The following is a 56,546-nucleotide window of genomic DNA, read 5'->3' as shown; positions in this document are numbered from 1 at the left end:
GCCGTCGGCAAGTATGCGCAGGACGCTGAAGTCGTATGGGTGCGCTGCCAAGCTCATGCCGGCGAGGAGGATCTTGCCGTCGCCCTGCAAGGCCATGGCATTCACGATATGGCGCAGTGCATAGATGCGCTTGCCGGCGCCATCGCCGAAATCCGGGTCGGGCGCACCATCGTGCGTGAGGCGTGCTGCGGCGGGCGCGTAGAGGGAACCGGCGGGTATCGCCGGCGAGCGCACGTAGCCTGCCACGACGATGCGGCCATCCGGTTGCACGGCGATGCCCGTGCATGTGTCGTCCGCCGGGTCGAAGACGACATGGGTCACGCCTTGGTCGCCGAAGGTCGGGTCGAGCGTGCCGTCGGCGCGGAATTGCATGACGACGAAGCCCTCGCCCGGGCCGGTGAAGCCGTCGTCACCGCAGGTCAGGATGCGGCCGTCCGGCCGAATCGCGACCGCGTCCACGACGTAGCCGGTCGTGCCCGAAGCGGCGTAACCGCCGATACCGAAGCCGGGATCCGGATCGCCGTCGGCCGCATGCGCGCTGGCGAAGCCGAGCAGTGTAGTGGACAGGAGCAGGGGGAGATGGCGATCCGATCGCATTGGGGGGAGCTCCGTCGCAAGGGCGGACATCCTAGCACCCGGCAGGCCAAACCATCCAGGGCGTCGTACGAATATTATCGTTGATTGCGTCGGTCGCTGGTGCTACGGTCGTCCCACGCCATGATGATCGGGGGATTTCGATGGACATGCGTGCCGTGGCATTCGTTGGTCTCACCATCGCCTTCGCGGCGATTCTCCCCGCGCAGGCGGCGACCCAGCTCCAGTTCGCGGGCAGTTACAGCATGCGCCCGCCGAGCTACGACTCCGAGGACAACACCGACCGTCCGGCCAACGAAACCTGGGGCACGCCCGAGGACGCGGCGCGGCCGGGCAAGAAGTTCTTCCTCACCGGCGCCTACGCGTACCGCAACGGCGAATACAAATACGCGGTCGACATGTACGAAGTGGCGGCGTCGTGGGGTTACAAGCCGGCGCAATACAACCTTGCCGTGATGTACATCAAGGGCGACGGCATCCCGGTCGATCGTCCGCGCGCGATGGCCTGGGCCGCGCTCGCCGCCGAACGCGGAGACCCGACCTACGTGCAGGCGCGCGAAGCGATCTACGCCGATCTCGGCAAGGATGAATGGGAACAGGCGAACGCGATCTGGCGCGAGCTCAAGAAGACCTACGGCGACGAGGTCGCGCTCGCCCGTGCGAAGGCGCGTTGGGCGCAGGTGCGCGCGTCGATGACGGGTTCGCGCGTCGGCGCCGTCGGGCCATTGATGATCGGCTCGGCGAATTCGGGCGGACGCATGACCGCACTCGTTTCGCCCCTGACTACCACGATCGGGCGACCCGGCACGCCGAGCACGCCCCCTCCGGGGAAATCCATCGTCAACGGCTTCGCGACCGCCGCCTTCGGCGTACTCGGTGGTGGTGGCGAGGACGGCTCCGTCGCGTATCGACAACTGTGGCAATCGGACAATCCCTACGATCCGAAGTTCGAATGGCACCCGGCGACCGGCATCTCCCACGTCGGCCCGATCCAGCCGATCGACGGTCGCCACGACACCTCGCCCGTCGACGCGTCGCCATCGTCCGACGAGTGATCGCAGCGAACACTGCAGGAGCGCGCCCAGCGAGTGTGCTCCTGCAACGGGACAGGAACGGATCGTCGTAGGAGCGCACCCCGTGCGCGACCGCAGCACCGATCCTGCCTCGCGCGCGATCGCCGATTTCCTACACCACGCCGCGACGATTCCCGATCGTCGGCACACGCAGCGGCGCGCACCGTGGCGCGCACACATGCCATTGCGGACGCACCGCCGACGCCGGTGGGACAGCAGCGCGCGAACCGGCTCCTGAAGCAGCGTCCGCATCGCGATCACGGGGAACACGCATGAAACTCGAATGCACGGCCAGCGCCCTCAATATCCGCACCGAACCCCACGGCACCGTCATCGGCGAGATGCGCAGCGGTGATCTGTTCGACGTCGCCACCGCCAACAGCTATCAGGAATGGGTCAGTGGCACCGTTGCAAGCGGCGTCAGCGCCGGCAAGCAAGGCTCGGTGCGGCGCAAGTGGCTCGTGCAGGCGTTCGACGACGTGCCCGCGTTGTCGCGGGTCGACCGTCGCCGCGCCGCGCGCATCGTCGCCGATCGCACCCGCGAGTTCGACGCGATCACCTACCGCCTCGGCGAAAAGGCGAAGACCTGGAGGGACCTCGCGCGCAACGGTTACGTCGACTGCTCCGGCTGGATCTACCTCGTCGCCAAGGATCTCATCGGCGCCTACGCCACCCAGGTCGCCGCGCCCGCGTTGTTCACCTATTCCGACGAACAGATCTGCAACGTCGGCCGCAAGACCGGCGCGATCATCTCCGGCCGCTACCTGCGCGACGAGCACTTCGTGCCCGGCGTGCTCATCGGCATCGATTTCGCCGAGTATTCATGGGACCGCAATCGCCCGCTCGACATCGACCACATCATCGTCGTCGGCAGCGACGCCGACGGCCCGTTCGTCTCTCAGAGCTCGAGCAGCGGCGCCGGCGTCAACCGCGTCCCGCTCGACAAATGGCTCACGAGCCAGCGCAGCCTCATCGACGCCGGGCGCGTGCACCTCGTGGACCTGCTCGCGACGCCGTAACCGGAGTGCCACCTGCAGGAGCGCCGGAAGGCGCGATGCGCTTGCGGGCAGCACATTCCGGGTGAGCATGCCCGTGTTGCGGCCTGCGTTCAGGGCGAATGGATGAACTCCCGTCACACGCGCGGTGCAACGGCAGGAGCCCACCCTGTGGCGACCGCAGCGTCGCAGTGTGCCGAGGTGCGACGGTCGCGCACAGGGTGCTCCTCCTACAGGTGATATGCGCCGCGTTTGTGCGGGAGCGACGGGAGTCGCGATGCTCTTGGCAACGGATCAATGCAAAGCATCGCGGCTCCCACCGCCAGGCGCACCTCAGCGCGCGTTGCCCACCACGAGGTTGTCGAACACGCCCCAGACGTACTCGCCGTCGTCGCCGGGGAGCGGGGTGCCGAACGTGATTGCGTGGATCGGGCGGGTCGAGACGAAGCCGCGGAAGTCCTGCTGGCTCGTCGCGACGAAGGTCTCGACGGTGCCGTCGTCGAGTTCGATGCGGATCGTCGTCGGCGGCTGCATGTTCATCTCGATCACGGTCGGGTTCTGGAACATCTGACCCCAGACGTTGCCGCCGATCGCGGTGACCGACGTGCCGGTGAACGTGATCGTGAGCCTTGAGGTGTCGCCGGGGGAGACCGTGGACAGTTCGCCCGCGCCATCGAACAGGTAGAAGTCGCCGATGTCGTAGCCCGGCCCGGCGGTGACGGCGTACGGATACGCGTTGCCGAAGTGCAGCGGTCCGTGCACGTAGCCGGTGCGCAGCGCGGTGAACGCGTTCGTCTCGTAGCCGGGCGCGACGGTGGCGAGGAAGGCGTCGCGGTCGTCGAACGTGCGCAAGGCCTGGCTGCACCTGCCGTCGGCGTCGTCCTCGAAACCATTGGCGAACACGCGATCGGCGGCGGCGCACGGCGTCGCGTTCACGTGAAGGCCGAGCGGGATCACGCGCATCGGTTGCGCGGCGTCGTTGCTCGCGATGCAGAGCGTGGCGCCGTAGTCGCCCGCGGCGAGCGTTCCCGTATCGAACGTGAGCGCGACGTCGTCGTGCGCGCCGGCAGCGACGGTGCCGCTCATGGGTGCGACCGCGAGCCACGGCTGCGTGACGGGCACGCCGCAGTCGGGCGGCGTGACGCCGTCGCTTGCGGCGGTCGTGATCGTGTAGGCGAGCGTGCCCGCGCCGGTGTTGCCGATCGCGAGCACCTGCACGTTTGCGACGCCACCGTCGACGGCGAGCGCGAGTTTCGACGCGGTCGCGACGACCGGCTGGGGCGGCGCGCCTTCGTCGGCGAGCGTGAGCACGAGGTCAGCCTCGTTCGGCGGGTCGCCGTTGCCGTCGCCGAGCGCGTGCACGGTGAGCGGCAGATCGCCGCTGTAGGCGGCCGGCACGTCGAGGTCGACGATGACGATCTGCTCTTCGCCCGGGTCGGGCGATCCGGCGAAGCTGCCGCAGCCGTCGAGCGCGGGCCAGCCGAGCTGGTACCAGCCGCCGGTGCCCGTGCCCATGCCATCGACGAGCGGATGCACGTCCGAGCAGAACGTGAAGGTGTTGCGCTTGCGCACGGCGGACAGCGTCACGCCCGGCGGGAGCTCGAATGTGAGTGCGTCGACGCCGGCGAACGCGTCCGAGACGACATGCAGGTCGAGCAAAAAGCTGTTGACGCGCCCGCGCGCATACGTCGTCGGCGTGCTCGTGCCATCGAGCGCGATGTCGGCATGGGCGAGCGGCACGAACGCACAGGCGAGGACGCCGGCGAAGGTCGTGGCGCGCAGCAGGTTCGAGGCGATCATGGTGCGGCGCTCCCGATGACGAGGTTGTCGAGCGTGGGCCAGCGATCCTGCGATTCGCCGGGCACGGGCGGGTCGATTTCCGGCGCGTCGACGAACAGGCCCGCGATCGGCGCGTTCGCGACGAAGCCGCGGAAGTCGTCCGGGCCGCTCGTGTCGACGGTTTCGCTCGCGCCGATCGTGCCGTCCTGCATGAGCACGGTGAGCACGACCTGGCCGGAGGTCGGCTGCAGCGAGAAATCCGACGGCCACACGTTGGCGCCGATCGCGGTGAACGGCGGGTCGAAGATCGAAGTCGCGACCGAGATCGGGTCGTCGACGCGGTCGGTCGAGATGAAGCCGGCGCCGTCGTAGAGCGGGTGCGTCGCGAACACGCCGGTGAAGACGATGTAGTGCCAGGCGTCGGCGCCGTCCGTGTATTCGATCGGCTGGCTCGTGCCCGGCGCGATTTCGCTGAAGTCGTGCGCGGCGTAGCCGGGCGCGAGTGCGGCGAGGAACGCGGCGCGGTCGGTATAGACGGTAACCGGGCTGCCGCCGCGGATCGTGTCGCTGCCGCTCGCGAAGACGCGGTCGAGCACGCCGACGGGGAGGTTTTCGCGCGGCGCCGCGGCGCCGGAGCGCGAGGTCGTCGAGGCACTCGCCGCGCTCGCCGCGAGGGCGAGCAGGGCCAGGGTGGGTAGCCGGGTGGCAGTCATCGGATCGGTTTCCTGGGATGAGCGGGCGCTTGCGCGCGGCCGCGGACACGGCCGCGGGATATCGGCGCGCACTTGACGACGGATCGGCGGGCAGGTCCATTCGGACGGCCTTACGATCGCCTTCCACGCGGCTTCCGTTGCGGTTTTTCTCGAAATTTCGCGTAGTTGGCGCGGGCAGGAAGAAGGGAAGGGCACGCGTGCAATCGACGGACAGCCTTGCGAACCTCCTTCGCTCGCACGCGGTCAATTACCCCCGTCCCCTTTTCCGGCTCCTCGCGGGATCGGTGCAACCGTGAGCTCGGCCGGGATTTCGCGCTCGCCGGCCAGTTCGCGCGCTGCGGCGAGCGCGTTGCGCCAGCCGGCCGGTTCGCCGAGTGCGTGCGCGAGGCGCAGCTGGAGGAGGGCGCAGTCGTAGTCGTCGGCGGCCCAGGCACCGACGCGGCCGGCCAGCGCGGCAGCGTCGCCGAGCCGCCCTTGCGCGATCAACGCGGTCGCCCATGACTGGATCACCATCGCCATCGTGCGCGGCGTGCCGTCCGCATCGGCGAGGTCGAGCGCCTGGTGCCAGGCGCGGTCGGCGTCGTCGGTGTGGCCGAGCGCGAATGCGCGTTCGGCTTCGGCGAGGCGGCGGTACGGCGCGCCCGCGCGCGAGCCGGCGTCGGTGCGCGTCGACGGCGCGATCGCGGCGCCCGGCGTCGCCACCGTCGGGGGTATCGCGCGCTGGCGCCAGAGGTTCGCCTTCGCCTGCAGGGTGTCGTCGGCGTCTTCGGGCATGAGTGTGGCTGGGAGGGGACCGGCCTCGCGCGCCGCGTCCTCGCGGCGGCCTTCGGCGAGCGCGAGTTCGACGCGAAGCACGCGCATGCGCAGGTCGTCGCGCGACAGCGCGAGGTAACCCTGGTCGCCCGCTTCCGCCGCGGCCAGCGCGGCGTGCACCGCGCGCAACTCGCCGCAGGCGAGCAGGATGCGCGCGCGCATGAGCGTGAGCACGCGCAGCAGCAGCGGGTCGCCGCCGCCCGCGGCGAGCGCCGTGGTGCGATCGATGGTCGCGAGTGCCGCGTGGTTCTGCAACTGGTCGAGCTGCACGTCCTGCAGGCCGATCAGCGCGCTCTTCAGCGGGCGCATCGCGGCGAACGCCTCGAACTGGCGCGCGGCCGCCTCGTAGCGCGGCATCGCCTGCGCGGCGGCGCCCCGCGCGGAATCGAGCAGCGCCCATTCGAGGTCGGCGCGCGCGACAGCGAGGCGGTCGCCGCTCTGTGCGAGTACGACGCGCGCGCGGCCGAGGTCGTCGGCGGCCGCCGCGTAATCGTTGGCGATCGTGCTCGATGCGCCGCGACCGAGATAGGCTTCGCCGAGCGCATGTTCGTAGTTGCTGGCGCCATGCGCGGCGAGCGCGCCGTCGAAGTCCGCGCGCGCTTCCTGCGCGCGGCCGAGGCGGATGCGCCCGCTGCCGCGCGTGATGAACACGCGCATGCGCAGGTAGGCGTCGTCGCTGGTCGGCTTGCGCTCGAGCAACTGCGTGAGTTCCTGCTCGGCGACATCGTAGTGGCCGAGGCGCTGTTCGACCTGCGCGTGCAGCAGGCGCGTCTCGCCGTCGTCGCGTTGCGCGTCGGGGATCGATTCGAGCGTCGCCTTCGCGCTCGCCGGATCGTCGGCGAGCAGCGCGGCGCGCACGCGCTGCAGGCGTTCGGCCGAAGCCGCGTCGGCGGGCTCGGCCGGCACGCCGCGACCGAGCGCGACGATGAGCTGGTCGCTCGCGCGGCGCAGCGCGCCGACGAGGTCGTTGTCGGTCGCGCTCGCCTGCGCGTCGCGCGTGCCGTCGAGCGCGCCGTGCAGCACGACGTTCCACGCGGCATGATCGCGCATGACGCGGCCGTCGACGACGAGGCCGATGCCCGCATCGCGGCGCAACCGCGCCGCCGCACCGTCGGCATCGGCCTTGCCCGCGGTGAGCACGCCGAGCGTCGCTTCGCTCGGCAGCACCGCGAGCTGCGCGCGGCGCAGGCGGTCGGCGACGAGGTCCATGCCGCCGAGGCGCACCCAGGCGACGTCGGGGCCGCTGCCGACCTCGAGCGGTCGCACGGCGACGTGCAATGTCGCGTCGGCGCCGGCGGAAGCCGGTGCGATCGTTTCGGCGCGGTGGCGCAGGAACAGCGCGGTCGCGATCGAAACGAGCGCGAGCAGCATGAGCACGCCGCGAAAAAGGGGGCGGCGAAAAAGGGGACGGAGGTAATTGACGGATGCGGCGAACGGGCGTCTGTTCCCGCCTTCCGGTCCGTCAATTACCTCCGTCCCCTTTTTCTCGCCTTCCGGTTCGTCAATTGCCTCCGTCCCATTTTTCGCGCTCGTCGCGTCGGCGGGGGCGTCGGTCGCGCGCGAACCCGGGATCGTCGCGCCCGCATCGCCGTTCGCCTCGACGGTCGTCGCGACGACCCAGCGATAACCGAAGCCGGCGATCGTGCGGATCGCTTCCTGGCGGTCGGCGCTGTCGCCGACGAGCCGGCGCGCGCGCAGGATGAGCTGGAACAGCTGCGTGTCGGAGACGTTGTCGCGCCGCCACACCGCAGCGATGAGTTCCGACTGCGGCACCGCGCGTTCGCGATGCTCGATGAGGTATGCGAGGCACGCGAACACGCGCGCGGGCACGTCGATCGGCTCGTCTCCGCGCCGCAGCTCCCGCTTTACCGTGTCGAGCCTGAATTCGCCGAAGCGGAAGACCGCGTTGAGCATCGTCGCTTGCGTTTGCCGGTGCCCCGCGCGTATTGCCTGGGGCAGCCGCGCCGCGAGGGCGAGCGGCGATTATAGCGGTGCGACTCGCGTGTGCGGGGCGGTGGGACTCGCGTCGAAGCGGATCGCGCACGCCTCGCGCGCTGCGTCCCACCGTGAGCGTCACATCAGCCGAGTCACCTTCGCGACGACGCGGTAGCTGCCGTCGGCCTGCTTGTCGCCGGCCGCGAGGCTCAGGCGCCATTGGCCACCGCGTTCGGCGGTGTATTCCCAGGCGAGCTGTTTCGCATCGGGCAGGTCGAGGACGTGCAGCGCCTTGTCGTCGACGGCGAGCGCGCGGACGTGGGCGACGAATGCGGCCGGGTCCATCGGCGATTCGACGCGGTAGGCGGTTTCCCAGTACTTCGTGTCGCCGAGCGAACTCAGCTGGGTGACCTTGGTGCCGTGGTCGAACGCGAGCGGCTTCTCCGGCATGCGCATGAACTGGTCGGCCATGAGGCCGCGGATGAAGCCGCCGTCGGGCGACCACGCGTATTCGAGGTGCATCGCGACCGAGCGCGCGGCCTCGGTGCCGCGCACGTTGGCGACGACGTGCAGCGCGGTGTCGATGCCCGAGGCGAGGCCGGCCGAGGTGACGAGCTTGCCTGCCTGCACCCAGCGCTGGTCGCGCACGACGGTCACCTTCGGATAGTTCTTCGCCATGTGGTTGAAGTGGGCGTGGAACGTCGTCGCCTTCTGGCCGTCGAGCAGGCCGGTGTTGGCGAGGATGTCCGAACCGGTGCACACGCTCATGACCTGTGTCGCGGACGCTGCGTTCTTCAGCAGCCACGCGCGCGTCGCCTCGTCCTTCGCCGCGGCCTCGACGTCGCCGCCGGGCACGAGGATGATGTCGGCCGCGGGCGCGTCGGCGAAGGAATGGTCGACGTTGACGCTGAGGTCCATCGCGGTCTTCACCGCCTTGCCGTCGCGCGAGACGGTGTGCACGTCGAAGCCGGCCTGGCCGAACACTTCGTACGGGCCGGCGAAATCGATGATCTCGACGCCGTCGAACATCAGGATCGCGACGCGCGTCTTCGCCGGCGAAGGTTCGGCGTGGGTAGGCACGAGCGGGAGCAGCAGGATCGCGAGCAGCCAGCGCAGCGGTTTCATGGACGTCTCCAGGGGCGGGTGGCGCACAGTGTGGTGCGCGGCAACGCGACCGTGGGGACGAACAGCCGACGATTCCGGCCATTCGACCACGACCAACCACGCGGGTCGTTCAAATTCCCCTTTTCGCTCGTTGCGCTTCCCGTATCATGCGATCCACGGTGCGGCTTGGACGCGCACTGGCACGCGAAGGGGGTATGGATGAGCGGTGACGATTTCGTGCGCGCGGCGTCGCGATTCCTGACGCACCCTCATCCCGTTGCCGATCGACGCCGGCGTGTGCAATGCGATCGGCGCGGAGGGCGTCTCGGGCATCGCTTATCTGCCGGTCGGCACGGCGTTGTATCGAAGTGACGGCACGCCTGCCGGAACCTATCTGATCGGTGGCACTCCCCCCTTGGCCAGGTATTGGAGCACCCGCTCGCACGGCATGAGCATCCTCGGCCGCTGGCTCGTGTTCGTCGGGCTCGACGCCGCGGAGCGCGGCGTGCTCTGGCGGCTGGACCTGGATCCGATTTTCACGAACGGGTTCGATGGCGCGCCGACGCCCTGAACGAACCTGGAGGCGGCGGCCCGTCGAACGACGTCGACGGCGCGCTTCGCATGACGACTTCCGTCCTCGTTTCCAGATGGCGTCATGCCAGCGACGCGGGCGTCCGTTCGAACAGCGTCAGTGGCCGAAGCGCTCGCGGTAATCGTTCGGCGACGCACCATAGCGCGTGCGGAACGCGCGCCGGAACGCATCGGCGCTGGCGAAGCCGATCGTCGCCGCGATGCGGTCGATCGCGAGCGTGCCGGAGGTGAGCAGCACGCAGGCACGTTCGAGACGCAGGCGCTCGACGTAGCGCGCGGGCGTCGAGTCGAACGTGTCGGCGAAGAGGCGGCTGAAGTGGCGCGGGCTCATCGCCATGCGCTCGGCGAGGCGAGATGGTCGACGAGCCAGTCGACGAGCGTGCGCAGGCGGCCGCTGCCGCGCGTCTGCGCGTCGAGTGGCGCGGAGAACTGTGCCTGGTTGCCGGGCCGCTTCATGTACATCACGAGTTCGCGCGCCACCGCGAGCGCGACCGCGGCGCCATGGTCGTCCTCGACCAGCGACAGCGCGAGATCGAGCCCCGCGGTGAGTCCGCCCGAGGTGTGGAAGCGGCCGTCGTGGAGGAACAGGTGGTCGGCTTCGACGCGGAGCTGCGGATGGCGCGCCTGCACGTCCGCGGCGTGCGCCCAATGCGTGGTCACGCGGCGGCCGTCGACGAGGCCGGTCGCGGCGAGGATGTAGAGCCCGGTGCAGACGGAGACGACGCGGCGCGCGCCTGCCGCGCACGTGCGGATCCAGTCGAGCAGCGCGACGTCGCCGTTCACGACGCGGCTGCCCGCGCCGCCCGGAATCACGAGCGTGTCGAGCGGGGGCGCATCGACGAGCGTCGTGTCGGGCACGATCGTGACATGCCCTTCGGTGCGCACCGGCCGTGCGTCGCGGCCGATCGTGCACGGCGCATACACCGGCGCGCGTCCGCCGGCACGCGCGTTCGCGACCGCGAACACGTCCATCGGCCCGGTCACGTCGAGCGACTGCACGCCGTCGTAGACCAGCACGCCGATCGTCGCCACGTCGCCGTCCACGTCGCAGTCCGTCAGCGGACGCCGTGCATCCAGCGCTTGATCAGCGGCGTCAGCAGCAACACGAGGATGCCGGAGCCGATGCCGATCTTCGCCGAGAACACGAACAGCGCGTCGTACTTGGCGAGCGCATCGGCGACGTCGAGCGTGCCGCCTTCGGGGATTTCGATCGAGGACAGCTTGCCGAGCGCGGCGGCGAGCACTTCGGAGTAGGAAGTGCCGAGGAACCAGCCGCCCATCATGAGGCTCGTCACGCGCGGCACGCTGAGTTCGGTGACCGCGGAAAGGCCGATCGGCGAGAGCAGCATCTCGCCGACTTCGAGCACGAAGTAGGCGAATACGAACCACCCGATGCTCGTCAGTCCGTTCGCCTCCGGGTGGCGCGCGCTCCAGACGAGCACGAGGAACGCGACGCCGGCGAGGATGAGTCCGTATCCCGACTTCGCCGGCTTGCTCGGGTTCCAGCCCGCGCGCTCGAGTCTAGGCCACAGCCATGCGAAGATCGGCGCGAGCGCGAGGATGAAGAACGAGCCGAGCGAGGTGAGTTCGCTCGCGCTCCATTCGGCACCGAGCGCGCGGTGGTTCATCACGCGATCGGAGAACAGCACCCACGAGCCGTAGGTCTGCTCGTAGATCGTGAAGAACACGAGGCAGAACGCGATGAACGCGAGCACGACGAACATCTGCTCGCGCTCGGTCTTCGTGCAGCGCGCGAACATGAACCAGAGGATGCCGCCGAGCAGGCAGATGCCGATGAGATGCATGCCGAGCAGCACCGGGCTCGGTTCGAACCAGCCCGGGATGATCGCGAGGAACAGCGAGTGCGCCTGGATAAGGCCCCAGATGACGACGAGGCCGGCGATCGAGGCGAGGTAGATGAGGTGTTCGCGCGTGAGCGGGCCGAACACGCGTGCGCGCAGGCGCGCGGGGTCGGGCGGCTCGGCGTGGCCGAGCAGGTATTTCTGGCCGTAGAGGAAGTTGGCGAGGCCGGCGAGCATGCCGATGCCGGCGGCGCCGAAGCCCCAGCCCCAGCCGTAGGTTTCGCCGAGCCAGCCGCAGAGGATGCCGGAGAACGTGCCACCGAGGTTGATGCCGGCATAGAACAGCGTGAAGCCCGATTCGCGGCGCGGGTCGTTGTCGCCGTAGAGCTTGCCGACGATCGTGGAGATGTTCGGCTTGAGGAAGCCGACGCCGAGGATGATCAGCGCGAGGGAGAAATAGAACACCTGCAGTGCATGCGTGTCGCGCACGACCGTGCCGTTCACGCTGGTCGCCGGATGGCCTTCGATCGCCATGCCGAGATGGCCGAGCACGAGCAGGATGCCGCCGAAAACCACCGCCTTGCGCATGCCGAGCCAGCGATCGGCGAGCAGGCCGCCGATCACCGGCGTCGCGTAGACGAGGCCGCCGTAGGCGCCGACGAGGTTGTAGCCGTTGTCGTCCGTGAACAGGTGGTATTTGACGAGGTAGAGCAGCAACAGCGCCTTCATGCCGTAGAACGAAAAGCGCTCCCACATCTCGGTGAGGAAGCAGACGTAGAGGCCTTTCGGGTGGCCGAGGAATTCGGTGCCGCGATGGTGCGGCAGGGTGGCGGTCGACATGCTGGACCCGGCGGGGGAAGTGGCGGGAGTATAGGGCCGAGGGCTGATGGCCGAGTGCGAAAAGCGAACGGCCGAAAAGCGGACGGCGGACAAGCATCGCGGCTCCCGCCGCTTCCACGGAGCGGCATGACCGGCTCGTGGGAGCAGGCACAAGCCGCGATGCGCTTCATCGACCCACGAAGCAAGGCGCGTCTTCCGTGAGCCCGCGCTGTGGGCGACCGCAGCGCCGACATGCACCGAGGCGCGGGCGGTCGCGCACAGGGTGCGCCTGCAGGCAATCGCGAAACGCTATTCCCGCCTTCGGCGCTCAGCGGTCAACGGCTCCCACGCCGGGATCACCGGCGATCGTGATGCTCGCTCCGGTCGTGGCCGCCCCGGTGTCCCGAATCATGACGGCCCGAGTCGCGCCGCCCCGAGTCGTGCCGTCCCGAGTCGTGCCGTCCCGAGTCGTGTCGTCCGGATTGGTGGTGCGAACCGTAGCCGCGGTCGTGCGACACGCGTGGCGCGGAATGCCCCACGTGCGCGGGACCGTGCGATCCGTAACCGGGACGTGGCGAACCGTGCCGCGCGCCATGCACGACGCCACCGTGGCGGTAGCCGGGCGGCCGCGGCGGTGCGCGATGCGTGAAGTGACGGTGCTCCCAGCGATGGCGATCGCGGTACCAGCTGCGGCCGTGATAGTGGCTGCCCCAGTACGCGCCGAGTGCGAACGTGACGATCGGGATGCCGATGCGCGCGCCGTAGTCGGCGACGTAGACGCGCCGGCCACCGTAGTCCTGTTCGATGTAGGTGCCGGCGACCCAGCCGCGCTCGGGGCCCGCGATGACGTCGCACCATTCCCAGCCGTCGATGCAGCCCTGGATCGAAACAGCGACGCCCGCCGGCAGCATCGTGATCGCCGGATAGTCGATGTCGGGGCCGGCGCGCAGGTTCACGTTCGCGGTGACGTAGCCGTCGTACGCGTGCGCGGCGAGCGGGGTGAGCAGGGCGAGGCATGCGCTCGCAAGGCGGGTCGTGATCTTCATGGGGCACCTCGTGCGATATCCACGCCCGGTGTACACGCAATCGGCGCGAAAGGCCATGATCGCCGCGGCAGCCATTCAGCGTAGCCATAGGCAGGGCGGGTACGCGCGGCGTCACCGGCGCGCTGGTGCGACGACGCCGCAGGCGCCGGTCGACCAGCGTCATCGACCCGCGCCTGCGTGCCGCGAACGGGTTACTTCTTCGTGCGCTGCGCCGGCACGAACACTTCGCGCACCGCCTTGGCGAGCTGGTCCGGCGGCAGCAGGCCCTGGTCGAGGAGGAAGTTGTTGTAGGCCATGCGATCGAACTTCGCGCCGAGTGCGAGTTCCGTTTCCATGCGCAGCTGCATGATGCGGCTGTAGCCGTAGAAGTACGCGCCGGCCTGGCCCGGCATGTTGAACGTGTAGCGATCCAGTTCCTGGCGCGCCATCGGTTCGGACAGGGCGACGTCCTGGGTGAGCACCTGGCCCGCGCGTTCGCGGTCGATCAGGCCGAGGTTGAGCATCGGATCGAGCATCGCGCGCGCGGCGCGCAGCAGGCGCAGCTGCAACGCGATGAGCTGGCCGTCGAGCGGTTCGTACGGAACCATCTCCGCTTCCGCATACAGCGCCCAGCCTTCGACGTTGACGCTGTTGAACGCGAACAGCGTGCGCGCGAGCGAGACGCCGCGTTCGACCATCGCGGTGAACTGCAGCTCGTGGCCGGGGCGGCCTTCGTGCGCGGTGAGCGTCCAGCCGCCGGCTTCGTAGGTGAAGTCGTCGTAGGCGGCGCCCTTGCCGTCCTTGCCCTCGGACGCGGGATTGCCGAGCGGCAGCACGAACTGTCCCTGCTGGCCGCTGTTGCCGATCAGCGGCGCGGGCAGGAAGTGCGGCGCGGGCTGCGAGGCCGATTCGGCCGGCGAGGCGAGACGCATGACCATCGGCCGGTTCGGCAGGTCGACGACGCGGTGCGCGGCGATCTGTTTCTCGAGCTCGGGCATGACGGTCTTGCGGTAATAGTTTTCGATCGAGGACTTGTCGAGCTGCTTCTTCTTGAGCTCGTGGATGACTTCGCGGTAATCCTCCGCGTGCAGGCCCTTCGCCCTGGCGACGAGCGGCGCGAGCTGCTGCATCGTCGCGCGCGTCTCCATGAACTCGAGCTCGGCGCGCTGGATGAGTTCCTGCGGCGTGATGTCGATGCCGACCTGCTTGAGCTGGAACGCATAGAGCTCCGGCGGCAGGCGCGTGTCGGTGCGCGCGCTCGGCAGCACCGTGCCGCGCATCCAGTCGGCGTACTCCTTCATCTGCTTGTCGAGCGCGGCGAGCGCGGCGTCGCTGCCTTCGATCTTGTACTTGCCGAACAGGTCGCGGATGCCCTGGGTGTAGGTCTCGGCATTGCGCAGCGCCTGCTCGACTTCGAGCCTGGTCGGCTTGACCAGCGCCGTGTTCGATGCGCGCTCCTCGTAGCGCTGCCGTGCGAGCGTGGTGATCGGCGTCGTGCCCGGCTTGAGGCCGACGTAGGCCTCGAGGCGCGCGAGTGCATGCGCGCGGCGCTCCGGCGCGACCTGGTCCTGCAGCAGTCCCTGCTCGCCCTGGAACACGAGCTGGCCGACGTCGGCGAACGGCACCATCAGCTTGTCGTTGAGTTCGCTGCCTTCGATCTGCCGATCGGCCGCACCGATCATGATGCCGATGTCCTGGCGGACGTTCGGGTTCTCTTCGGTCTCGAGGTCCTTCTCGAGCGTTTCCTTCGCGCCGCGCATGGCCGTGCGCAGGCGCTCGCCGTTGTTCGGCTTCAAGTCGGCGACGCGGTCGTCGTAGCCGGGCAGGCCGAAGAACGAGGCGAATTCGGGCGCGAACTCCGCCTGCGCCCTGAGCAGCGGTTGCGCGACTTCGTTGCTGCGCTTCACCCAGGCCGGGTTCGGCCGCACGGGCGAGGCGGTGGCGCCTTCGGGCTTCTTCGCGTCGGCCGCGAGCAGGTCGGGAGCCGCGAGGGCGAGGCAGGCGAGCGCGCAGGCGCTGGACAGGAGCAGGCGACGCATGGGGATCTCCTCGAATTGGGCACGGCCGCGGACGGGTGCGTGCCACGGAATGGAATGGGTGATGCGGCGGGAGGCACCTCTCGACCCTCGTCGTCCCGGCGCCGGGACCCGGTGCCGTTGCTGTCCGGGTGACCGAAGACGCTGGATCTCCGCTTTCGCGGGACGACGGGATTTTTCCCCGGGCGCACGAAAGGCTGACGCTAGCGCGCCGGGCCGCGCGCCGCAATGTGCACATCGTCATTGCCGCGGTGCAGGTGGCCGGGACCGGGCGCAGGCCGTACCATCGGCGGTCCTTTCGCCATGCCGGAGAAACCGATGAAGCCCGTCCTTGCCGCGGCGATCGCCGCGGCCGTCGCCCTCCCTGCCGCCGCTTCCGCGGCGTCGCATCCGTTCGACGTGCACGACCTCGTGATGATGGATCGCGTGAGCGACCCGGCCTTGTCGCCGGACGGCACGCGCGTCGCCTTCAGCGTGCGCGAAACCGACTACGAGGCGAACAAGGGCAGGAACGGCATCTGGACCGTGCCGTACGCGGGTGGCGCGCCGCAGCGCCTGACCGACAAGGCGCTCAATGCGAGCAGTGCGCGCTGGTCCAGCGACGGCAAGGCGCTGTACTTCCTCGCGCCGAAGGACGGCACGAGCCAGCTCTGGCGCATCGATGCGAACGGCGGCGCGGCGACGCAGGCCACTTCGCTGCCGCTCGACGTCAACAACTTCCGCCTGTCGCCGGACGGCAAGCGCGTGCTGCTTTCGCTCGACGTCTTCAACGACTGCGCGGACGACGCCGACGTCGTCGCCTGCACGCAGAAGAAGCTCGACGCGCGCAAGGCCGACAAGGCGAGCGGCACCGTGTACGACTCGATCTTCGTGCGCCATTGGGACACGTGGGCCGACGGCCGTCGCTCGCAACTGTTCGTCGCCGACCTCGGCGCGGACGGCAAGCCGGGCAAGCTCGAGCTGCTGACCCGCGGCATCGACGGCGACGTGCCGTCCAAGCCGTTCGGCGACGACAGCGAATACATGTTCTCGCCGGACGGCAAGACCGTGTACTTCAACGCGCGCATCGCCGGCAAGAGCGAGCCGTGGTCGACGAATTTCGATATTTTCTCGGTGGCGGTGGAGGGCGCGCACGCGCCGAAGAACCTCACTGCAGACAACCCGGCCTGGGACGGGTACCCGCTGCCGTCGGCGGATGGCAGGACGCTGTACTGGCTCGCGATGAAGCGCGCCGGCTTCGAGGCCGACCGCTTCGGCATCTGGGCCCTCGATCTCGCCAGCGGTGCCAAGCGCGAGATCGACCCGCAGTGGGACCGCTCGGCTTCCGGCCTCAGGGAATCGGCCGACGGCAAGACGCTCTACACCGCGACCGACGACTGGGGCGACCACGCGCTGTTCGCGGTCGACGTCGCGAGCGGCAAGGCGAGCAAGCTCGTCGCCGACGGCAGCATCGCCGGCTTCGACCTCGGCGCGAAAGGCCTCGTGCTCGCGCGCAACGACTTCAAGCGGCCGAACGATCTCTACACCGCGCGCGCGGACGGCAAGAACCTGCGCCAGATCACGCATTTCAACGCCGACCGCCTCAAGGACATCCGGTTCGGCGACACCGAGTTCTTCACCTTCAAGGGCTACGGCGGCGACACCGTGCAGGGCTACGTGACCAAGCCGGTCGACTACAGGAAAGGCGCGAAGTATCCGGTCGCGTTCATCGTGCACGGCGGCCCGCAGGGCGCGATGACGAACGACTTCCACTACCGCTGGAACCCGCAGACCTACGCGGGCCAGGGCTTCGCGGTCGTCACGATCAACTTCCACGGTTCGACCGGCTACGGCCAGGCGTTCACCGACAGGATCTCGGGCGACTGGGGCGGCGCGCCGCTCGACGACCTCAAGGCCGGCTGGGCCGCGGCGCAGCAGAAGTACGCCTTCCTCGACGGCAACCGCGCCTGCGCGCTCGGCGCGTCGTACGGCGGCTACATGATGTACTGGATGGCCGGCGTGTGGAACGAACCGTGGAAGTGCATCGTCTCGCACGATGGCGTGTTCGACAGCCGCATGATGAGCTACTCGACCGAGGAGCTGTGGTTCGACGAGTGGGAACACGCGGGCAAGACGCAGTACGAAGACCCGGCCGGCTACGAGAAGTACAACCCGGTCAACCACGTCAAGGACTGGCGCGTGCCGATGCTCGTCGTGCACAGCGACCAGGATTTCCGCATCCCGCTCGAACAGGGCCTTGCCGCATTCACCGCGCTGCAGCGTCGCGGCATCCCGAGCGAGTTCCTGCGCTTCCCGGACGAGAACCACTGGGTGCTCAAGCCGCACAACAGCGTGCTCTGGCACGACACCGTGAATGCGTGGCTCAAGCGCTGGACCGCGCAGGACGCGCAGCAGTGATGATGGGCGTGCGCCGGCCGGTCGCCATCAGGCCGATCGGCGCACGCGGCATCGGGGTGCCGGCGATCGGCGGCCTTGCCTGGATGAGGTGACTTCCAGGACCGGCACGTCGATTCCCTTTGCTGACTTTTTGCCGAGGCGCGAGGCTGCTCGACGTGCGATGATCCGCGCGGGGACCGCGCACATCGCGCGAGGGAAAGGGGAGCATCACCATGGCCATATCCACGACCGTCCAAGCCGCGCTCGCGTTCGCACTGGCTTGGGCCGCTCCGTCCGCACACGCGACGATCTTCCCGGTCACCGGAACGATTGCCGTGAACGGCTCGTCGGCACCCTTGCCGGCCGGCGGCACGTTCGGCGATGCGGTTTACGACGCGAACACGGGGACACTGTCGGACGGCGCGTTCGCGTTCCCCGACGCGAGCACCATCGTACCGATTCAGGGGGTCGGCAACGTCACCGTCAACTACCGCTTCAGCCAGACCAACACGTCGTCCGCGGCGGTAGCTGCCGACGGCGTGGCCGCGATGACGGTCGTGCATGCGAAGCTGCAGATCCTTTCGACCTCGCCGCCGCTGCCCGTGACGCCGTGCGTGTTCGAGCCGATCGATCTTGAACTCGCCGGAACCGGCTCCGCCAGTGGTCTTGACCTTGCCGATGCGTCGTTCACGGTGCCGCCGACGGCGTCGTCCTGTGGCGGTTTCGCCAGCCAGATCAACGCGGCCCTCGCCGGCAGCAACAACAGCCTCACCGTGCACATCAGCGGCAACTTCACGCCGCCGATGCCGGATGACGACACGATCTTCGCCGACGGGTTCGACGACAATTGACGAAGCGTTCGCGTGCGTCCTGGCCACCCCGGCCGAAGGGCATCGCGGCTGAAGGCGCAGGTGTACGAGCGCATCCTGTGCGCGACCGCCACGCGTCGGCACGCCGCGACGTCGCCCACGGGAGGACCCCGCGAAACACACTCACGCGCGGACTGCATGACCTCGCGTGTCACCCGCCGCGCAGCGAATGCCGTCGCGCGAGCTCGCCGACGACATCGGCGAGCGTGAGTCCGGCGCCGCGCAGCAGCACGAGCAGGTGGAACACGAGGTCGGCGGCCTCGCCACGCAGGCCGGAGAGGTCGCCGGTCGCCGCAGCGAGCGCGACTTCGACGCCTTCCTCGCCGACCTTCTGCGCGCGTCGTGCCGGCGTGCCGGCGAGCAGCTTGGCGACGTAGCTCGATGCGGGGTCCGTGCCCGCACGCGCGGCGATCAGCGCTTCGAGTTCGTTGAGCCATGGGTGCGCGGGTGCGTCGCCGTCGAAGCAGCTCGGCGTGCCGCGGTGGCAAGTCGGCCCCGCCGGCACCGCCTGCGCGAGCAGCGCGTCGCCGTCGCAGTCGGCGGCGAGCGAGACGAGCGCAAGCACGTGGCCGGAGCTCTCGCCCTTGCGCCACAGGCGCTGCTTCGAACGCGACCAGAAATGCACTTCGCCGGTCGCGAGCGTGCGCTCGAGCGCGCTGCGGTCGGTATAGCCGAGCATGAGCACGCGGCCGTCGTGCGCATGCTGCACGACGACGGGGAGCAGGCCGTCGCCCTTGCTCCAGTCGAGCGCAGCGGCGTCGAACGCGACGGCCGTCATGGCCGCACCACGATGCCGCGCGCGGCGAGGTAGCGCTTGAGATCGCCGATGCGGATCTCGCCGGCGTGGAACACGCTCGCGGCGAGCGCGGCGTCGACGCCGCAGCGCTCGAACACCTCGCCGAAGTGCTCGACCGCGCCCGCGCCGCCGGAGGCGACGAGCGGCAGGTCCGTCGCCGCGCGCACCGCATCGAGCAGCATGTGCGCGTAGCCTGAGCGCACGCCGTCGTTGCGGATCGCGTTGAGCACGATCTCGCCCGCGCCGCGCGCGTCGACTTCGCGCACCCAGGCGAGCAGGTCCCGGCCGCTGTCGCTCGCCTGCTCGGGCTTGCCGCTGTCGGCGACGACGCGCCAGGTGCCATGGTCGTCGGCTTGCGCGTCGACGTCGATGCCGACGACGACGCACTGGCTGCCGAAGCGCGCCGCGAGCTCGTCGACGAGCGCGGGCCGCGCGAGCGCGGGGCTGTTGATCGATACCTTGTCCGCACCCGCGGCGAGCACCGCTTCGGCGTCGGCGACCGAGCGGATGCCGCCGGCGACGCAGAAGGGAATGTCGAGCTCGCGCGCGACGCGTTCGACCCAGGCGACGCCGACGCGGCGCCGTTCCGGGCTCGCGGTGATGTCGTAGAACACGAGCTCGTCCGCGCCGTCGGCGGCGTAGCGGCGCGCGAGCTCGATGACGTCACCGACGACGCGATGGTCGCGGAAGCGCACGCCCTTGACGACCGCGCCGTCGGCGACGTCGAGGCAGGGGATCAGGCGGCGCGCGAGCACAGGGCCTCCAGCGGCAGGCTGCCTTCGAGCAGCGCAGTGCCGGCGACGCACGCGGCGACGCCCGTGCCGCGCAGCGCGGTGACGTCGGCGAGGTCGCGCACGCCGCCCGAGGCGATCCACGCGAACGACGGCCAGCGCGCGGCGAGCAGGCGGTACAGCGCGAGGTTCGGCCCCGCCGCCATGCCGTCGTGCGCGACATCCGTGGTCAGCACGTGGCGCAGGCCCGCATCCGCGAAGCGTTGCAGCAGCGCGGCGTAGTCGCCGTCGTCGGTCGACTGCCATGCGTCGACCGCGGGGCGCCAGCGGCCGTCCTCGCCGAGACGCAGGTCGAGCGCGAGGCAGAGGCGTCCGGCGCCGAACACGTGCAGCCAATCGACGAATGCATCGGGCGTGCGCACCGCGACGCTGCCGACGACGACGCGCTCGACGCCGGCATCGAGCAGGCGTTGCACGTCGCCCCGCGTGCGCACGCCGCCGCCGGCCTGCACGCGCAGTCCGCTGCCGGCGACGCGCGCGATCGAGGCGAGCTGCAGCGGCTGCGCCGCGCGCGCGCCGTCGAGGTCGACCAGGTGCAGCCAGTCGGCGCCCGCGCGCGCGTAGCGCGTGGCGAGCTCGAGCGGATCGTGCGCGAAGACGCGCGCCTGCGCGAAGTCGCCCTGGCGCAGGCGCACGACGCGGCCGTCGCGCAGGTCGATCGCCGGAATGATGTTCATAGCGCGAAGAAGTTCGTCAGCAGGCGGCGACCGGCCGCAGCGGATTTCTCGGGATGGAACTGCGCGCCGTGCACGTGGCCGCGTGCGACCACGGCGGCGAACGGCGCGCCGTGCGCGGCCGCGGCGAGCGTCGTTTCGCCCTCGTCCGCGGCATAGCCGTGCACGAAGTAGAACCAGTCGTCGCGGCCGATGCCGCGCAGCAATGGATGGTCGGCGACGCGCGGCGCGAGCGTGTTCCAGCCCATGTGCGGCCAGCGCGGCGCGGCGGGCAGGCGTCGCACGCGCCCGCGCAGCAGTCCCAGGCCTTCGACGTCGCCTTCGGCGGAGTGCTCGTAGAGCAGCTGCATGCCGAGACAGACGCCGAGCAGGGGCCGGCGCAGTTCGCGCAACGCACGATCGAGGCTGCGTGTGCGCAGTGCCTCCATCGCCTGCGCCGCGGCGCCGACGCCGGGCAGGATCACGTGCGTTGCCGCGGCGACGCGCGCGGGGTCGTCCGACAGCTCGGCGTCGACGCCGACGCGGCGACAGGCTTCGCGCAGCGAACCGTAGTTGGCGCCGCCGGCGGCGACGATGAGCGCTCGCACGCTCATGCGGCCGCACCCGCGAGCACGCCCTTGCTGCTCGGCACGGCGACGCCGCCGTCGCGGCGGATCGCCTGGCGCAGGGCGCGCCCGACCACTTTGAAGCACGCCTCGACCATGTGGTGCGCGTCGTCGCCGCGCACGGCCAGGTGCAGGTTCGCGCCGAGCGCATCGGCGAGGCTGCGGAAGAAGTGCGGCACGAGCGCGCTCGGCAGCGCGCCGACGCGTTCGGCGGGGAACGCGCCTTCGAACACGAAGTATGGGCGGCCGGACAGGTCGAGCGCGGCGTGCGCGAGCGCGTCGTCCATCGGCACGACGAAGCCGAGCGCGCGCTGCAGCGGCAGGCCCTCCGGCGCGTGGCCGTAGCGGCCGATGCCGCGGCGCTCGCCGAGCGCTTCGCGCAGCGCCTGGCCGAGCGCGAGCGCGCAGTCCTCGACCGTGTGGTGCTCGTCGACGCCGAGGTCGCCGTCGCAGCGCAGGCGCAGCGCGAAACCGCCGTGCACGCCGAGCTGTTCGATCATGTGATCGAGGAAGCCGATGCCGCTGTGCACGGCGGGCCGCGCGGCGTCGTCGAGGTCGACCTCGACCGCGATGCGCGTCTCGCGCGTCGTGCGCTCGATGCGCGCGCGACGCGGCGCGTCGAGCAAGGTCGTGGCGATCGCGGCCCAGCCGGCATCGGCGCCGATGCGCAGCCCGCGCACGCCGATGTTGCGCGCGAACTCGAGGTCGCTGTCGCGATCGCCGATCACCGCGCTGCGCGCGCGGTCGAGCACGCCGTGGCCGAGGTAGTGGCGCACGAGGCCGAGGCCGGGCTTGCGCGTCGGCGCGTGCTCGTGCGCGAAGCTGCGGTCGACGAGCACCTCGCGGAACACGATGCCTTCGCCGGCGAGGATCTCCAGCAGCAGGCGTTGCGGCCCGGCGAACGCTTCCTCGGGGAAGGCCGGCGTGCCGAGGCCGTCCTGGTTGGTGACCATGACGAGCTCGTAGCCGGCGTCGACGAGGCGGCGCAGCGCGCCGATCGCGCCCGGCAGCAGCCGGAACTTCTCGTAGCCGTCGATCTGCTCGTCCGCCGGCTCCTCGATCAGCGTGCCGTCGCGATCGACGAACAGGATCTTCGCGGGTGCGCTCATCGGCGGGCTCCGCCGAGCGCGGCGAGCAGCGCATCGTTCTCGTCCGGGCGCCCGATCGTGATGCGCAGGCAGTTGGCGAGCCCCGGCTGCGCCGAGAAGTCGCGCACGAGGATGCCTGCACCGAGCAGGCGCGCGAACGCCTCGCGTGCGTCGGCGAAGCGCACGAGCAGGAAGTTGCCGGCCGACGGCCACACCGTGCGCACGCCGCCGGCGACCGCGAGCGCCACGGCGATGCGTTCGCGTTCGGCGACGAGCGTCGCGATGCGTGCGCGCGTGCGGGCGAGCGTGGCAGGTTCGAGCGCGGCCGACGCGGCGCGCACGCTGCCGCTCGGCAGCGGGTACGGCGCGGCGATGCGCGCGACGAGGTCGACGACCTCCGGATGCGCGAGCAGCGCGCCGACGCGCGCGCCGGCGAGTGCGTGCGCCTTCGACAACGTGCGCAGCACGGCGACGTTCGAATGGCGCGCGAGCAGCGCGCTCGCGCTGGCGACGCCGGCGAACTCCACGTAGGCCTCGTCGACGAGCAGCAGCGCGCGGCCGTCGAGCGCGCGGGCGAGCCGCTCGAGCGCGTCGCCGTGGTAGAGCGTGCCGCTCGGGTTGTTCGGCGAGCAGACGATCACGAGCTTGGTGTCGTCGTCGGCGAGCGCGAGCAGGTGATCCGTGTCGAGCGCGAAGCCGTCGTCGGCGGACAGGGCGAGCGTGCGGAACGCCGCTCCCTGCAACGCGGCGCCGACGCGGTACATGCCGAAGGTCGGCGCGAACGCGACGACGTTGTCGCGTCCGGCGCGGCAGAATGCGCGCAGCAGCAGGTCGATCGCCTCGTCGCTGCCGCGGCCGAGCCAGAGCGAGGCGGCGTCGACGCCGTACAGCGCCGCGAGCCGCGCGCGCAATGCATCCGGTTGTGGCTGCGGGTAGCGGTTGAGGCCGGCGTCGGTGCAACCGTCGTCGGCGCTGTCCCACGGCGACTCGTTCGCGTCGAGCCGCACGCGGGCGTCGAAGCCGGCGCGTCGCGCCGAGGCGTACGGCGCGAACGCGACGAGTTCGGGCCGCGCCCGTTCGAGCATGCTCATGCGTCGCCTCCGGCGCCGAGCGCGGCGCTGCCGCGGTCGAGCGCGGCGAGGCGCAGGTCGACCGCGCGCGCGTGCGCCTCGAGCGCTTCGGCGCGCGCGAGTCGCGCGGCGTCCGGGCCGATCGCGCGCAGGCCCGCGCTCGACGCCTCCTGCACGTAGACGCGGCGCAGGAAGCTCTCGACGCCGACGCCGCTGAACGCGCGCGCGAAGCCGAGTGTCGGCAGCACGTGGTTCGGTCCCGCGCAGTAGTCGCCGAGCGTTTCCGGCGACCAGCCGCCCAGGAAGATGCTGCCCGCGTTGGCGATCATCGGCAGCAGCGCGCGCGCGTCGCGCGTGTTGACGATGAGGTGCTCGGGCGCGTAGCGCTCGGCGATCTCGATCGCGCAGTCGAGGTCGGGCACGCGGATCAGGCGCGCGTGCGCGAGCGCGGCGCGCGCGATGGCGGCGCGCGGGAGGCTCGCGAGCTGGATCTCGAGCGCGTGCAGGACCGCATCGAGCAGGCGCTGGCTCGGGCTCGCGAGCAGCACCTGCGAATCGGCGCCGTGCTCGGCCTGGGCGAGCAGGTCGGCCGCGACGAACGCGGGATCGGCCGCGTCGTCGGCGATCACGAGCACCTCGGACGGGCCGGCCGGCATGTCGATCGCCGCGCCGTCGGGGTCGGCAGCGACCTCGAGCTTGGCGGTCGTGACCCAGCTGTTGCCGGGCCCGAACAGCTTCGCGCAGCGCGGCACCGATTCGGTGCCGTAGGCGAGCGCGGCGATCGCCTGCGCGCCGCCGAGCTTGAACACGCGCTCGATGCCGCACAGGCGCGCCGCGACGAGGATCGCCGGATCGGCGCTGCCGTCCGCGCGCGGCGGCGTCGCGAGCAGGATTTCGCCGCAGCCGGCCACGCGTGCAGGCACGCCGAGCATCCACACGGTCGACGGCAGCGGTGCGCTGCCGGCCGGCGCGTACAGGCCGACGCGGCCGATCGGCCGCCACAGCTGCTCGCAGCGCATGCCGGGCGCGGTGTCGAGCGCGAACGGCCGCGGCTTCTGCGCCGCGTGGAACGCCTCGACGCGGGCGACCGCGCGGCGCATCGCCGCGCGCGCGCCGGCGTCGACCGCCCGCTCGGCTGCGGTGAACTCGGCGGCGCCGACTTCGAACGTCGCCAGTTCGCAGCGGTCCAGGCGCAGGCCGATCTCGCGCAGCGCGGCGTCGCCGCGCGCGCGCACGGCGGCGATGATCGCGCGCACGTCGGCGAGCTGGCCGGCGTCGTGCAGGCGCGGCGGCCGTGCCAGGATATTAATGCGTTGGCATGTGTCGAGCGCCGACCAGTCGGCGCAGCGCGGCAAGGGGTTCATGCGAGCATTCGTTCCACATTGAGCACCATCACGCCGCGCGCGCCGAGGCGCTTGAGTTCCTCGAGGTGCTGCCAGTCGAGGCTCGCGTTGCACAGCGCCTGCATGGCGACGTCGTCGGGGCGGCCGTCGAGGCCGAGCACGCTCGGCGCTTCGCGCGAGGGCAGCAGGCGCGTGATCGCCGGCAGCGCGGCGCGCGGCGCCTGCAGCATGAGCAGGCGCGCGCCCGCACCGGACAGCGCGCCGGCGATGCGCGCGACGAGTCGCTCCAGCATCTGCGTCGCGGCGGCGCTGCGCGGGCGCGGGCTCGACGCGAGCACGGCCTGGCTGTGCATGACCGTGGCGATCTCGTGCAACTGGTTCGCGGCGAGCGTGGCACCGCTCGACACGAGGTCGCAGATCGCATGCGCCTTGCCGAGTCGCGGCGCGATCTCCACCGAGCCGGTGAGCAGCACGACCTCGGCCTCGATGCCTTGCGTGCGCAGCCAGTCGGCGAGCAGCGCCGGGTAGGAGGTGGCGATGCGCAGGCCGCCGAGGTCGCGCGGCACATCGATCGCGCTGCCGTCGGGCACGGCGATCGCGAGGCGGCAACCGCCGAAGCCGAGGTCGAGCAGCCGCGTGGGCGTGGTCGCCGTGTCGCCGGCGAGGCGCTGTTCGTCGAGCACGTTGCGCCCGACCATGCCGAGTTCGCAGCTGCCCTCGACGAGCAGGCCGGGAATGTCGTCGTCGCGCACGAGGAGCACGTCGACCGGCAGGTTTTCGCCGTACAGGAACAGCTTGTCGCGGCTCGCGCGGAACGCGAGTCCGGCGCGGCGCAGCAGGTCGAGCGACGCCTCCGACAAGCGCCCCGACTTCTGTACGGCGATGCGCAGGCGCTCGCGACCGTCGTTCATCGCGTGCTCCTCGCTGCCTTGCGCGGCTTCGCCGCGCGTGCCGCCGCGATCGCATAGCCGCCGGCCCCCTGGTCGAGGCAGCGCGCGACGCGACCGATCGTCGTGATGCTCACCGCGGTCGCCTCGTGGATCTGCCAGTACGGCTCCCCGGCGAGCAGGTGCGGCACGACGCTCCAGCGGTCGCGCATCGCCTCGCGCTCGGCCGGCGTGCACAGGTCGTCGAGGAAGGCGCGCATCTCTTCCACGCTGCGCAGCGACAGCAAGGCCTCGCACAACGAGCGTTCGGCACGCCCGGGGTCGATCTCGGGCTCGATCTGGCGTCGTTTCATCGCGTCAATGTATTAGCGCGTTAGTATGTTGGTGGCCATGCTAGCGGATGGCGTGCTGCAGTGCAACCGTGCGCGTCGCGACTTCCCGGCGGGCGGCCGGGCGCAGGGTTTCGTTCCTGCCGAGCCAGCTGCGAGGCGACCGCGCCGGTGCGGCCGCCGCGCGTGGACATCATCAGGGATGACGGCCCTTCGACTCCGGCCTTCCGCTCAGGGCGAAGGGATGTCGCACCTGGCGCCGCTTCGGTGGAAGCGGATGCTTGCCCGAACGCGTGGCGGATCGACGCGGAAGGACAGCGCGCGTGTTGGCGCCCGTGCTGCCTGCTCGTCGCAGCGGCGCACGCAGCCGACGACGTCCGTCGCCCCGGCGAATGCCGCGACCTTGGCGGAGCGCCCCAGCGTCTTCGGCCTGGCACGGGCACGATGGACTCCCGCTTTCGCGGCAATGGCGGCGGTGCGTCGAGGAGCAATGCGCCCGCCGGAAAAACGGACCGGCCGCGCCCACGGGGGAGAGGGCGGGCGCGGCCGGTCCCATCGACGGTGCCGGGGAGTTATCGCGTTCCGTCGAAACCGTTGGCGAAGATGCGGTCGGCGCTGTCGTTGGTGAGGCGCAGGACCGCGAGTTCGTACAGTGGCGAGGCGCGCTCCGCCATGCCGGCGACGATCACGCGGCCCTGTGCGTCGAGCGCGAGCGCGGACGGGTCGCTGAAGATGCCGCCGGGCGCCATGTCGACGCTCGCGATGCCGGCGTCGCCGAAGCTCGCATCGAGCATGCCGTCGGGCGTGAAGCGGAACGCGAGAAAGCTCGACTCGGGGCCGACGTAGCTGATCGCCGCGACGAGGTTGCCATCGGCCTGGCGCACCAGGCCCGTCGCGTAGCGCGTGAATGCACCCGGCGCGATCGCGACCGGCTGGAAGCCGTCGCCGTGGCTGCCGAAGCTCCCGTCCATCATGCCATCGGCGCCGATGCCGCCGAGCACGGTTTCGAAGCTCGTGTTGCCCTGGCCGTCATCGACCTGGTAGTGGCCCACGAAGACGGCACCACCCTCCGCGGTCGGCAGCAGGCGATCGATGCCGTCGATGGTCGTGAACGCTTCGCCCGTGTCGTCCGGGCGATGGAACACGCGCCAGCCGGTGCCGGCGAACGTGGTGTCGAACGCACCGGTCGCATCGAGGCGCGCGATCGCGAAGTCCGAGCCGAAGCCCTGGCCGTAGACCTCGTAGTTGCCGCCGACGAGGATGCCGTCGCCGGCGGTGATGCCGAGCGTGCTGAGATAGCCGCCGCGGCTCTCGCCGGCCGCGTCCCAGTCGATGACGACACCGCCACCGGTGCCGAAGCCCGCGTCGGGCGCGCCGTCGGCGTCGAAGCGCGCGACATAGCTGTGCGAGACGCTGTCGATCGCCTTTTCGCCGGCGACCACGAAGCGGCCCTGGCTGTCGACCGCGAGTGTGTGCACGTACATGTCGGGCACGAGCTGGACGCCGTCGGCGCCGAACGTCGTGTCCATCGTGCCTTCCGCGTCGAGCTTGACGAGGAAGCCGCGCAGCGGACCGAACGCGGACGCGGTGCCGGCGACGACGATCGAGCCGTCGTCGAGGCGCACCATCGCCTCGATGATCTGCATGCCTGCGCCGGTCTCGGGCACGAGGTCGGGCAGCACGAGCAAGCCGGGGATGCCTTCGATGTTGCCGAAGCTCGCATCCGGCGTGCCGTCGGCGTTCAGGCGCGCGAGCATCGCGCGCATGTGCGGGTCGAACGGGCTCGACGGGATGAACTTGTTGCGCTCGCCGGCGACGAGGATCTTGCCGTCGGGCAAGCCGAGCGCCGCGTACGGGCGCAGCTCGCGGGCCTCGATGTCGTCGGGGGTGATGTAGGCGGCGCCGGCGACCCCGAAGGTCGGATCGGGCAGGCCGTCCGCGGCGAGCGCGGGGATCGTGAACAGCGAGGCGAACAGCAGCAGGGCGCCCGTGTGGCTGCGGCGGGGAAACGACATCGGGATCTCCGTACGTGGGGATGGCGATGCGCCGAGCATGCGAAGGCGCGGGCCGCGGCGCATGCGCGGAACGTCATGGCGGCATTAGGCGCGCATCAACGCGCGGCCAAGCGGTTGATTCGGCGCGGGTTCGCGCGCGAGGCAGGTGCCGCCGGGCCGCATGGCGGCGGCCGGTCCGCAGGCCTCAGCGCGAGGCGGCGACCGTCGGCGGCGATGCCAGCGCGAGCGGGATGCGCCGTTCGCCCGCGAGTGCCTGCGCGCGGGCGAGCGCGTTGCGCCAAAGCGCCTCGTCGCCTTTCGACTGCTGCACGCGTACCTGCAGCAAGGCGCTGCCGAAGTCACGCGCGGCGAAGCCGGCCACGCGCTCGGCCAGCGCCGCGGCGCGCGCCGGGTCGCCGCGCTCGATCAGCCAGCCCGCATAGGCGGTCGCGACCTCGCGCAGGTCGAGGGGGATGCGCAGCGCATCAGCCTCGCCGAGCGCGCGCGCATACCAGGTGCCTGCGGCTTCGTCGTCGCTGGTCGTGCGGGCCTGGGCGAAGTCGGCGTACATGCGCGCGGCAGGACTGCCGGCGCGGCTCGCGAACGTCGCCAGTTCGGCGGCGGCAGCCGTCGCCGCGGCACGGTCGCCGCGGCCGAGCAGGGCTTCGATGCGCAGCATGTGCACGCGCGCGTGTTCGCGCTGGTCGTCGACGGCGGTGAACAGGGCGAGCGACTGCGCCGCTTCGTCCGCGGCATGGGCGGCGTCACCGCGCTCGAGCGCGAGGTGCCCCGCGAGCGCGTGCGCGCGCGCCTGCGCGGCGCGATTGCCCTCGCGCACGGCGGCGTCGAGCACGGCCGCGAGGCGCGGGTCGATTTCCTGCTCGCGGCCGTTCGCGAACAGCACGAACAACGTCGTGAGCTCGGCGTCGCGCTGGCGCGCGGGGTCGGATACCTGCGCCGCGACGTCGCGCACGCGCGGCTCGAGCGCAAGCGCGGCGTCAGGCTGCAACAGCGCGACGCGCAGTTCGGCGACCGCGGTCAGTGCATTGAGTTCGGCCGCATGCACGCCGAACGTCGCGAAGCGGTCGGCGGCGCGCTGGAACACCGGTTCGGCCTCGGCGTAGCGCTCGCGGCGCATGTCGAGCGCGGCGAGGTTGGAGTCCACCAGCGCCAGCGCGAGCAGGTTGCCGCTGCTCTCGAACGCGGTGCGCGCCTCGGCGAACGCCTGCAGCGCGAGTTCGGTCTGGTCCATCGCGCCGGCGACGTTGGCGCGGCCGTTGAGTGCCTTGCCCAGCGCGTCGGGCGCGCCTTGGCCACGCAGCAGGGCGATCGCCTCGTCGAAGCGGCCGGCGGCGGCGACGTTGTTGCCGCGCATCGCCGCGATCACGCCGAGGTTGCTCAGCGCGCGCGCGTGCAGCACGCGGTCCTGCTCGACCGAGACGTCGCGTGCGATCGCCGTGAACGCGGCTTCGGCGGCGTCGAAGTCGCCGGCCTGGTAGTCGATCTGCGCGAGGCGCAGGCGCAGTTCCGGCTGTGCGCGCTGGTCGGCCGGCGCGCGCGCGAGCAGGGCGCGCGCATCGTCGAGGCGGTCGCTGAGGGTCGCCGCCTCGGCCTGCTGCAGCAGGGCGTCGAGCGCGGAGCGGTCACCGGGCGTGGCGGCGGCCACGGCGAGCGGCACGTAGCCGAGGCGGCGCGCGAGGTCGTCGGCCGCGATGCGCGCGGCGACGAGCGCATCGTCCGCTTCGCCGTTGCCGTCGGCGGCCGGCGTGCGGCCGAGCACGGTGTGCACGCGCACGCGCCAGTAGTGCTCGACGCGCTCGGCGTGCGCCTCGACGACGAGGCTGGCTCCTGCCGCGCGGGCGAGTTCGGCGGCGCTGCCGCCGCCGGTCCTGCGCGCCGCGCCGGTCAGTACGACGACGTTGTCGCTCGGCACGACCGGCAGGCCCGCGCTGCGCAGGCGGGCGGCGATGTGGTCCATGAGGCCGAGCCGGATCCAGTCGGCGCCTTCCGCCGCGGTGACTTCGACCGGCAGCACGAGCGCGATCGTCGTCGCGGCAGGCGCATGTGGCGCCGGCGCGCGCGCGAGGCGCGTGTTCCACCAGGCGACGCCGGAAAGCAGGGCGAGCACGAGCACGCCGGCGGCAGCGGCGACCGTGACGCCCCTGCGCGATCCGGTCCGGGCGGGTGCAGGTTCCATCGCCGGCGCGGTGGCTTCGGCGATCGCGCCGGCGGGTTGCGCTTCGACGCTCGTGGCGGAGGCGACCGGCGGGGCCGGTTCCTCGTCGGTCGCGACGGTCGGCGCGACCCAGTGGTAACCGAAGCGCACGACCGTGCGGATGTAGTGTTGTTCCTTGCCGGTGTCGTCGAAGGCGCGGCGCATCGCGAGCACGGTCTGCGCCAGCAGGCCATCGCTGATCTCCGCCTTGCCCCAGACGGCGGCGATGAGTTCGTCGCGCCCGACCGCGCGGTCGCGCTGCTCGACGAGGTAGACGATGCAGTCGAATGCGCGTGGCGGCACCGACAGCTGGACGTCGCCGCGCCACAACTCGCGGCGCGCAGGGAGCAGGCGGAACTCGCCGAATCGATAGGTGCGGCTCATCCGCGCGATATGCGTACGCCGGGGCCGCGATGTCAACCGTGGCCGACGGCACGCGCAGGCGGCCGCCCGCTTCGCGCAGCCCGCGCAACGCGGCTCAGGCGAAATCGGCGAGCAGCGCCTCGCGCTGGCGCGCGTCGAGCGGGGTGGCGCCGCGGTAGTGCGGATGGTCGACTTCGAGGCGCACCGCCGCGCCCGCGCGCCAGGCGGCGATCGCGGCCGGCGTGAGCTCGAAGCGCAGGAAGTGCACCGCGGCGGTCTTCGACTCGTTGCTGCGCTCGAGGTCCTCGTCGGCGACCGTGGTCGCCGGTTCGGTACCCTCGACGACGAGGCGGATGTCGTGCTCGATGCCGCGCAACCGCTCGAGCTCGCGCCGGCGCTGCTCGACGTCGTCGTATTCGATGAGCAAGGTCGCCTTGAGGTTGGCGCCGTCAGGGATCAGCGGGTTGTACGCGGCCAGTTCGTCGGCGATGCCGTCGGCTTCGAAGATGCGCTCGATGCGCAGCATCTCCTGTACCTGGTACTGCACGGTCAGGCGATCCTCGAACACGAGGGTCAGGTGCGCACCGAGGTGGATCGTGCGCGGCTTCTTGTGCGCGAGCACGCGCGCGCGGAACGCGGCGCGCTCGCGCGCGTAGTCCTCGAGTTTCCACAGGTCGGCGGGGACGAGCTTGTTCATGGGTGAAGGGGCCTACGCCGTCGTGACCATTGAAGAAAGGATTGAAACGCGAAGCACGTCGCGTACACGAGGAAGGCAACGGCACGGAATCGGCAAGGCTCCTTCGTGTGCCCGGTGTGCTTCTTGTTTCAGGCTTCGAGGCTCTTCCTTCATGCCGTCAGATCCCGTAAGCGAGGCGCAGCAGGCCGAGCGGGCTCTCGGCGCGCGGGGAATCGCCGAGGCCGTGCGCGAGGTGCGAGCCGGCCATCGGGCAGTCGCTGGCGAAGTGGTCGGGCGCGGCCTGGGTGATGCGCGCCTCCACCGGCCTGGCGATCTTGCGCGAGATCGCGTAGGTCGCGCGCTTGACGCCGTAGGTGCCGTCGTGGCCGGAGCAGCGCTCGATCACGGTCACCTCGGTGCCCGGCACGAGCGCGAGCACGTCGCGCGTCTTCGGGCCGATGTTCTGCACGCGCTGGTGACACGGCGCGTGCCAGGCGACCTTGCCGAGCGGGTTGCGGAAGTCCGTCTTGAGCAGGCCCGCCTGGTGGCGGTGCCAGAGGTATTCGAACGGATCGAACATGTGCCGCCGCACGAGCTGCACGTCCTCGTCGTCGGGGAACATCAGCGGCAGCTCCTGCTTGAACATGAGCACGCACGACGGGATCGCCGCGCTGATGTCCCAGCCCTCGCGCACCGCCGCCGCGAGCAGCGGCACGTTCCTGCGCATGTACTTCTCGACGCTGTCGAGGTCGCCGAGTTCGAGCTTGGGCATGCCGCAGCAGACCTCGCGCTCGACCAGCTTCACCCCGATGCCGTTGTGGGCGAGCACGGCGGCGAGGTCCTCGACCGCCTGCGGTTGCGACACGTTGCAGTAGCAGGTCGCGAACAACACGACCTTGCCGCGGGTGCGACCCGCCGGCGTCGCCGCCGCGGTGCCGCCATCGAGCGCGCGCAGCCGCCGGCGCGCGGTGTCGGAATGGAACGTCGGCAGGCGCGCGTCGGGATGCACGCCGAGCGCCTTGTCGAGCAGCTTGCGCGTGGGCGCGGCGCGATTGCTCGCGTTCACGATGTCGACGACGAGCGGGATCGAGGCGATCCTGCCGACCGCGGTCGTGCTCGACAGCAGTTTCGAACCGAGCGAGGTCGCGCCCTCGCGGTGGCGCACCGCCTTCGCGCGCAGCATCAGGTGCGGGAAATCGACGTTCCACGGATGCGGCGGGACGTACGGGCACTTGGTCTGGTAGCAGAGGTCGCAGAGATAACACTGCTCGACGACCTTCGCGTAGTCGCTCTTGGCGACGCCATCCACTTCCATCGTCGGCGATGCGTCGACGAGGTCGAACAGCGTCGGGAACGCCTGGCACAGGCTCACGCAGCGGCGGCAGCCGTGGCAGATGTCGAACACGCGCTCGAGCTCGGCGTCGAGCGCGGCCTGGTCGTAGAACGCGGGATTCTTCCAGTCCAGCGGATGGCGCGTCGGCGCGTCGAGGCTGCCCTCGCGCGGTGCACCGGACGCGGTGCGGTCATCGGCCATGCAGGGCTCCGGATGTATGCATGCGGGAGCGACGGTCGGGCGGATCGAGGCGCGCAGCGCCGGATCTGCCGCAGGCGTGGCTCATGCGTTCATGAGCAAGTCGCGACGCCGCGGCCCGAGAGAGCGCCGGAAGGCGCGATGCCGGCATCGCGGCTGGAGCCGCTCCCACGGGCCGCGTTGGACCGCTCAGCCGCCGACTTCGCCGAGCGCCTTGGTGAAGCGGTTGGCGTGCGAGCGCTCGGCTTTCGCGAGTGTCTCGAACCAGTCGGCGATTTCCTCGAAGCCTTCCTCGCGCGCGGCCTTGGCCATGCCAGGGTACATGTCGGTGTACTCGTGGGTCTCGCCCGCGATCGCGGTCTTGAGGTTGTTCACGGTGCTGCCGAACGGCAGGCCGGTCGCAGGGTCGCCGACCGCCTCGAGGTATTCGAGATGGCCGTGCGCGTGGCCGGTCTCGCCTTCGGCGGTGGAACGGAACACCGCGGCGACGTCGTTGTGGCCTTCGACGTCGGCCTTCTGGGCGAAGTAGAGATAGCGGCGGTTGGCCTGCGATTCGCCGGCGAACGCGGCCTTGAGGTTTTCTTCGGTGCGGCTGCCTTTCAGGTTGCTCATGATGCACCTCGTGGTGGAGGGGACGAAAGACCTTCCGGTGGCACGTGCCCCGACGTTAGCACCGTCGCCGCGCCCCGTTAAATCGACGGATGCGATGACGATGATAGACGCGGGCTATCAGCGATGCAGGTCGCCCGCGGCTTCCGGCTGGTAGTGGATCGCGTCGACGCGCAACGTCATGCGACGCCCTCCCGGCATCGGCCACTGCATCGTCTGGCCGATGCGCAGGCCGAGGATCGCGCTGCCGACCGGCGCGAGCACCGACACGCGCCCGGCGTCGCCGTCGGCGTCGCGCGGGTAGACGAGGGTGAGCTCGTAGGCGTCGCCGCTGTCGACGTCGACGGCGCGCACGCGCGAGTTCATCGTGACGACGTCGGCGGGCATCTGCGCGGGCGCGACCACGTCGGCCCGCGCGAGCTCGCCGCGCAGCGCGCTCGCGCTGGCGTGATCGCGGAAGGCCGGCGCATCGAGCACCGCTTCGATGCGTTCGAAGTCGAGGCTGGAGACGAGGATCGGGGGTGTCGGGGACATCGGTTCCAAGGCGAACTCCATCGTGGTGGGCGCGCGACGCGGCGCCCGCATCCACGAACCGTAGTCCAACGCGCAGGCATTCTCAAACCGGCGCCGTCATCGGTGCGCGGTGGTTCGCCGCTGCTTGCGTGCCGGCGCCGGCGCGCGCGCATCGAGCAGCTCGCGCGGCAGCGAGCGGATGACGCCGGCGAGCCGCTCGAGGAAGGCGCCGAGGGCGGAACTCTTGCGCCACACCATGGCGATGCGCCGGCTCGGCGGATCGCCGCGGAACGGCACGAGGTGCACGTTCGCCGACGGCGCGATCGGCGGCTGCACCGCGAGGCTCGGCAGCAGCGTGATGCCGACGCCCGCGGCGACCATCTGGCGCAGGGTCTCCAGGCTCGTCGCGCGGAAGCCGCTGCGTTCGTTCGCACCGGCGAGATGGCAGACCTCGAGCGCCTGGTCGCGCAGGCAATGGCCGTCCTCGAGCAGCAGCAGGTTCTGGTCGGCGAGCTCGTCGAGCTCGAGGCTCGCGTGCTTCGCGAGCGGATGCGTCTCCGGCACCGCCAGCACGAAGTCCTCCTCGAACAGGAACTCCTGGTGCAGCTGATCGTCGTGGATCGGCAGGGCGAGGATGCCGGCATCGAGGCGGCCTTCGCGCAGCAGGCGCAGCACGACCTCGGTCTTCTCCTCGGTCAGGAGCAGTTCGAGGCGCGGGAAACGCTCGCGGATGCGCGGCACGACGTGCGGCAGCAGGTAGGGCCCGAGCGTGGGGAAGATGCCGAGCCGCACGGTCCCCGATTCGGGGTCGAGCGTGCGGCGCGCGATCGCGCGGATCTGCTCGACCTCGTTGAGCACCTCGCGCGCGCGCTGCGCGATCTCGCGGCCGACCTCGGTCAGCAGCACCTTGCGCGGCGTGCGTTCGACCAGCGCGACGCCGAGTTCCTCCTCGAGCTTGCGGATCTGCGTCGACAGGGTCGGCTGGCTCACGAACGTGGCTTCGGCGGCACGGCCGAAATGGCGATGTTCGGCGAGCGAAACGAGGTAGCGGAGGTCGCGCAGGTTCATGGCGGCAGCGCTGCAAGGGCGACGCTGGCGATTGAATCACTCTATCGATAACATATCAACAATCGATTTGAATGATCGATTGGCGGAGCCTATTCTTGTCCCCGCTGGCGCGATTGCTTGCGCCACCCCGTATCAACCCCATCGTCTTTGAAACCACTCCAAGGAGAGTTCCAGCATGCTGACCGTTGGCGACAAGTTCCCCGAATTCAACCTCAAGGCCACCGTTTCGACCGAGAGCATCGAGAAGGCGTTCGCGCCGATCACCAACACGACGTACAAGGGCAAGTGGCTGCTCGTGTTCTTCTACCCGAAGGATTTCACCTTCGTCTGCCCGACCGAAATCAAGGGTTTCGGCGACCTGAACAGCCAGTTCGCCGACCGCGACTGCCAGGTCCTCGCCGCGAGCACCGACAGCGAGTTCGTGCACCTGGCGTGGCGCAAGGACCACAAGGACCTGCGCGACCTGCCGTTCCCGATGCTCGCCGACACGGCCAAGCGCCTCTCGACCGCGCTCGGCATCCTCGACGAGGAAGAGGGCGTGGCCAAGCGCGCGACGTTCCTGGTCGATCCGGAAGGCGTGATCCGCTTCGCCTACGTGACCGACGGCAGCGTCGGCCGCAACCCGCAGGAAGTGCTGCGCGTGCTCGACGCGCTGCAGACCGACGAGCTGTGCCCGTGCAACTGGAAGCAGGGCGAAGAGACGCTGAAAGTCGCCTGATCCACCGCGTCGCGATGCCGCCCGGCATCGCACGCGACGCGAAGGCCCGGCTTTTCGCGTCCGGCGTTCGACCCGCCTCGCGCTCTCCCTCCCTCTCCGCGCGAGGCGGTTCCCGGGCGGCGGTGCCGCCGCCCGGCTTCTTCTTTCCGGCGGTGCGTCGCCGCGCCGGCGCGGCGCCCGCGCCATCCCCGAACCGTACGAAACGCGCGGCGTGGCCGCGCGACCACAGGAGTCCATCATGAGCCTCGAATCGATCCGCGACCAGTTGCCCGACTATGCCAAGGACCTGCGCCTCAACCTCGATGCGGTACTCGGCGAAACCGGCTCGCCCGGCCTCACCGCCAAGCAGATCGCGATCGTCGCGATCGCCAGCGCGATTTCCGCGCGCCACGAGCCGCTGACGCAAGCGGTCGTCGAGAAGTTCGCCGGCACGCTCAGCGAGGCCGAAGCGAACGGCGCCCGCGCGGCCGCCGCGATCATGGCGATGAACAACGTCTACTACCGTTTCACCCACCTCGTCGGCAACGAGGAATACGCGACCATGCGCGCGGGCCTGCGCATGAACGTGATGGCCAACCCCGGCTGCGAGAAGGTCGATTTCGAACTCGCCTCGCTCGCGGTGTCGGCGGTCAACGGTTGCGGCATGTGCATGGAGTCGCACGAGAAGACGCTGCAGAAGCACGGCGTGTCCGCGCAGGCGATCCAGAGCGCGGTGCGCATCGCGGCGGTGCTGCATGCGGTCGGCGTGATCGCCGAGCAGGCACGCGCGGCCGCGCCCGCGCTCGCCGCGGCGGCCTGATCCTCCCCACGGCGTCGCTCAGGCGCTGCGGCGCCGTTCCGTTTCGCCCCGGCGCGGGGCGCGCGCGCCGATCGCCGCGCGCGCGGCCGGCGCGCGGCGCAACGGCGCGCAGCGGGCGAGCGCACGCGCCATGCGTTCGACGGCCTGGTGCAGCTCGGCCTCGTCGTGCCAGCTGAAGGCGAGGCGCATCGCCTGCAGCTCGCGGCCGCGGAAGTCGTATGGCGTTGCGGCGGCGAACTGCACGCCTTCATGCACGCCCTCGCGCACCCACGCGTCGAGATCGATCGCAGCGTCGACGCGTACCCACAACGCGAGGCCGCCTTCGGCGACGCGGAAGTCCAGCGCGCCGCCGAGCCGGTGCCGCAGCGCGTCGGCGAGCGCATCGCGGCGGGCGATGAACGCGCGCTTGAGGCGGCGCACGTGGCGCAGCAGTTCGCCGTCCTCGAACAGCTCCGCGATCGCGCCCTCGAGCGCGGCGTCGCAGCGCGGATCGGTCGCCGCGCGCAGCCGTGCGATACGCTCGAACACCGGCGCCGGCGCGACCACGAAGCCCGTGCCGATGCCGGGCGCGAGCAGGTTCGCGAGCGAACCGATGTAGACGACGTTGCCACCGCCCGCGCCTGCGGCGAGCGGCAGCACCGGCTTGCCCGCGTAGTGGAACTCGTGGTCGTAGTCGTCCTCGACGATCGCGACGCGATGGCGCAGCGCGAGTCCGGCGAGCCGCGCGCGCCGCGCCGCCGACATCACCGCGGTGGTCGGGAACTGGTGATGCGGCGTGAGGAACACCGCGCGCACGCGCGTGCGTTCGAGCAGCGCAGCGAGTGCATCGACGCGCAGGCCTTCGTCATCGAGCGGCAGCGGCACGAGCTCGGCCCCGGCGAGGCGCAATGCGTTCCATGCCGGCGGATAGCCGAGTTCCTCGACCGCGACGACGTCGCCGGGCGATACGAGCGCGCGCGCGACGAGGTCGATGCCCTGTTCGATGCTGCGCGTGACCATCGTGTTCGCCGCCGTCGCGGGCAGTCCGCGCGCGCGCGCGAGCATGTCGGCGAGCGCGTCGCGCAGGCGCGCGTGGCCGCACGGTCCGCCCGCGCCGGGCGCGGCGCGACCGCGCGCTTCGATCGCGCGGCGGAATGCGCGGGCGAGTGCGCGCGCGGGAAACAGGCGTGGGTCGGGGGCGCCGCCGGCGAGCAGCAGCGTACCCGGCGCCGGCGTGGCCGGCGCGACGAGCCGGTCCGGCGCCGCCGGCGCGAGCGCGAAGGTCGGAGCCGCCGGCGGGGGCTGCGCGAACGGTCGCACGCGCGCGAGCGGCGTCGCCGCGGTCACGAAGGTGCCGCCGCCGACGCGCGTGCGCACGCTGCCCTGCGCGGCGAGTTCCTCGTAGGCCGCGACGACCGTGTTGCGGTTGAGACCGAGCTGGGCGGCGAGTCCGCGCGTGCCCGGCAGGGCGTCGTCGGCGCGCAGGCGGCCGCGGCGGATGTCCTCGGCGATCGCGTCGGCGAGCTGCAGGAACAGCGGCTGCCCGCTGTGCGGATCGAGCGAAACGGCGAGCTCCCAGTGCCTCATGCGGTCAGGACGCCGCCGCCGCCCCGATCGTCGCAACCGCCGGCAGCATGACGTTCCGCCCATGCCGGCGACCCGGCCGGCATGGTCAAGTGGCGGCTTCATGCCGCGGGCAGGGGTCCGCGGCGAAACCCTCGCGGAGACGCACCGATGCGAACGAGCATCCTGATCCTGTCCTGCCTGTTCGCCTGCGGTGCCGCCGGGGCCAAGGACGACGGCGTGCCGACCGGCAAGCTGCCGGCCGACACGGCGCCGCTGCACTACGCGCTGCACCTGACGATCGATCCGCGCCGTGACCGCTTCGACGGCGAGGCGCGCATCCGCGTCAGGCTCGCCAAGGCGAGCGACCACGTCTGGCTGCACGCACAGCAGATGGACATCCGCGCCGTGCGCGCGACCGACGCCGCGGGCGCGGCGGTCGAGGCGAAGGCTGTCACGCACGGCGATACAGGCGTGCTCGAAGTGCGCTTCGCGCATCGCCTGCCCGCGCAGGAGGTCGAGCTCGCGTTCGATTACGACGCGCCGTTCAACGGCCAGCTCGAAGGCGTGTACAAGGTCAAGGTCGGCGACGATGCCTACGCGGTCACGCAGATGGAACCGGTCAGCGCGCGCCTCGCATTCCCCGGCTTCGACGAGCCGCGCTTCAAGGTGCCGTTCGATCTCGCGCTGACCGTGCCGGTGCAGGACGTCGCGGTCGCCAATACGCGGCCCGTGCGCGAGGAGAAGTCCGCCGACGCGAAGTGGAAGACGATCGCCTACGCGACCACGCCGCCGCTGCCGACCTACCTGGTCGCGTTCGCGGTCGGCCCGTGGGACGTCGCCGAGGCCGCGCCCATCCCGCCGAACGCGGTGCGCAAGAACGCGCTGCCGCTGCGCGCGATCGGTCCGCGCGGCAGCAAGGACAAGCTCGCCTGGGCGCTCGAGGTCGCGCCGGCGATCGTGAAGTTCTACGAGGACTACACCGCGCAGCCGTATCCGTTCGACAAGCTCGACCTGCTCGGCGCGCCGGATTTCTCCGCCGGCGCGATGGAGAACGCAGGCCTCATCATCTACCGCGACGCGTACCTCCTCACCGACGCGCAGTCGGCCGCGGACCACTACCGCAGCGTGTTCAACATCGAGGCGCACGAGATCGCCCACCAGTGGTACGGCGACCTCGTGACCGTGCCGTGGTGGGACGACATCTGGCTCAACGAGGCGTACGCGACCTGGGGCCAGGCGAAGGCGACCTCGGCGCTGCGGCCCGAATACCACGCCGACCTCGAGGCGCTCGAAAGCCGCCTCTACGCGATGGCGAACGACAGCCTGCTCAGCACGCGCAAGATCCGCCAGCCGATCCTCGGCCGCGGCGACATCGAGACCGCGTTCGACAGCATCACCTACCAGAAGGGCGCGGCGGTGCTCGCGATGTTCGAGACATGGGTCGGCGACGAACGCTTCCGCAAGGGCATGCGCGCCTACCTCGCGCGACGCGCGTTCGGCAGCGGCAGCTCGGACGACCTCATCGAGACGCTCGCCGAAGCGAGCGGCAAGGGCGAGACGTTCGCCAAGGCGATGCGCAGCTTCCTCGACCAGCCGGGCGTGCCGCTGGTGCGCAGCGAACTCGCCTGCGAAGCGGGCAAGGCGACGCTCACGCTCGCGCAGTCGCGCTACCTGCCGTACCAGGTGATGTCGAAGGACGCGCCGCGCTGGGGCGTGCCGGTCTGCGCGCGCTTCGGCCACGGCGGCGGCTCGGACACGCAGTGCTTCCTGCTCGAGCAGGCCGAGCAGCGCTTCGACGTCGCCGGCGCGTGCCCGGACTGGTACCTGCCCAATGCCGATGCGCGCGGCTATTACCGCTTCGATCTCGCCGCGGCCGACCTCGCCCGCCTCGGCGGCGCCGTCGCGACGCTTTCGGCGCCCGAACAACTCGTCTATGCCGATGCGATCGACAGCGGTTTCCGCCGCGGCAGCGTGGCCGCGGGCACCCTGCTCGACGCAATGCCCGCGCTCGCGGCCGCGCAGATGCCGCAGGTCGCGACCGCGCTGCTGCGCCGCTACGAATGGATCCGCGAGCACGTCGCCGACGCGTCGACGCGACCCGCGCTCGATGCCTGGGTCACGCGCCTGTACGCGCCGCGCCTCGCCAGGCTCGGCTGGCATCGCAAGGACGGCGAGCCCGGGACCGACACCGCACTGCGCACGCGCATCGCCGAGTTCCTCGCGATGGTCGTGCGCGACCCGGGCACGCGCGCCGAACTCGCCACGCAGGGTCGTGCCGCGCTCGGCCTCGATACCGGCAGCAAGCCCGATCTTTCGCGCGCCGACGCCGACCTGCGCGTGACCGCGCTCAAGGTGACCGTGCAGGATGGCGGCCAGGCCGCGTTCGACGCCGCGCAGGCCGCATTCGAGGCGAGCCGCGACACGACCGAACGCTACGCACTGCTCGCCGCGCTCGGCGCGACGCGCGATCCCGCGCTCGGCGAACGCGCGCGCGATTACGGCCTCGGTGCGGCGGTGCAGATCGGCGAGATGGGGCGCCTCTACGAAGCGCAGGCGGACGAGCCGGAGAACCGCGCCGCGCTGTGGCAGTGGCTTACCCGGCATTTCGAGGCGTACCGCAAGCGCCTGCCGCCGTTCGCGCAGGCGTGGCTGCCGAAGACGTTCGCGCCCGGCCGCTGCAGCGCCGCGGAGGCCGACGAGATGTCCGCGTTCCTTGCACCGCGCGTGAAGGAACTCATCGGCGGCGACCGCGGCCTCGGCCAGACACTCGAAGGCATCCGTCAATGCGGCGCGCTGCGCGAACACGTCGACCGCAAGGCGCTCGCCGAGTGGGTCGCGGGGCACGCGGCGAAGTAGGGCTTCGGAAACGCGCTGCGGTTCCGGATGGTCGAGGCCGCGGCAAGCGCCAGGGCAGAGCCGCAGCCTCCGATGCGAAGCGCACGAAGGAGAAGCGGAAGACGAAGAGTGCTCCGCTCGGGACGGACCGGTGTGATGAATTCGTCGCCCCGGCGAAAGCCGGCACCCCGCGCCTCGCCAGCGCTGGTTCCATCGAAGCGGGCGAGACTGGCGCCTGCTGCCGGCGCGGCCGGTCGTAACGTGATGATGCGGCAACACCCGAGTCGCCGCGCTCGCCGAGTACGACCACGATGGATCCGACCACCCCACCGACTCCGCCTCCCAACCTTCGCACGCTCAGCCGCGAAGCGTGCATCGCCGCCCTGTCGCTGTGCCTCGTCTTCGTCGCCGCACCCGTGGGCGCGGAAAGCGGCGAGGACTACGCGCGCGAAGCCGGCGCGGCACGCCTCGGCACGCGCGCGCCCGCCGCGCGCATGACGACGATCGACGGCGACACGATCGACCTCGCCGCATTGCGGGGCCACAAGGCCGTCTACCTCAAGTTCTGGGCGACCTGGTGCTCGCCATGCCGGGAACAGATGCCGCATTTCGAACGCGTGCAGCAGGGGGCTGGCGAAGACCTCGCCGTCGTCGCGGTCAACCTCGGCTTCGACGACACGCCGGAGCAGGTGCGCGCTTTCCGCGACGAATACGGACTCACGATGCCGATCGTGCGCGACGAGGACGGCCGGCTCGCCGGGCTGTTCGGCGTGCGCGTGACGCCACAGCATGTCGTCATCGGTCGCGACGGCGTGATCCGCCACGTCGGCCATCTCGCCGATGGGCGCGTCGACGCCGCGCTCGCCGAGGCACGTCGCGCGCCGGCCGGCGCGGTCGTCGAGAACGCGGACGCCGCGACGGATGCGCCGCCCGCCCTGCGCGTCGGTGACGTCGTGCCACCGACGCGGGTGCGCGCGCTCGGCGGCGACGAGGTCGCGCTTGCCGATCCCGAACGCCGGCGCCGCAGCGTGCTCGCGTTCCTCTCGCCCTGGTGCGAGGAGTATTTCGAGAAGACGCGGCCGGCCTCTTCGGCGCGCTGTCGCGCGCTGCGCGAACAGCTAGCGGGACTCGGTGCGGACACCGGCGAGCGCTGGCTCGGCGTCGCCTCCGCCCTGTGGGCGTCGGAACAGGACCTGCGCGAATGGCGCGACCGCGCCCATGTCGCGGTGCCACTCGTGTTCGACCGCGACGGCGCGCTGTTCCGCCGTTTCGGCATCTCGCGCGTGCCGTGCGTCGTCGTGCTGGATGCCGATGGGCGCGTCGAGCGGCGCATCGACTTCGAGCGTGACGACCTGCACGACGCGCTGCGCATGGGACTCATGCCGTGACCATGGCGGATGCTCCCATGAAGTCGACGTGGCACCCGGGCATGGGCGACCCACGCCATCGCGTTCGCATGGGCGCGCACTACAATGCGGATTCGTCCGTGACGGGCAGGGCGCGCTCGTTGCGCCCGGCCATGCAGGATGCCGCCTCGCGCGGCGATGGAGGTTCGATGTCGAAGGTCGTTTCACCGGCGGCGGTCGCCGCCGGCCTCACCGAATTGTGGTCGCCGCGCGTGGTCGCGTCGCTCGATGACTCCTACGTCAAGGTCGCCAAGGTGCACGGCACGTTCGGCTGGCACGCGCACGACGACGAGGACGAGCTGTTCTACGTCCTCGCCGGGCACCTGCGCATCGAAATGGCCGACGGTGCGGTCGAGCTCGACGCGGGCGATGCCTACGTCGTGCCCAAGGGCGTGCGCCACAATCCCGTCGCCGAGCAGGAGTGCCTCGTCATGCTGATCGAGCGCAAGACGACTCTGCACACCGGCTCGGAAATCAACGAGCACACGCGCAGCCTCGCCGACCAGTTGCGCGCGGTCTGAAGATTGCGCGCTCGTTCGCAGGCGTCGGTGTGCGCCGTGGTTGCCGCGCTCAGCGCACGCCGGTGCAGTCGAACGGCAGCATCACGTGCAACCCGTGCAGGTGTTCGCCGAACCACGGGCCTGCGAGCGTGAGCAATGCGCTGGCGAGCAGGGCCGCGGCGGCCGCGCGCCGGCCGCCGCGATGTGCGCCGAGCCGCGCGAAACGCTCTGCGCCGAACGCGGCCGCGAGCAGGGCCGGCGCGGTGCCGAGGCCGAACAGCAGCATCGTCGCGGCGCCGCGCGCGGCCCCGAGCTGCAGCGCGGCGATCAGCAACACGGTGTAGACGAAGCCGCACGGCATCCAGCCCCAGATCATGCCGAACGCGAACGCGCGCGGCAGGCTCGCGACCGGCAGCAGGCGGCGGCCGAGCGGGGCGAGGTGCGGCCAGAGACGCCGGCCGATGCCGAAGCCGGGGTCGCGCAGCCAGCCGGATGCGACGAGTGCGCCGAGCAGCAGCGCCGCCGCGCTCAATGCGCGCAGCGCGCGGCGCACGGACTCGACGTCGAGCAGCGCGATGAGGCCGCCCAACACGCCGCCGAGCAGCAGCCCGGTGAGCGCGTACGACGTGATGCGGCCGAGCTGGTAGGCGGCAAGCAGTCCCGGACGTGGCCGGCCGTCGGCGCGCTTCGCGGTCGCGATGCCGAGCGCAGCCGAGATGCCGCCGCACATGACGAGGCAGTGGCCGCTGGCGGCGAGACCGAGCAGGAGCGCGCCGGTGTAGGTGAGGAGGGCGGTCATGGGGCGGCTTGGCGAGGGCTGGGGGCCGAGGGCCGAGGGCTGGGTGAGGCTTCGCGTTCGCTGTCGCGCGGACGCGGTGCCGGTGCCTGGGCCGCGGCACTCGAAGGCGCCGGGGCACGGTGTTCGCCGGGACGACGAAGATGGTCGGCGGGGGCCTCGCCGGCGGCGTGCGGATCGTCGAGCAGCGGGAGCAGCTTCGGTGTGTCGAGGTCGTCGAACTGGTCGTGGTCGACGGCCCAGAAGAACGCGATGCCGGCACCGAGCGCGAGCAGGATCGACAGCGGGATCAGCACGAGCAGGACGTTCATGCGAGTGCCTCGTGCGGGTGCGGGAGCGCGGGCTTCGCACGGCGGCGGCGACCGATGCGCGTCGCATTCACCACGACGGCGAGCGAACTCGCCGACATGCCGAGCGCGGCGAGCCACGGCGGCACGAGGCCGAGCGCGCCGAATGGCACCGCGACGACGTTGTAGGCGAGCGCCCAGCGCTGGTTGAGGCGCAGCACGCGCATCGTCTCGCGCGCGATCGTGACCGCTTCCGGCAGCGCGCCGAGGTCGGCGCGCGCGAGCACGACGTCGCTCGAGGCCTGCGCGAGGTCGCTGCCGCTGCCGATCGCGACCGCGACGTCGGCCCCGGCGAGCACCGGGGCATCATTGATGCCGTCGCCGACCGCGATCAGGCGCGCGCCGTGTGCGCGCAGCGCGCGCAGGCGCTCGAGCTTGTCGGCCGGCGACTGCCGCGCGCGCCACTGCGCGACGCCGAGGCGCCGCGCGAGCGCGGCGACCTTCGAGGCCGCGTCGCCGCTGGCGATCTCGACGGCGAGGCCTGCACCAGTGAGTGCGTCGATCGCGTCGTGCGCGCCCGGGCGCAGGTGTTCGCCGATCCGGAAGGTAGCGACGAGGCCGTCGTCATCGGCGAGCACCACGGCGTCGTCGTGGGTGGTCGCGCCGTCGCCGTCGGTTCCCGGCATGCGCGCGGATGACGAACGAGGGTCCAGCGCGAAGTCGGCGCGACCGAGGCGCAGTTCGCGTCCGCCGATGCGGCCGCGCAGTCCGAGCCCGGCGACTTCTTCGACCTCGCATGCGACAGCCGGTCCGGCATGGGCGTCGTTGCCGGCCGCGGCGATGATCGCGCGCGAGACGGGATGGTGGCTGTGGCGTGCGAGCGCGGCCGCGAGTGCGAGTGCGTCGGCGCCGGCCGAAGTGCGCGCGTCGATGCGCTCGACGGCGACGCCGGGTTCGGTCAGCGTGCCGGTCTTGTCGAACACGACATGGGTCGCGCCGGCGAGCGTCTCGATCGCATCGGGATGCACGACGAGCACGCCGCGGCGCGCGAGCAGCGCGAGCGCGCGCGTGAGCGCGGCCGGCACCGCGAGCGCGAACGCGCACGGGCACGACACGACGAGCACGGCAAGCGTCGCGGCGAACGCGCGCGTCGGTTCGACCATGCTCCAGCCGGCCGCGGTGAGCGCCGCGAGCGCGAGCACGCGCGCGACGAAGCGCGCCGCGGCGCGTTCGCCCGCGCGCGCGAGGCGCGGGCGCTCGGCCTGCGCGCGCGAGACGAGCGCGACGATGCCGGCGAGCGCCGTATCGGCGCCGACGCGCTCGACGCGCAGCCGCGCCGGGCCCTCGACGACGATGCTGCCGGCGACGAGCGTGTCGCCGTCGCGCCGCGCGACTGGCGCGGATTCGCCGGAGAGGAGCGCCTCGTCGACGCGGCAGGCGGCGCCGACGAGCACGCCGTCGGCAGGCACCGCGAGGCCGCTCGCGACGCGGACGTGGTCGCCGGGGTGGAGTTCCGCCGCGGCGATCCGCTCGGTTGAACCGTCGGCGAGGATGCGCTCCGCGAACGCGGGCGTCAGCCTGGCGAGCGCGTCGCCGAGATCGCCCGCGCGGTGGCGCGCATGCATCTCGAGCTGGCGACCGAGCAGCAGGAAGAACACGAACATGCTGACCGAGTCGAAGTACACCTCGCGTCCGCCGCGGACCGCCTCGACCACGCTGGCGGCGTAGATCAGCGCGAGCGCGAGCGATACCGGCACGTCCATCGACAGGTGGCGGGCGCGCAGCGCACGCCATGCGCCGGCGAAGAACGGTCGCGCCGCGTACAGCACGACCGGCGAGGCGACGAGCAGGCCGAGCCAGCGGAACAGGTCGCGCGTGCTCGCATCCATGCCGTCGAAGGCGCCGAGATAGAGCGCGCTCGCGTACATCATCGCCTGCATCGCGCCGAAGCCGGCGACGACGAGGCACTTGAGCGCGGCGCGCGATTCGGCGCGGCGGCTGTCGTCGAGCGCGCCCGCGTCGAGGGGCAGCGCGCGGTAGCCGGCGCGCTCGAAGGCATCGAGCACGCGCGCGAGTTCGCAGCGCGCATCGTCCCAGACGATGCGCGCACGGCGCGCGGCCGCGTTGACCACCACGCGTTCGACGCCGGGTAGCGAGCCGAGCATGCGTTCGATGAGCCAGACACAGGCCGCGCAGCGCACGCCGTCGACGAGCACGAGCGCCTCGTGCCGGCCGTCGCCGAGGTCGCGCACGACGTGGCGCGCGAGGTCGGCGCGTCGCCACGTCGCCGCTTCGCCCATGCCGTCGCGCGGGCGCGCCGCGGGTTCGCTGCGCAGCCGGTAGTAGTCGGCGAGGCCGAGCTGGTCGATCCATTCGGCGGCGCCACGGCAACCGTGGCAACACACGGCGTGCGCGACACCGGCGACCGTCGCCTCGAGCGGTTCGCCCGCGGGCAAGGGTTCGCCGCAGTGCCAGCACGCGCCGGTCATGGCATCGGCGCCGGTGCGGGCGCGGCCGGCGGCGCCTCGCCGAGCGGCATCTTCATGAGCTCGCCGCCGGTCGGCAGCGCTTCGTCGGCATGGCGTGCGCCGAGCACGATCATGAGCACGCAGCCGCCGAGCGAGGCGGCGAACAGCAGTGCGCCGAGCCAGGCCACGGGCTGGCGATACCACGCCGAACCGGCGTGTTCAGCGCGTCGTGGTGTCGTGCGAGCGTGCATGGACCCAGGCCGCGATGAGGCGCGCCTCGGTGTCGTCGAGGCGCGTGCGCCAGGCGGGCATCGTGCCGCCGCGGCCGTCGCGGATCGTCTTCTCGATCGTCGCGAGGTCGCCGCCGTAGAGCCAGATGGCGTCGGTGAGGTTCGGCGCGCCGAGTGCGGTATTGCCGGTGCCGGTCGCGCCGTGGCAGGCCGAGCACACCGCGAACGTCGCCTTGCCGGCCGCGGCCTTCGTCGGCGAATGGTCGGCGCCGGAAAGGCTGAGTACGTAGTTGGCGACGTTCTCGATCGTCGCCGCGTCGAACGTGCCGCCGAACGGCGGCATCGTGCCGTGGCGGCCGTCCTGGATGCTCGCGAGGATCGCCGCACCGTCGCCGCCATAGAGCCAGTCGGCATCGACGAGGTTGGGCGCGCCGAGCAGCCGGTTGCCGTGGCCGTCGCGGCCGTGGCACGCGGCGCAGTTGTCGACGAACAGCCGTCCGCCCATGCGCGTCGCATCGGCATCGCCGGCGAGGCGCTCGACCGGCTGCCCGGCGAAGCGCTGCAGCAGCGGATCGAGGCGCGCGCGATTGGCGGCGACGTCCTGCGCGAGTTCGCCGTGCGCGGTCCAGCCCAGCATGCCCTTGTACGCGCCGAAGCCGGGATAGAGCGCGAGGTAGGCGAAGCCGACGACGAACATCGACGCGGACAGCACCACCCACCATAGCGGCAAGGTGCGCACGCCCTCGCGCAGCACGCCGTGCGCCCAGACGTGGCCGCTGGTGCCGTCCGGCTGCACCGGGATTTTCACGCGCTGTCCCCAGATGAACAGGAACAGCGTGATACCGAGGTTGAGAACGACCAGGAACATGATCCAGGCCGACCAGAACGGACTCATGGCGCTTCCTCGTCGTGCATGGGCAGGCGCGCGAGCGCGTCGTACTTGTTCCGGTGGCGCGCGTTCCACACCCAGATCCAGGTGCCGACGAAACTCAGCATCGTCGCCAGCGTCACCGCGCCGACGAGGTGTCCCCAGAATGGCGTGATGGTCATGGCGCGCTCCCTCCGGTCGCAGCGGCTGCCGTGTCCGCGGTCTTCGCGGCATTGTTGATGCCGAGGCCCTGCAGGTAGGCGATCAGCGCTTCCATCTCGGTGTGGCCACTCACGGCCGCCTGCGCGCCGGCAATGTCGGCGTCGGTGTACGGATCGCCGAGCATGCGCAGGGTGCGCATGCGTGCCTCGATGTCGGCAGGATCGAGCATCGCCTGCGACAGCCACGGGTAGGCTGGCATGTTCGATTCGGGCACGACCGAGCGCGGATCGCGCAGGTGCAGGCGTTGCCATTCGTCGGTGTACTTGCCGCCGACGCGCGCGAGATCGGGGCCGGTGCGCTTGGAGCCCCATTGGAACGGACGGTCGTAGACCGATTCGCCGGCGACCGAGAAATGGCCGTAGCGCTCGGTCTCGGCGCGCAGTGCGCGCACCATCTGCGAATGGCACAGGTAGCAGCCTTCGCGCACGTAGACGTCCTTGCCGGCGAGGCGCAGCGCGTCGTACGGCTTGACACCGTCGGCCGGCTGCACCGTATGCGCGGCCATGAATAGCGGCGTGATCTCGGCCAGGCCACCGATCGACACCATGATCGCGATGAGCACGCCGAGCAACCCGGCGTGCTTCTCGACCGCTTCGAAATATCTATACCCGCCCGCCATGTCTGTTGTCGCTCTTGGTTGAAGAGTGCGGCCATGGATGGCCGCTTCTGGACTGCCACCGTGAGATCACCATCATGATCCCGTCGATCCTTTGTGCCGGCGCGCACGGACGCGCGCACCAGCGACGAAGGCGCGCACTAGTACACCGGCAAGGGCGCCGGCACCTGGTGCGCCTCCGGCTCCGGAATCGGCACCGGGATCGGCGTGATCAGCCGTGCGCGCGCCTGCGCCGCGGTGTGCCAGAGGTTCCACGCCATCACGACCATGCCGCTGAGCACGAGCACGCCTCCGAGCCAGCGCACCGCGTACCACGGCTTGATCGCGATGAGGCTGTCGATGAAGGCGTAGGTGAGCGAGCCGTCCGCGTTCGTCGCGCGCCACATCAGGCCTTCGGTGACGCCCGCGGTCCACATCGCGACCACGTACAGCAGCAGGCCGGCCGTGTGCAGCCAGAAATGCAGTTCCATCGCGCGCACCGAGTGCATCGCCGGCCGGCCGAGCGCGCGGGGCGCCATCGCGTAGAGCGAGCCGATCGTGATCATCGCGACCCAGCCGATCGAACCCGAATGCACGTGCGCGACGGTCCAGTCGGTGTAGTGCGACAGCGAGTTCACCGTCTTGATCGCCATCATCGAGCCTTCGAAGGTCGAGGCGGCGTAGAACACCAGCGCGAGCACCATGAACTTCGCGGCCGGGTCGGTCTTGAGCCGGTGCCACGAGCCGTTGAACGTGAGCAGGCCGTTCGCCGCCGAACCCCAGCTCGGCATGAGCAGGATCAGCGAGAACGCCATGCCGACCGACTGCACCCAGTCGGGCAGCGCGGTGTACATGAGGTGGTGCGAGCCGGCCCACATGTAGACCGAGATCAGCGCCCAGAAGTTGACGATCGAGAAGCGGTAGCTCCAGAGCGGCTGCTGCGCCTGGCGCGGCACGAAGTAGTACATCATGCCGAGGAAGCCCGCGGTCAGGAAGAACGCGACCGCGTTGTGGCCGTACCACCACTGCACCATCGCGTCGACGACGCCGGAATAGACCGGGTAGGACTTCCACAGCGACACCGGCAGCGCGATGTTGTTGACGACGTGCAGCAGGCCGACCGCGATGATGAACGCGCCGTAGTACCAGTTGGCGACGTAGATGTGGCGGATGCGCCGGCGCGCGAGCGTGGCGAAGAACACCGTACCGAACGATACCCAGACGATCGCGACGAGGATGTCGATGAACCACTCCGGCTCGGCGTACTCCTTGCTCTGCGTGATGCCGAGCGGCATCGTCAGCATCGCGAGCACGCAGGCGAGCTGCCAGCCCCAGAACGTGAACCTGGCGAGGCGGCCGAGCGCGAGCCGCGTGTGGCCGGTGCGCTGCACGACGTAGTAGCAGGTGCCCATCAGCGCGGAGCCGCCGAACGCGAAGATCACGCCGAACGTATGGTCGGGACGCAGGCGGCTGAAGCTGAGCCAGGGGATGCCGAGGTTGAACACCGGCCATGCGAGCTCGGCCGCGATCCAGCAACCGATCGTCATGCCGATGATGCCCCACACCGCCGCCGCGAGCAGGAACAGGCGCACGATCTGGTCGTCGTAGGTTTCCGTCTTGGGCATCGCAGCCTCCAGCAAACGCGTATTGTCGACGGAGGCCGCCTCGGGCGATCGCGGCCTGCGTCAAGTCACCGCATGCCGGGCCTGCGGCAACCCGTCGCAGCCGTCGCGTCAGTCCTTCGCGAGCACGCGCTTGGCGGCGGCGACGAAATCGGGATCGGCTTCGCCGAGGCGATCGCTGCGCGCGACGACCCGGCCCTCGGCATCGAGCAGCACGAGCGCGCTCGAATGACTGAACTCGCGGTTCTCGAGTTGCTTGTACTGGATGCCGAGCAGCGCGGCGAGAGTGCGCACGTGCGCCTTGTCGGTGCGCGCGAGGCGCCAGCGCGACGTGTCGAGATGGCGCTTGTCGGCGACGCGCTTGAGCGCCTCGGGCGTGTCGTTGTCGGGATCGAGGCTGACAAGCAGCACGTCGATGCGCGCGCGCTCGGCCGGCGCAAGTTCGCGCTCGGTCTTGAGCAGCGTGTCGATGATCAGCGGGCAGACGTACTTGCACGAGGTGTAGAACATGCTGACGATGCGCGCGCGACCGCGGCCGTCCGCGTAGGTGAAGCCGCGAGCGTCCTGGTCGACGAGCGGCACCACGAGGTGATACGTCGAATCGCGCGGCGGCTCGGCCGCCTGCGCGCGCCCGACCACGAAGCCGAGGCCGAGCAGCGCGATGCAGAGCGCGACGAGGCGCAGGATCGAACGCAACCGCGGCACCGGTGCAGCGTCGCCATGCGTGTCGGTGGTGCCGCAAGCGAGGCAGGGCAGGGCCTCGCGCTCGCCGGGTTCTTGCGTCGGTTTCATGGTTTCACCGCAGGTTCGATGGAGCGTGCGCAGCGGAAGCCGAGGTTGGCGGTGGTGTCCGCCGCCTGCAGCGACGACAGCAGGGCGATGCGCATGAGCAGGGCGTAGTTGTCGCGGTCGCGCAGGCTGAGCGCGGCCGAGCCGCAGAACTTGAGCCGGTCGGGATCGTTCTGGTCGCGGCTGTCGGACGTGACCATCATCGACGCCTGGTCCTCGACCCATTCCCAGACGAGCCCGTGCAGGTCGCGCACGCCGTAGAGGTTCGGTGCGCCGCCGATCGCCGCGAGCGGCGCGTTCGACGGTTTCGCATACCAGTCGAGCAGTTGCTTGCGCCAGGCGGCGTCACCGCGTGCATCGGCGACGCTCGCGCTCGCCGCGGCGGCGCGTTCCCATTCGATCCAGCTCGGCAGGCGCGCCTGCTCCGATTCGCAGTAGGCCTGCGCGGCGAACCAGCTCACCTGGGTGACCGGCTGCGCCGGCAGCGCCTGTTCGCCGAGCGCATCGGCGGCCTGCCAATGCATGAGGTAGCGCGCATCGGCGAACACGCTCGGCACCTGGTCGCGGCGCCATTGGGGATGTGCCGTGACGAACGCGAGGAACTCGGCGTTCGTCACGGGTTCGACGCGCAGCGCGTACGCGGCGAGCGGCACCGGCTTCGCATCGGCTTCGGTTTCGATCACGCTGACGAAGTCCGTCGCGGGAATCGGCACATAGGCCGGCGCGGTGGCGCCGATGCACGGCGCCATCGCGAACGCCGCGGTCGCGGCGCCGGCGAGGACGGTCGTGCATCGACGGATGGCGCGCGCATTCATGCCGGCGGCCGCTCAGTGCTCCGCCGGCGCGGCCGCGGGCGGCGTCGCCCGCACCTTGGCCGCGTCTTCCTTGGTGACCTGGCCGCCCGGATTGCCCCAGCTGTTGAGCACGTAGGTCGCGATGTTGGCGACTTCGTCGTCGGTGAGCTGGGTCATGGGCGGCATCACCGAGTTGTACTCGGTGCCGTTCACCGTGACCTTGCCGCTGAGGCCGTGCAGCATGATCTCGACGATGCGCTTCGGCTCGGCGGCGAGCAGGCTCGACTTCGCCAGCGGCGGGAACACGTTCGCGAGGCCCTCGCCATTGGCCTGGTGGCAGACCGAGCACGTGCCGGTGAAGAGCACCTGGCCCGCCTTGATCTGGTCTTCCTTCGTCAGCGCGCCGCTCGCGGCCGCCTTCGCCGCGGCGGCGACGGGCTTGAGGTTCGGTTCCGAACGATCGCCGAGGTAGACCGAATCGACTTCCTTGCCCGAATAGATCGCCTTGTTCTCCGGCCCGTCGACCTTGAGGATCGCCAGCGCGCCCTTGTTGAACGCGCGGAAGATCGAGTGGTCGACCATCACGTAGCTGCCGGGCACCTCGGTGTGGAATTCGACGATCGCGGCGCCGCCGGCGGGGATCAGCGTGGTCTGCACGTTTTCCTGCGGATGCGTGCCGCCTTCCTGCTGCACGCGGTCGAAGATCTCGCCGATCACGTGGAAACTCGAGACGAGGTTCGGGCCGCCGTTGCCGACGAACAGGCGCACGGTCTCGTTGGTCTTCGCGGCGAGCGCCTTGTCGCCGGTCAGCGCGCCTTCGTGGCCGTTGAACAGCACGTAGGTCGGCGATTCGTCGATCGCCTTCTCCATGTCGAACGGCTGGTGGCCCTTCTCGCGGTACTTGCCGGTCGTGTAGAAGTCGCCCTGCATCACGTAGTACTCGTGGTCGACCTTCGGCAGCCCTTCGGGCGGCTCGACGAGGATCAGGCCGTACATGCCGTTGGCGACGTGCATGCCGACCGGCGCGGTCGCGCAGTGGTAGACGTAGATGCCCTGGTTGAGCGCCTTGAACGTGAACTGCGATTCGTGGCCGGGCGCGGTGAAACTCGAGGCGGCGCCGCCGCCGGGGCCGGTCACGCCATGCAGGTCGATGTTGTGCGGCATCTTGCTGTCGGGCGAGTTCTTGAGGTGGAACTCGACCGTGTCGCCCTGGCGCACGCGGATGAAGCTGCCGGGGACGGTGCCGCCGAAGGTCCAGAACGTGTAGGTGACGCCTTCGGAGATCGGCATCTCCTTCTCGATGACTTCGAGTTCGACGATCACTTTCGCCGGATGGTTGCGATTGGTCGGCGGCGGCACCTCGGGTGGACTCGTCAGCACCGCGTGCACCGGTTCGCCCTGCGGCGGGCCGAAATCGCCCTTGGCCGAGCCGCCGGTGGTGGCGACGGGAGGGGCGGCAGCGGCTTCATTCGTACCGGTCGAGCGACCGGTGCAGCCGGCCAGTACGGCGGCGCTGACGGCGACGGCGAGCAGCAAGCGTTTCATCGGAAATCCCCTCGGGCAGTGATCGGTTTCTCTACGGTGGCCAGCTTCTCCGACGCGAACACGGGGCGCCTTGATCGGGATCAAGGGCGGCTGTGTACAAGGATACTCTTCCTGCGACCGAACGTCGCAGCGGGGGTGCCCCGGCCCCTACGCGGACAGCGCCCAGGCGAGCAGCAGGGCGGCGTCGATCGCGAGCACGCCGCCGGCCAGCGGGCGGGCGAACGGCAGGCCACCGGCGGCGAACGCGGCGATGGCCTTGACGAGCGAATTGGCGACGAAGGCGAGCACGAGCCCGAGTGCGGCCTGCGCCATCGGCAGGGTCGCCGTCGCCGCGAGTTCGCCGAGCGACACCGTTGCCGCGTGCACGTCGGCGAGGCCGGTCGCCGCCGCGGCGATCAGCGCGCCGCGCTCGCCGATCCACGCATGCAGTGCGGCGGCGAGCAGCAACGCGGCGGCGACGATCGCCGCGAACAGCAACGCATGGCGCAGGTCGAACGGCCGCGATCGGGTGGTGGCAGGCGTGTCCTCGACGACCGCGCGGGCACGCGCGACGAAGACCGCGGCGAATGCCGCGGCGATCGCGCCGGCCGCGGCCAGCGCCGGCGCGAGCGCGAGCAGCAGCGGCGGCGACGTCGCCGCGAGGATGATGCCGATCTGCACCACGGTCGGCACGTTGGACAGCAGTGCGGCCGCGATCGCCGCGTCGCGTGCCTGCGGCGTCGCGGTCGCGCGCTGGCCCATGCTGCCGATCGTCGCCGTGCTCGAGACGAAGCCGCCGAGGAAGCCGGCGAGCAGCAGCCCGCGCCGCGCGCCGAGCAGGCGCAGCGCGACGTAGCCGGCCGCATTGATCGCCATCACGAGCACGACGAGCAGCCACAGCGTGCGTGGATTGAGCACGCCGAACGGATCGATCGCGCGGTCGGGCAGCAGCGGCAGCACGATCAGCGCGGAGGCGGCGAGCAGCAGCAGGTCGTCGAGCTCGGCGTCGCCGAGCGACTGGCGCGTGAAGCGATGCAGCCACGGCTTGCTCGCGAGCACGATCGCGACGAGCACGTACAGGCCGGCGGCGAGTTGCGCGCGCGTCGCGGCGAGCGCGCCGAGCAGGTAGACGACGAGCAGCGCGATCTCGCTGGTCAGGCCGGGATCGCGGCTGCGCGACTGCCGGTAGGCGAGGCCGGCGAACCCCGCGATCGCGAGGCCACCGAGCACGAGCGCCGCGTCGCCGAGCAGGGCGCAGACCGTGCCGCAGAGCGCCGCGAGCACGCAGGTGCGCGCGCCGATCGCATCGCGCTCGGCGCCCGTGCCCTTGCTGCGCTCGCGTTCGATGCCGACCAGCAGGCCACCGCCGAGCGCGGCGAGGAAGCCGTACAGGAGCGCGGTTGCGGGCATCGCCTGGCTCAGTGGACGAGTCGGCCGAGTATGCCCCAGGGGTCGTGCGCGCGCGCGATGGTCACGATGAACGCGAACACGAACAGCGCCGCGAAGTAGCTCGCCACCTGCACGCGGCGCGTGCGACCGCGCTTGAGCGCGAGCGTGCCGAGCACGATGTAGACGACGAGCAGCAGCACCTTGGCGGTGAGCCACGCGTGCACGAACGGATACTGGTGCAGGATCGTCACGAGCATGAGCGCGGCAGTCAGCAGCGTCGTGTCGATCGCATAGGAAAGCCAGCGCAGCGCGGCGTGTCGCGCGAGCGGCGAGCGCGCGAGCATGAGCATGCCTCGCAGCATGAACAGGGCGCCGGAGAGGATCACGGCGGTGACATGGACGAGCTTGATCTGGGGGTAGAACTCGATCACGTTCGAGGCTCGGTGGTCGGCGGAACTCGCCGCTACGCGGCTCGACCCGCCCTGCGGGACGAGGGCCGCGACGTTAGCATGGCGTCATTCCCGCGCAAGCGGCAACCCATTTTGCCTCTGCATCGCCGGCATCATCCCGGTTTGCCGTCGACGCGCGGCGTGAGGAAGATCCACGCCGATCGCACCACCCACGGCAGGAACGCGAGCAGCCAGCCGAACGCGGCGATCACGAGCCAGCGCGGCATGTCCGCCGAGAATTCCGCGTACAGGCGCACCAGCGCGACGACCTGCAGCAGGCAGAACGTGAGCCACGGGATGCGCCCCATCTCGAGCGGCCGGCCCGAATGGCCCTGCGTCACGCGAGTGACCATCGCGACGAGCATCGAGCCGAAGAAGCCGACCGTGAGCGCATGCGCCGGGGCGCGCGCGAACAGGAAGCCGTGATCGGTGAACGCGAGCAGGCTCTGCGCCGCATACAGCGCGAACGCGATCCAGAGCCAGGCGCCGGCGAGGTGCAGCACCGCGAGCAGGCCGGGGCGCAGGCACTTCCACGGTTGCCAGCCGAGCCAGTGCACGAGGAAGAACGCGGCGAGCGGCGCATCGGCGATCCACAGCAGGTCCTGGTGGTGGCCGAGGTCGAGCACGAGGTGCACGAGCAGCAGCGCCCACAGCAGCGGCAGGCTCCAGGCGGGCCGGAACGCGCGATAGCGCGGACCGACGACGTTGCCGCTGAAGAACGGGATCATGCGGTGGCAGACGGTGAAATACACCGGCAGCAGCAGGCCGAACGTGCCGAAGCGGATCGCGACGTAGGCGAACTGCCACGGCGCGCCGAGCGCGAACGCGCCGAACGCAGCGAGTCCGCACGCGCCGAGCACGAGTGCGACGTAGCACGACAGGGCGTGGCGGTCCTTCGCGCCGTTGCGCGCGAGCACGCCGCCGAGCGCGACGAGGCCGGCGAGCCAGCCGCCGAGCATGAGCGCGATGCCGGCGACGAGCAGCCACTTCGAACCGAGCAGGCCCGCGTGCGCGACGAGATAGCCGCCGAACACGCCGCCGAAGACCGGCACGTAGTGTCTTCGCGTCAGCGCAGGCTGCGCCATCCAGCGCGGGAACACCGTGAGCAGGAACCCGAAGATGAACGGCGCGAGCATGCCGTACTGCGCGAACACCGCATGCGCCCAGCCGGGCGGCACTGGTGCGGCGGGAAAGGCATGGCCGAAACGGGCTGCGGCGAGCCAGCATGCCCACCAGAGCATCGACACGATCACCGCGCTCGCGCCGGCGAAGAACATCAGGCGATGCGGCGCGCTCGCGAACACGGCGGGGAGGGCGGCGAGGGCCGCGCCGAGCGAGCGCGGATCCGCTGCGGCGTCGGCGTCGTTCGCGGCAGGCGCCGGTTCCACGCGCAGGGGAATGCCGCGCAGGCCGCCGGCCTCCTTCGCGCGATCGTTGCTGCGGGGTCTGTCCATGGCGCGATCGTCGTGCATCCGTGCGCCGCGCGCCTTGACCCAGGTCAGCGCGACGCGATCCAGCCTGCGCTGGGATGCGTGCATGAGCGTGCCCGGCGCCGCGAACATGCCCGAACTCGACCTGCGCGACCTCGCCGCGCCGGAGCCGTTGCTGCGAGCGCTCGAAGCGGCCGACGCGCT

At 71.0% G+C, this 56,546-nt stretch carries 52 protein-coding genes (2 of these 52 only partly in view); 11 read left to right on the top strand and 41 right to left on the bottom strand.

The annotated features are described in order from the left end of the window. A protein-coding gene (locus tag EV148_RS13325; protein ID WP_158287464.1) for an NHL repeat-containing protein crosses the window boundary here: on the bottom strand, nt 1-597 show its 5' portion. It extends 756 nt beyond the left edge of the window; 597 of the gene's 1,353 nt are visible here — the first part of the coding sequence; the start codon lies at nt 595-597; the stop codon falls past the left edge of the window. A gap of 140 nt (nt 598-737) precedes the next feature. Between EV148_RS13325 and EV148_RS13320 the strand changes: the two genes are divergently transcribed. Both EV148_RS13320 and EV148_RS13315 read left to right on the top strand, forming a co-directional pair. Further along, nucleotides 738-1,649: an SEL1-like repeat protein gene (locus tag EV148_RS13320; protein ID WP_131999053.1), complete on the top strand. Its 912-nt coding sequence runs from the start codon at nt 738-740 to the stop codon at nt 1,647-1,649. 290 nt (nt 1,650-1,939) lie between these two features. Next, a complete protein-coding gene (locus EV148_RS13315) occupies nt 1,940-2,686 on the top strand; it encodes a hypothetical protein (RefSeq protein WP_131999051.1) in 747 nt (248 codons plus the stop codon). 309 nt (nt 2,687-2,995) lie between these two features. Here the strand turns inward: EV148_RS13315 and EV148_RS13310 are convergent, their stop codons facing one another. From EV148_RS13310 to EV148_RS13295, 4 genes are all read right to left on the bottom strand, one after another. Then, on the bottom strand, nt 2,996-4,462 hold the full coding sequence (locus EV148_RS13310; protein ID WP_131999049.1) for a hypothetical protein: 1,467 nt from the start codon (nt 4,460-4,462) through the stop codon (nt 2,996-2,998). Further along, a complete protein-coding gene (locus tag EV148_RS13305) occupies nt 4,459-5,154 on the bottom strand; it encodes a hypothetical protein (protein ID WP_131999047.1) in 696 nt (231 codons plus the stop codon). The genes EV148_RS13310 and EV148_RS13305 overlap by 4 nt, the downstream gene beginning before the upstream one ends. Before the next feature lie 243 nt (nt 5,155-5,397). Continuing rightward, a complete protein-coding gene (locus tag EV148_RS13300; RefSeq protein WP_131999045.1) occupies nt 5,398-7,881 on the bottom strand; it encodes a winged helix-turn-helix domain-containing protein in 2,484 nt (827 codons plus the stop codon). Between the two features lie 159 nt (nt 7,882-8,040). Continuing rightward, complete coding sequence (locus tag EV148_RS13295; protein ID WP_131999043.1) at nt 8,041-9,027, bottom strand: DJ-1/PfpI family protein; 987 nt, start codon at nt 9,025-9,027, stop codon at nt 8,041-8,043. 256 nt (nt 9,028-9,283) lie between these two features. On the opposite strand from EV148_RS13295, the gene EV148_RS13290 reads away from it, so the two are divergent. After that, complete coding sequence (locus EV148_RS13290; protein WP_131999041.1) at nt 9,284-9,577, top strand: hypothetical protein; 294 nt, start codon at nt 9,284-9,286, stop codon at nt 9,575-9,577. Nucleotides 9,578-9,694: 117 nt separating this feature from the next. On the opposite strand, the gene EV148_RS18725 is transcribed toward EV148_RS13290, so the two are convergent. The 5 genes from EV148_RS18725 to EV148_RS13270 form a co-directional block, all read right to left on the bottom strand. Then, complete coding sequence (locus EV148_RS18725) at nt 9,695-9,928, bottom strand: helix-turn-helix domain-containing protein (protein WP_199222781.1); 234 nt, start codon at nt 9,926-9,928, stop codon at nt 9,695-9,697. Then, entirely contained in the window at nt 9,925-10,641 is a 717-nt protein-coding gene (locus tag EV148_RS13285) for a GlxA family transcriptional regulator (RefSeq protein ID WP_199222780.1), read from the bottom strand. The genes EV148_RS18725 and EV148_RS13285 overlap by 4 nt, the downstream gene beginning before the upstream one ends. Before the next feature lie 11 nt (nt 10,642-10,652). Continuing rightward, entirely contained in the window at nt 10,653-12,239 is a 1,587-nt protein-coding gene (locus tag EV148_RS13280) for a peptide MFS transporter (RefSeq protein WP_131999039.1), read from the bottom strand. 335 nt (nt 12,240-12,574) lie between these two features. Continuing rightward, complete coding sequence (locus EV148_RS13275; RefSeq protein WP_158287463.1) at nt 12,575-13,264, bottom strand: SH3 domain-containing protein; 690 nt, start codon at nt 13,262-13,264, stop codon at nt 12,575-12,577. A gap of 191 nt (nt 13,265-13,455) precedes the next feature. Then, nucleotides 13,456-15,282 (bottom strand): DUF885 domain-containing protein, encoded by a 1,827-nt coding sequence (locus EV148_RS13270; protein ID WP_131999035.1) that lies wholly within the window; start codon nt 15,280-15,282, stop codon nt 13,456-13,458. A 315-nt stretch (nt 15,283-15,597) separates the two neighbouring features. Here EV148_RS13270 and EV148_RS13265 point away from each other — a divergent pair, with 315 nt between their 5' ends. After that, complete coding sequence (locus EV148_RS13265; RefSeq protein WP_131999033.1) at nt 15,598-17,676, top strand: S9 family peptidase; 2,079 nt, start codon at nt 15,598-15,600, stop codon at nt 17,674-17,676. Nucleotides 17,677-17,888: 212 nt separating this feature from the next. Continuing rightward, nucleotides 17,889-18,506, top strand: a complete 618-nt coding sequence (locus tag EV148_RS13260; RefSeq protein ID WP_131999031.1) for a hypothetical protein — start codon at nt 17,889-17,891, stop codon at nt 18,504-18,506. 169 nt (nt 18,507-18,675) lie between these two features. On the opposite strand, the gene hisIE is transcribed toward EV148_RS13260, so the two are convergent. The 16 genes from hisIE to oxyR all read right to left on the bottom strand — a co-directional run bounded on the left by hisIE (nt 18,676) and on the right by oxyR (nt 35,076). Continuing rightward, nucleotides 18,676-19,302 carry a bifunctional phosphoribosyl-AMP cyclohydrolase/phosphoribosyl-ATP diphosphatase HisIE gene (gene hisIE / locus EV148_RS13255; RefSeq protein ID WP_131999029.1) on the bottom strand — a complete coding sequence of 209 codons (627 nt, stop codon included), beginning with the start codon at nt 19,300-19,302 and terminating at the stop codon, nt 18,676-18,678. Next, on the bottom strand, nt 19,299-20,075 hold the full coding sequence (gene hisF, locus EV148_RS13250) for an imidazole glycerol phosphate synthase subunit HisF (RefSeq protein WP_131999027.1): 777 nt from the start codon (nt 20,073-20,075) through the stop codon (nt 19,299-19,301). The genes hisIE and hisF overlap by 4 nt, the downstream gene beginning before the upstream one ends. Further along, entirely contained in the window at nt 20,057-20,788 is a 732-nt protein-coding gene (locus EV148_RS13245) for a 1-(5-phosphoribosyl)-5-[(5-phosphoribosylamino)methylideneamino]imidazole-4-carboxamide isomerase (protein WP_131999025.1), read from the bottom strand. Before EV148_RS13245 ends, hisF begins: the two co-directional genes overlap by 19 nt. Further along, on the bottom strand, nt 20,785-21,378 hold the full coding sequence (gene hisH, locus EV148_RS13240) for an imidazole glycerol phosphate synthase subunit HisH (RefSeq protein WP_131999023.1): 594 nt from the start codon (nt 21,376-21,378) through the stop codon (nt 20,785-20,787). The genes EV148_RS13245 and hisH overlap by 4 nt, the downstream gene beginning before the upstream one ends. Continuing rightward, nucleotides 21,375-22,499 (bottom strand): bifunctional histidinol-phosphatase/imidazoleglycerol-phosphate dehydratase HisB, encoded by a 1,125-nt coding sequence (gene hisB, locus EV148_RS13235; protein WP_131999021.1) that lies wholly within the window; start codon nt 22,497-22,499, stop codon nt 21,375-21,377. The genes hisH and hisB overlap by 4 nt, the downstream gene beginning before the upstream one ends. After that, nucleotides 22,496-23,569 (bottom strand): histidinol-phosphate transaminase, encoded by a 1,074-nt coding sequence (gene hisC / locus EV148_RS13230; RefSeq protein ID WP_131999019.1) that lies wholly within the window; start codon nt 23,567-23,569, stop codon nt 22,496-22,498. The genes hisB and hisC overlap by 4 nt, the downstream gene beginning before the upstream one ends. Continuing rightward, on the bottom strand, nt 23,566-24,912 hold the full coding sequence (hisD, locus tag EV148_RS13225; protein ID WP_131999017.1) for a histidinol dehydrogenase: 1,347 nt from the start codon (nt 24,910-24,912) through the stop codon (nt 23,566-23,568). The genes hisC and hisD overlap by 4 nt, the downstream gene beginning before the upstream one ends. Further along, nucleotides 24,909-25,802, bottom strand: coding sequence for an ATP phosphoribosyltransferase (hisG, locus tag EV148_RS13220; RefSeq protein WP_131999015.1), 894 nt, complete (start codon nt 25,800-25,802; stop codon nt 24,909-24,911). Before hisG ends, hisD begins: the two co-directional genes overlap by 4 nt. Next, entirely contained in the window at nt 25,799-26,131 is a 333-nt protein-coding gene (locus tag EV148_RS13215) for a YerC/YecD family TrpR-related protein (RefSeq protein WP_131999013.1), read from the bottom strand. Before EV148_RS13215 ends, hisG begins: the two co-directional genes overlap by 4 nt. Before the next feature lie 548 nt (nt 26,132-26,679). Next, nucleotides 26,680-28,122 (bottom strand): hypothetical protein, encoded by a 1,443-nt coding sequence (locus tag EV148_RS13210; RefSeq protein ID WP_158287462.1) that lies wholly within the window; start codon nt 28,120-28,122, stop codon nt 26,680-26,682. Nucleotides 28,123-28,306: 184 nt separating this feature from the next. Next, nucleotides 28,307-30,700, bottom strand: a complete 2,394-nt coding sequence (locus tag EV148_RS13205; protein ID WP_131999009.1) for a winged helix-turn-helix domain-containing protein — start codon at nt 30,698-30,700, stop codon at nt 28,307-28,309. 94 nt (nt 30,701-30,794) lie between these two features. Beyond that, entirely contained in the window at nt 30,795-31,376 is a 582-nt protein-coding gene (locus EV148_RS13200; protein ID WP_131999007.1) for a DUF3501 family protein, read from the bottom strand. A gap of 157 nt (nt 31,377-31,533) precedes the next feature. After that, on the bottom strand, nt 31,534-32,889 hold the full coding sequence (locus EV148_RS13195; protein ID WP_131999005.1) for a heterodisulfide reductase-related iron-sulfur binding cluster: 1,356 nt from the start codon (nt 32,887-32,889) through the stop codon (nt 31,534-31,536). Nucleotides 32,890-33,075: 186 nt separating this feature from the next. After that, a complete protein-coding gene (locus EV148_RS13190) occupies nt 33,076-33,498 on the bottom strand; it encodes a rubrerythrin family protein (protein ID WP_131999003.1) in 423 nt (140 codons plus the stop codon). 117 nt (nt 33,499-33,615) lie between these two features. After that, the gene (gene rnk / locus EV148_RS13185; protein WP_131999001.1) at nt 33,616-34,029 is read right to left on the bottom strand and encodes a nucleoside diphosphate kinase regulator; all 414 of its coding nucleotides are present in this window, start codon (nt 34,027-34,029) and stop codon (nt 33,616-33,618) included. A gap of 96 nt (nt 34,030-34,125) precedes the next feature. Further along, nucleotides 34,126-35,076: a DNA-binding transcriptional regulator OxyR gene (oxyR, locus tag EV148_RS13180; protein WP_131998999.1), complete on the bottom strand. Its 951-nt coding sequence runs from the start codon at nt 35,074-35,076 to the stop codon at nt 34,126-34,128. A 175-nt stretch (nt 35,077-35,251) separates the two neighbouring features. On the opposite strand from oxyR, the gene EV148_RS13175 reads away from it, so the two are divergent. Then, a complete protein-coding gene (locus EV148_RS13175; protein WP_131998997.1) occupies nt 35,252-35,794 on the top strand; it encodes a peroxiredoxin in 543 nt (180 codons plus the stop codon). A 238-nt stretch (nt 35,795-36,032) separates the two neighbouring features. Further along, the gene (locus EV148_RS13170; protein WP_131998995.1) at nt 36,033-36,593 is read left to right on the top strand and encodes a carboxymuconolactone decarboxylase family protein; all 561 of its coding nucleotides are present in this window, start codon (nt 36,033-36,035) and stop codon (nt 36,591-36,593) included. Nucleotides 36,594-36,611: 18 nt separating this feature from the next. Here EV148_RS13170 and pdxR read toward each other — a convergent pair whose 3' ends face one another. Next, nucleotides 36,612-38,159: a MocR-like pyridoxine biosynthesis transcription factor PdxR gene (gene pdxR, locus EV148_RS13165; RefSeq protein ID WP_131998993.1), complete on the bottom strand. Its 1,548-nt coding sequence runs from the start codon at nt 38,157-38,159 to the stop codon at nt 36,612-36,614. A 147-nt stretch (nt 38,160-38,306) separates the two neighbouring features. Here pdxR and EV148_RS13160 point away from each other — a divergent pair, with 147 nt between their 5' ends. The 3 genes from EV148_RS13160 (at nt 38,307) to EV148_RS13150 (ending at nt 42,900) form a co-directional block, all read left to right on the top strand. Next, a complete protein-coding gene (locus tag EV148_RS13160) occupies nt 38,307-40,994 on the top strand; it encodes a M1 family metallopeptidase (RefSeq protein ID WP_158287461.1) in 2,688 nt (895 codons plus the stop codon). Between the two features lie 290 nt (nt 40,995-41,284). Further along, on the top strand, nt 41,285-42,361 hold the full coding sequence (locus EV148_RS13155; protein WP_241988087.1) for a redoxin domain-containing protein: 1,077 nt from the start codon (nt 41,285-41,287) through the stop codon (nt 42,359-42,361). Nucleotides 42,362-42,378: 17 nt separating this feature from the next. Beyond that, nucleotides 42,379-42,900 carry a cupin domain-containing protein gene (locus EV148_RS13150; RefSeq protein WP_241988086.1) on the top strand — a complete coding sequence of 174 codons (522 nt, stop codon included), beginning with the start codon at nt 42,379-42,381 and terminating at the stop codon, nt 42,898-42,900. A gap of 49 nt (nt 42,901-42,949) precedes the next feature. On the opposite strand, the gene EV148_RS13145 is transcribed toward EV148_RS13150, so the two are convergent. The 14 genes from EV148_RS13145 to EV148_RS13080 form a co-directional block, all read right to left on the bottom strand. Then, nucleotides 42,950-43,678, bottom strand: a complete 729-nt coding sequence (locus tag EV148_RS13145) for a sulfite exporter TauE/SafE family protein (RefSeq protein WP_131998989.1) — start codon at nt 43,676-43,678, stop codon at nt 42,950-42,952. Next, on the bottom strand, nt 43,675-43,986 hold the full coding sequence (gene ccoS, locus EV148_RS19105; protein ID WP_131998987.1) for a cbb3-type cytochrome oxidase assembly protein CcoS: 312 nt from the start codon (nt 43,984-43,986) through the stop codon (nt 43,675-43,677). Before ccoS ends, EV148_RS13145 begins: the two co-directional genes overlap by 4 nt. After that, entirely contained in the window at nt 43,983-46,451 is a 2,469-nt protein-coding gene (locus EV148_RS13135) for a heavy metal translocating P-type ATPase (protein WP_131998985.1), read from the bottom strand. Before EV148_RS13135 ends, ccoS begins: the two co-directional genes overlap by 4 nt. Next, entirely contained in the window at nt 46,448-46,618 is a 171-nt protein-coding gene (locus EV148_RS13130; RefSeq protein ID WP_182518078.1) for a hypothetical protein, read from the bottom strand. Before EV148_RS13130 ends, EV148_RS13135 begins: the two co-directional genes overlap by 4 nt. A 31-nt stretch (nt 46,619-46,649) precedes the next feature. Then, nucleotides 46,650-47,555 (bottom strand): cytochrome-c oxidase, cbb3-type subunit III, encoded by a 906-nt coding sequence (ccoP, locus tag EV148_RS13125; RefSeq protein WP_131998981.1) that lies wholly within the window; start codon nt 47,553-47,555, stop codon nt 46,650-46,652. Next, a complete protein-coding gene (locus tag EV148_RS13120; RefSeq protein ID WP_131998979.1) occupies nt 47,552-47,710 on the bottom strand; it encodes a cbb3-type cytochrome oxidase subunit 3 in 159 nt (52 codons plus the stop codon). Before EV148_RS13120 ends, ccoP begins: the two co-directional genes overlap by 4 nt. Further along, nucleotides 47,707-48,369, bottom strand: coding sequence for a cytochrome-c oxidase, cbb3-type subunit II (ccoO, locus tag EV148_RS13115; protein WP_131998977.1), 663 nt, complete (start codon nt 48,367-48,369; stop codon nt 47,707-47,709). Before ccoO ends, EV148_RS13120 begins: the two co-directional genes overlap by 4 nt. Nucleotides 48,370-48,506: 137 nt before the next feature. Beyond that, on the bottom strand, nt 48,507-49,970 hold the full coding sequence (gene ccoN, locus EV148_RS13110; protein WP_131998975.1) for a cytochrome-c oxidase, cbb3-type subunit I: 1,464 nt from the start codon (nt 49,968-49,970) through the stop codon (nt 48,507-48,509). A 108-nt stretch (nt 49,971-50,078) separates the two neighbouring features. After that, nucleotides 50,079-50,759, bottom strand: a complete 681-nt coding sequence (locus tag EV148_RS13105; protein ID WP_131998973.1) for an SCO family protein — start codon at nt 50,757-50,759, stop codon at nt 50,079-50,081. After that, entirely contained in the window at nt 50,756-51,571 is an 816-nt protein-coding gene (locus EV148_RS13100; RefSeq protein ID WP_241988085.1) for a formylglycine-generating enzyme family protein, read from the bottom strand. Before EV148_RS13100 ends, EV148_RS13105 begins: the two co-directional genes overlap by 4 nt. A gap of 12 nt (nt 51,572-51,583) precedes the next feature. Further along, nucleotides 51,584-53,095, bottom strand: coding sequence for a copper-containing nitrite reductase (gene nirK / locus EV148_RS13095; protein WP_131998971.1), 1,512 nt, complete (start codon nt 53,093-53,095; stop codon nt 51,584-51,586). A gap of 147 nt (nt 53,096-53,242) precedes the next feature. Further along, complete coding sequence (locus EV148_RS13090) at nt 53,243-54,484, bottom strand: MgtC/SapB family protein (protein ID WP_131998969.1); 1,242 nt, start codon at nt 54,482-54,484, stop codon at nt 53,243-53,245. Between the two features lie 8 nt (nt 54,485-54,492). After that, on the bottom strand, nt 54,493-54,894 hold the full coding sequence (locus tag EV148_RS13085; protein WP_131998967.1) for a SirB2 family protein: 402 nt from the start codon (nt 54,892-54,894) through the stop codon (nt 54,493-54,495). A gap of 131 nt (nt 54,895-55,025) precedes the next feature. Next, nucleotides 55,026-56,366, bottom strand: a complete 1,341-nt coding sequence (locus tag EV148_RS13080) for an NnrS family protein (protein ID WP_131998965.1) — start codon at nt 56,364-56,366, stop codon at nt 55,026-55,028. 82 nt (nt 56,367-56,448) lie between these two features. Between EV148_RS13080 and EV148_RS13075 the strand changes: the two genes are divergently transcribed. Then, nucleotides 56,449-56,546, top strand: the 5' portion of a protein-coding gene (locus EV148_RS13075) for a DUF2249 domain-containing protein (protein WP_131998963.1). It continues 145 nt past the right edge of the window; the window shows 98 of its 243 coding nt (coding positions 1-98); it begins with the start codon at nt 56,449-56,451; its stop codon lies off the right edge, out of view.

This window comes from Dokdonella fugitiva (assembly GCF_004342425.1).
Classification (GTDB): domain Bacteria; phylum Pseudomonadota; class Gammaproteobacteria; order Xanthomonadales; family Rhodanobacteraceae; genus Dokdonella_A; species Dokdonella_A fugitiva.
The sequence above is the reverse complement of the archived record's forward strand: the minus strand, read 5'-3'. Positions and strand labels throughout refer to the sequence as shown.

Bases quoted from the DNA above. Each gene is read 5' to 3' on its own strand.
- EV148_RS13320 (WP_131999053.1), top strand. From the start codon at position 738: ATGGACATGCGTGCCGTGGCATTCGTTGGTCTCACCATCGCCTTCGCG.
- EV148_RS13315 (WP_131999051.1), top strand. From the start codon at position 1,940: ATGAAACTCGAATGCACGGCCAGCGCCCTCAATATCCGCACCGAACCC.
- EV148_RS13310 (WP_131999049.1), bottom strand. From the start codon at position 4,462: ATGATCGCCTCGAACCTGCTGCGCGCCACGACCTTCGCCGGCGTCCTC.
- EV148_RS13305 (WP_131999047.1), bottom strand. From the start codon at position 5,154: ATGACTGCCACCCGGCTACCCACCCTGGCCCTGCTCGCCCTCGCGGCG.
- EV148_RS13300 (WP_131999045.1), bottom strand. From the start codon at position 7,881: ATGCTCAACGCGGTCTTCCGCTTCGGCGAATTCAGGCTCGACACGGTA.
- EV148_RS13295 (WP_131999043.1), bottom strand. From the start codon at position 9,027: ATGAAACCGCTGCGCTGGCTGCTCGCGATCCTGCTGCTCCCGCTCGTG.
- EV148_RS18725 (WP_199222781.1), bottom strand. From the start codon at position 9,928: ATGAGCCCGCGCCACTTCAGCCGCCTCTTCGCCGACACGTTCGACTCG.
- EV148_RS13280 (WP_131999039.1), bottom strand. From the start codon at position 12,239: ATGTCGACCGCCACCCTGCCGCACCATCGCGGCACCGAATTCCTCGGC.
- EV148_RS13275 (WP_158287463.1), bottom strand. From the start codon at position 13,264: ATGAAGATCACGACCCGCCTTGCGAGCGCATGCCTCGCCCTGCTCACC.
- EV148_RS13270 (WP_131999035.1), bottom strand. From the start codon at position 15,282: ATGCGTCGCCTGCTCCTGTCCAGCGCCTGCGCGCTCGCCTGCCTCGCC.
- EV148_RS13265 (WP_131999033.1), top strand. From the start codon at position 15,598: ATGAAGCCCGTCCTTGCCGCGGCGATCGCCGCGGCCGTCGCCCTCCCT.
- EV148_RS13260 (WP_131999031.1), top strand. From the start codon at position 17,889: ATGGCCATATCCACGACCGTCCAAGCCGCGCTCGCGTTCGCACTGGCT.
- hisIE (WP_131999029.1), bottom strand. From the start codon at position 19,302: ATGACGGCCGTCGCGTTCGACGCCGCTGCGCTCGACTGGAGCAAGGGC.
- EV148_RS13245 (WP_131999025.1), bottom strand. From the start codon at position 20,788: ATGAACATCATTCCGGCGATCGACCTGCGCGACGGCCGCGTCGTGCGC.
- hisH (WP_131999023.1), bottom strand. From the start codon at position 21,378: ATGAGCGTGCGAGCGCTCATCGTCGCCGCCGGCGGCGCCAACTACGGT.
- hisB (WP_131999021.1), bottom strand. From the start codon at position 22,499: ATGAGCGCACCCGCGAAGATCCTGTTCGTCGATCGCGACGGCACGCTG.
- hisC (WP_131999019.1), bottom strand. From the start codon at position 23,569: ATGAGCATGCTCGAACGGGCGCGGCCCGAACTCGTCGCGTTCGCGCCG.
- hisD (WP_131999017.1), bottom strand. From the start codon at position 24,912: ATGAACCCCTTGCCGCGCTGCGCCGACTGGTCGGCGCTCGACACATGC.
- hisG (WP_131999015.1), bottom strand. From the start codon at position 25,802: ATGAACGACGGTCGCGAGCGCCTGCGCATCGCCGTACAGAAGTCGGGG.
- EV148_RS13215 (WP_131999013.1), bottom strand. From the start codon at position 26,131: ATGAAACGACGCCAGATCGAGCCCGAGATCGACCCCGGGCGTGCCGAA.
- EV148_RS13210 (WP_158287462.1), bottom strand. From the start codon at position 28,122: ATGTCGTTTCCCCGCCGCAGCCACACGGGCGCCCTGCTGCTGTTCGCC.
- EV148_RS13205 (WP_131999009.1), bottom strand. From the start codon at position 30,700: ATGAGCCGCACCTATCGATTCGGCGAGTTCCGCCTGCTCCCTGCGCGC.
- EV148_RS13200 (WP_131999007.1), bottom strand. From the start codon at position 31,376: ATGAACAAGCTCGTCCCCGCCGACCTGTGGAAACTCGAGGACTACGCG.
- EV148_RS13195 (WP_131999005.1), bottom strand. From the start codon at position 32,889: ATGGCCGATGACCGCACCGCGTCCGGTGCACCGCGCGAGGGCAGCCTC.
- EV148_RS13190 (WP_131999003.1), bottom strand. From the start codon at position 33,498: ATGAGCAACCTGAAAGGCAGCCGCACCGAAGAAAACCTCAAGGCCGCG.
- rnk (WP_131999001.1), bottom strand. From the start codon at position 34,029: ATGTCCCCGACACCCCCGATCCTCGTCTCCAGCCTCGACTTCGAACGC.
- oxyR (WP_131998999.1), bottom strand. From the start codon at position 35,076: ATGAACCTGCGCGACCTCCGCTACCTCGTTTCGCTCGCCGAACATCGC.
- EV148_RS13175 (WP_131998997.1), top strand. From the start codon at position 35,252: ATGCTGACCGTTGGCGACAAGTTCCCCGAATTCAACCTCAAGGCCACC.
- EV148_RS13170 (WP_131998995.1), top strand. From the start codon at position 36,033: ATGAGCCTCGAATCGATCCGCGACCAGTTGCCCGACTATGCCAAGGAC.
- pdxR (WP_131998993.1), bottom strand. From the start codon at position 38,159: ATGAGGCACTGGGAGCTCGCCGTTTCGCTCGATCCGCACAGCGGGCAG.
- EV148_RS13160 (WP_158287461.1), top strand. From the start codon at position 38,307: ATGCGAACGAGCATCCTGATCCTGTCCTGCCTGTTCGCCTGCGGTGCC.
- EV148_RS13155 (WP_241988087.1), top strand. From the start codon at position 41,285: ATGGATCCGACCACCCCACCGACTCCGCCTCCCAACCTTCGCACGCTC.
- EV148_RS13150 (WP_241988086.1), top strand. From the start codon at position 42,379: ATGAAGTCGACGTGGCACCCGGGCATGGGCGACCCACGCCATCGCGTT.
- EV148_RS13145 (WP_131998989.1), bottom strand. From the start codon at position 43,678: ATGACCGCCCTCCTCACCTACACCGGCGCGCTCCTGCTCGGTCTCGCC.
- ccoS (WP_131998987.1), bottom strand. From the start codon at position 43,986: ATGAACGTCCTGCTCGTGCTGATCCCGCTGTCGATCCTGCTCGCGCTC.
- EV148_RS13135 (WP_131998985.1), bottom strand. From the start codon at position 46,451: ATGACCGGCGCGTGCTGGCACTGCGGCGAACCCTTGCCCGCGGGCGAA.
- ccoP (WP_131998981.1), bottom strand. From the start codon at position 47,555: ATGAGTCCGTTCTGGTCGGCCTGGATCATGTTCCTGGTCGTTCTCAAC.
- EV148_RS13120 (WP_131998979.1), bottom strand. From the start codon at position 47,710: ATGACCATCACGCCATTCTGGGGACACCTCGTCGGCGCGGTGACGCTG.
- ccoO (WP_131998977.1), bottom strand. From the start codon at position 48,369: ATGGCGGGCGGGTATAGATATTTCGAAGCGGTCGAGAAGCACGCCGGG.
- ccoN (WP_131998975.1), bottom strand. From the start codon at position 49,970: ATGCCCAAGACGGAAACCTACGACGACCAGATCGTGCGCCTGTTCCTG.
- EV148_RS13105 (WP_131998973.1), bottom strand. From the start codon at position 50,759: ATGAAACCGACGCAAGAACCCGGCGAGCGCGAGGCCCTGCCCTGCCTC.
- EV148_RS13100 (WP_241988085.1), bottom strand. From the start codon at position 51,571: ATGAATGCGCGCGCCATCCGTCGATGCACGACCGTCCTCGCCGGCGCC.
- nirK (WP_131998971.1), bottom strand. From the start codon at position 53,095: ATGAAACGCTTGCTGCTCGCCGTCGCCGTCAGCGCCGCCGTACTGGCC.
- EV148_RS13090 (WP_131998969.1), bottom strand. From the start codon at position 54,484: ATGCCCGCAACCGCGCTCCTGTACGGCTTCCTCGCCGCGCTCGGCGGT.
- EV148_RS13080 (WP_131998965.1), bottom strand. From the start codon at position 56,366: ATGGACAGACCCCGCAGCAACGATCGCGCGAAGGAGGCCGGCGGCCTG.